Here is a 57,671-nt window from a genome sequence, read left to right on the forward strand (position 1 = left end):
CGGCGGCAAGCACGGCAACCTTGTGTTGACCGATATAGCCGAGCAACTGCCGCATGGCGCCCTTAAAGTCCTTGGCCTTCTCGCCGCGGCCCATGCCACCCATGCGGCCCATGGGACCGCGCTGGCGGGTGGGCTTGGGAATCTGAGTCTTGGTCTCGTCTGCCATTAGTGCTCGCCTCCCTCCATAACGGCTGCAATTTCTTCTTGAGTGAGCCCCAGCTCCTCGGCGGAAAGCTGCGACTGTGCGATCTCCAGGTACGCCGGGCAGCTGTGCAGCAGCTCCTCGTGCGTACCAGTGCCCACCACGTGGCCGTCGTCGAGCACGATGATCTGGTCGGCGTGCATGATGGTCGCGATGCGCTGGGCTACGACAACGAGCGCGGCGTCGGTAACGTTTTTGGCAAGCTCTTCGCGCAGGCGCGCGTCGGTCTTGTAGTCGAGGGCGCTAAACGAGTCATCGAACACCAGGACCTCGGGCTTTTTTGCCAACGCGCGGGCGATGGCCAGACGCTGGCGCTGACCGCCCGAGACATTGGAGCCGCCCTGGCTGATGGGGGAGTCGTAGCCGCCCTCGCGCTCGGCGATAAAGTCCTCGGCTTGGGCGATGCGCGCGGCCTCGTGCATGTTCTCGTCGCTTACCATGTCGCCGGCAAACTTAAGGTTGCTCTCCACGGTGCCCGAGAACAGACGCCCCTGCTGCGGGATGTAACCAATGCGGCGGCGAAGCTCGGAAAGGGTCATATCGCGCACGTCGATACCGTCGAGCGAAATGCTGCCGCCCGTGACGTCGTATAAGCGCGGAATCAGCTGTACGAGCGTGGACTTGCCCGAGCCCGTGGAACCAATGATGCCGAGCATCTGACCGGCATGCGTGGTGAAGTTCACGCCGCTAATGACGTCGGCGCGGGCATCGGGATACTGGAAGCTCACGTCGCGGAAGGTGAGCTCACCGCGCGGTGCGCTGGCCGCGGGCAGTTTGGGCGAGGCGGGGTCGTTGATGCTCGTGGGGCAGGTGATGACCTCTTCCACGCGCTCGGCTGCGACCTCGGCGCGGGGCAGGATGACCGAAACCATGGTGAGGATCATAAACGCCATGACGATCTGCATGGTGTAGGAGATAAACGCCATCATGTTGCCGACCTGCATCACGCCATCGGACACGCCCTGCGCGCCAAACCAGACGATAAGCACGGTGATGCAGTTCATGACGAGCATCATGAGCGGCATCATAAAGCTCATGGCACGATTGGTGTAGAGCTGCGTGGTCATTAGGTCGAGCGAAGCCTTGTCAAAACGCTCGAGCTCATGCTCCTCGCGGTTGAACGAGCGGATGGGCATAAGGCCGTCGAGCAGCTCGCGGGCGGTGAGGTTCACGCGGTCCACAAAGCTCTGCATCTTTTTGAACTTGGGCATGGTGAGGCCCATAAGCACGCCGACGACGGCCGAGACCGCGATGATGGCCACAGCGATGGTCCATTCCAGGCCGGTGTGGTTGGCCAGGACGCGCATGACGGCGACGATGCCCATGACGGGGGCCATCAGGCACATGCGGATAAACAGGGTTGAGGCCATCTGAATCTGCTGAATGTCGTTGGTGCAGCGGGTGATGAGCGAGGCCTGGCTAAACTTGCCCACCTCGGCCGGCGAGAAGTGCATAACCTTGTTGAAGGTCTCGCGGCGCAGGTCGCGTGCGATGGAACAGGCGGTGCGCGAGGCCACGGCGCCGGTCAGGATGGTGGCGATGAGCGAGATCAGGCACAGACCAAACATCGTGGTTGCCATGCGGCCCAGATAGGCGTTCTGCACGTCGGCGGGGTCGATGCCCTGCGCCTTGTACTCGTTTTGTACATAGCTCACGGCGCGTTGGGTCACGATGGAACCCGACATGGAGCCCATTTTGTCCGCCATATCGTTGGCACCCTCGACGAGCTTGCCCTGGTCGATTAGGCCGCCTTCAACGCCTAGGCGCAGGCTCTTCATGGTGATCTTACCGCCGTCGGTATCAATCTGCTTTTGCATGTTCTGCGCCGCCGCGGCCTTCTGCTGCATCTCGGCGAGCTGCTCGGGCGTCATTGCCGCCATCTGCTCGGGGGTGGGCATGGCCTGGGCGGCGTTGTTGTTATTCTCGCTGGACGAACCCATCATGTCATCCATGGAGTTGGCGTCAATGCCCTGGTTGAACGAAAGGACGACGGTCTCGGGCAGGCTCACGATGTCGGCAATCTTGCCGCCGTCGGCGCGCTCTTCCTCGGTGCCCTTGTACGTTCGAATGCCGTTATTATCCGCCTTGCTAAACACGGCCTCCACAGCTTTGGCGTCCTTATCGCTCATAAAGAGTTCGAGGTCGTCGAGCGATTCGGTGCGAATGGTGTCAGGTACGGGCGAGGCGATACCGCCTTGCTGCACGCCCACGTCGACGATGTCGCTCATATACGTAGGCAGCGCCAGATCGGCGTTGCAGCTGATTACGATAAGTACGATAGCTGCGAACAGTGCCAGGACATGCTTTTTAAAGAGCTTGAGAATCCTCACTCGGCATCTCTCCTTTCTTGATTGCGGTCGATAATTTCGTTGGCACGCCTAAGAAGGCGCACCATCTCTTGGGTATCTGTTTCGCCGAGCTGCTCGAGGAAGGCCGCGGTGCGGTCCTCGAATTCCCGATGCTTGATTTCGAGATCATGGAATCCCTTGTCGGTCACCGTGACGTGTACGCGACGACGGTCGGTCTTTGAGTGCTCGCGCTCGACCCAGCCTTTGGCTTCGAGAGCGCGCAGGATATTGGCGATGCGGGCGCTCGAGACCCAGGCACGATCGGCGAGTTCGCTTGGCGTGAGCGAACCGCCAGCGAGCATGAGGGCGCGCATGACGGCCATCTCACCACTGAGGGCTTTGTCCGCAAAGCGCGAAATGCGCTGATGCATACTGCCGAACTCGGTAAGGAGCTGACGCCCAAGTTCACGGAAATCGGTATCTTTCACCGAAAACCCCTAACACTAGAAACTATTTTTGGTAGAAGATGATACCCCCATATGCGGGCCTCATGCAGTGGGCAATATTAAGAACGCATAAAGACTTAAAATAATTCAATTGCTGAAGCGTTTCAAAGAACTATCATGCCCGCGGTTAGGCGAGGGGTTGTCACCACCATGACGACTGGGACTCATTTATCGCCATGTGCGATGCTCCAACTTCCCGCAAGGAGACATCTGAATCAAGGGGGTTGGAGTCATGGCATTTGACTTCACGGGTAAAACCGCGATCGTTACCGGTGGCACTCAGGGCATTGGCCTCGAGATTGCCAAGGGTATCGTTGCGGGCGGCGGACACGTCGCGCTCATCGCAAGGAACGCTGCTAAGGGCGAGGCTGCTGTGGCCGAGCTTGGCGAGGGCAACAAGTTCTATCAGCTCGATGTCGCCGATGCGCCCAAGGCGCGCGAGACCGTCGAGCAGATTTTTACGGACCTGCCGCAAACCAACATCCTGATCAACTGCGCCGGTGTCATCAGCACCAAGAAGTTTGACGAGATCGACGACACCGAGTGGCGTCGCACCATCGACATCAACCTCAACGGCACCTTTACCATGATGAATGCCGTGTACCCGCACTTTAAGGCGGCACATGCCGGCACTATCGTCAACGTGAGCTCCGTTGCTGGCAAGATCGGCGGCGGCCTGCTCGGCACCGCGGCCTACGCGAGCTCCAAGGCCGGTGTCAACGGCCTTACCAAGGCGGTCGCCAAGGAGGGCGGTAAGTTCGGCATCCGCTGCAACGCTGTGTGCCCGTCGCTCACGCTTACCGACATGACGTCGATCCTTTCTGACGAGAACTCTCAGCGCATCATCAACGGTATTCCTCTGGGCCGCGCCGCCCAGGCCAGCGAGCCTGCGCAGATGGTGCTGTTCTTCGCTTCCGACCTCGCCAGCTTCGTGAACGGCGAGATCGGTGACTGCGACGGCGGCATCGTCCTGGACGGGTAATACCCCGCGGTAATCGTTTGGCGGCGACCCTGGCGAATCGGGGTTGTCGCCTTCTTTCTGACATAGGCGCGTGCGGCTACGATTCGCATGCATCCAAAGGAGATATATATGAGTGAATCGACTGCGGTGGAGGCGCCGGCTGCAAAGGAGCCGTTCTTTAAGATGTCGTCCATCCCGGGCGCCAATATTTTGGTGCCGCTTTTGCTGGGCTGCTTGCTCAACACGCTATTCCCCGACCTGTTCAAAACGCTCGGCAGCTTTACGCTTGGCATGACCCAGCAGGGTGCAAGCCCACTCGTGGGCGCTTTTTTGCTCATCGTCGGTACGACGATTTCGTTTAAAAGTGCGCCTGCCGCCGCTGCACGCGGCGCCATCATCATCGCTGTCAAGCAGATCGTGGTCGTTGCCGTGTCGCTGCTCATCCTTTATGTATTCAACGACAACCTGTTTGGCATCTCTGCCATGGTGATGCTGGCGGCTTGCACCGGCGCCAACAACGCTATGTACGCTGGTCTGATGGGCACCATGGGCAACGAGGCCGAACGTGGCGCCGTCGCCATCACCACACTCGTTGTCGGCCCTCCGGTCACAATGATCGTGCTCGGCGCTGCTGGCCAGGCTCCGATCGGCTGGTCGCTCGTGGGCGCCATCCTGCCGATCGTCGTCGGCATTATTCTGGGTAACCTCTTCCCGAGCTTTAAGAAGATGATGGCTCCGGCACTTTCCGCCATCATCGTGCTCGTCTTCTTTGCCATGGGCTCGACCATGACCTTTGGCCAGCTCATCAACGGCGGTCTTCCCGGCATCCTGCTCGGCGTGATCTGCTCGGTGGTCTTTGCAATTCCCGTCATCGCGGTCGATAAGTTCACGGGCGGTACGGGTGTCGCAGGTGCGGCCATTTCGAGCTGCGCCGGAGCCAATGTGGCCACGCCTGCCGCCATGGCGAGTGTCAACGAGGCCATGTACGGTGGCGCCGTGCTCGCGACGGCTACGGCGCAGGTTGCAGCGTGCGCCATCGTGACGGCCATTTTGACCCCGCTGGTCACCAGCTGGTGCTACAAGCATTTTGAGGGCCAGGGTCACGGCGACAGCAAAAAGGCCGCGGCCGACAAGGTCGCCGCAGCCGCTTAATGCCAAGCGGCAATCAAAGCTAAATAACTAGCCACGCCACAGGGCGGCCCCGGGGGAAATCCCGTGGCCGCCCTGCAGTTTCTGTGGGTCTCTGGGGCACTTTACCCTGCTAAAGCTGGCATAACAGCTAGAGTGAACGTCGTACAAAGGCAAGGAAAAATACCAAACAAATCGGTGAACGGTAGTTGTTCGCGCTCGCATTTCCTGCGGATTTGTTAAAAACGCCCTAATGGTATAAAAAAAGAAACATATAACAGCCCTGATGAAGGGGGTGGCTATGTTATCCTTCTCAAACGGGTGAAATCTTGGGTTTTGGGTTGCAGTTCCAAGGTGGACAAACGTTTTTCCCTGTGCTAACGCGCGATGGAAGGCGAATGAAGCCGGTCATGCAACCCGAACATTCAAGAATTCAATAAGCAGCGGTGTGAGAGAGCGCCGCATTATACGTAACTAGGAGCGTGGTTACACAATGCAGGAGGCATGGGAAGGCTTCAAGGAAGGCATCTGGACGGGAGAGGTTGACGTCCGAGACTTCATCCAGAAGAACTACACCCCCTACGAGGGCGACGAATCGTTCCTCGCCGGTCCGACCGAGCGTACCAAGGAGCTGTGGGGCGAGGTTCTCGACCTGCTGCTCAAGGAGCGCGAGCAGGGCGGCGTCCTCGATATGGATACCAAGACTGTCACGGGTATCGTGAGCCACCCCGCTGGCTACATCGATAACGCCCACCGCGAGAAGGAGACCATCGTCGGTCTTCAGACTGACAAGCCGCTCAAGCGCGCTCTGCACGTCAACGGTGGTATCCGCATCGCTTGCCAGGCTGCCAGCCAGCACGGCTACAAGATCGACGAGAACGTCGTCGAGCGCTACACCTTCGAGCGCAAGACCCACAACGCCGGCGTCTTCGATGTCTACACCCCCGAGATGCGTGCTTGCCGCTCGGCTCACATTATCACCGGTCTGCCCGATGGCTATGGCCGCGGCCGCATCATCGGCGACTACCGTCGTGTCGCCCTGTACGGCGTCGACTACCTGATCAAGGATAAGGAGGCCCAGAAGGCTTCCACCCCGACGGTCATGACCGCCGACAACATCCGCGATCGCGAGGAGCTGCAGGAGCAGATCCGCGCCCTCGGCGAGCTCAAGATGATGGCCGAGACCTATGGTTTCGATATTTCCAAACCTGCTACCAACACGCAGGAGGCCATCCAGTGGATGTACTTCGCCTACCTCGCTGCCGTCAAGGAGCAGAACGGCGCCGCTATGTCCATCGGCCGTACCTCTACGTTCATCGACATCTACGCTGAGCGCGACCTTGCCAACGGTACCTTTACCGAGGAGCAGATCCAGGAGTTCGTGGATCACTTCATCATGAAGCTCCGCATGGTCAAGTTTGCCCGTACCCCCGAGTACCAGGCCCTGTTTACCGGCGATCCGCAGTGGGTCACCGAGTCCATCGGCGGCATGGGTGTTGACGGCCGTACGCTCGTTACCAAGATGAGCTTCCGCTACCTGCACACGCTCGAGAACATGGGCACCAGCCCCGAGCCCAACATGACCGTTCTGTGGTCGACCCGTCTTCCCGAGAACTTCAAGAAGTTCTGCGCCAAGACTTCTGTCGCCAGCTCCTCGGTCCAGTACGAGAACGACGACCTCATGCGCGTTTACCATGGCGACGACTACGGCATCGCCTGCTGCGTGTCCTCCATGCGCATTGGCAAGGAGATGCAGTTCTTCGGCGCTCGTGCCAACCTGGCCAAGTGCCTGCTGTACGCACTCAACGGCGGTGTTGACGAGGTCTCCAAGAAGCAGGTCGGCCCCAAGTATCGCGCCGTCGAGGGCGACACGCTCGATTACGATGACGTTATGGCCAAGTACAACGACATGATGAAGTGGCTCGCTGGCGTGTACGTCAACTCGCTGAACATCATTCACTACATGCACGACAAGTATTGCTACGAGCGCATCCAGATGGCTCTGCACGACAAGCACGTGCACCGCTGGTTCGCTACGGGCATCGCTGGCCTTTCCGTCGTGGCTGACTCCCTGTCCGCCATCAAGTACGCCAAGGTTCACCCCGTCCGTGACGAGAACGGCATCATCGTCGACTTCGAGACCGAGGGCGAGTTCCCCAAGTACGGTAACGACGACGACCGCGTCGACCAGATCGCTCACGACGTTGTGCACCAGTTCATGGAGTACATCCGCATGAACGACACCTACCGCAACTCCGTGCCCACGACCTCGGTTCTGACCATTACCTCCAACGTCGTGTACGGTAAGAAGACCGGCTCCACGCCCGACGGCCGCAAGGCTGGCCAGCCGTTCGCCCCGGGTGCTAACCCCATGCACAAGCGCGATAGCCAGGGCGCCATCGCTTCGCTGTCTTCGGTTTCCAAGCTCCCGTTCCGCGATGCCCAGGACGGCATCTCCAACACCTTCTCCATCATCCCGGGCGCGCTCGGCAAGGAGGACCAAGTGTTCTTTGGTGATATCGACCTTGATCAGCTGGGCGAGTAACTATTGTTAGTGCTATACTAACAATAACGATTACTGATTAGTGCGACGGTTTCGGCCGGCGCCTATCGATTGAAGGAGACACATTATGAAGGTTTCTGAAGTTTCCGAGACTCAGGCCGACAACCTGGTCCACATGCTCGACGCTTACGCCGAGAAGGGTGGCCACCACCTGAACATCAACGTCTTCAACCGTGAGACGCTGCTCGACGCTCAGGCTCACCCCGAGAAGTACCCGCAGCTGACCATCCGCGTTTCCGGCTATGCCGTGAACTTCCACACGCTCACCAAGGAGCAGCAGGACGAGGTCATTTCGCGTACCTTCCACAACAAGTTCTAAAGGGACTCAACTCCCACCGAAGACCCGGTAAGGCCTACGCACTTTGCCTCTCAAACGTCCTCGCCGCTTCGCGGCTGCGGAATGTTTGCGAGGCAAAGTGCTCCCGGCCTTGCCGGGTCTCCTGCGTTATCGCACTTTAGGGAACCACGCTAAATTAAATTGGTGTCCTCGGACATGCAAGAAGCCCTCGCTGCGCACTTCGTGCGGCGAGGGCTTCTTGCGTCCTGCGGAATGTTTTGGGAGGTAGCCCAAACAGCCCCGGCGGGGTCCTGTGTAGTCACCCTTTAGGCGGAACTCTCCTAATGGGCTGAGCGTTCTGGATACTTACTTGCTACCGTTTATCGCGTATAGCTACCGTTTGCGGAGTAAGTAACACTTAGTAATAAACCGTGTAAAATCTCAGTTAAGAACGGAGTTTTCCAGGGAGACGCTGTCCTTTGTTTTGTGCAAGGGACGGCGTCTCTTTGGCGCTTGGAGACCGTTCTGTAGCAGGACGGCGGACGTGCGTCACATATTAAAAAGTCAACGTCGAGATGGGTCGTGATAAGAATGGGCAAGTACGTAATCGTGGTTGAATCTGGTTCGGATGTGACGCCAGAGCTCTGCGAACGCTACGGCATCGTGCGTGTGCCCATGCATGTCACGATTGGTGACGAGACCGTCGAGGACGGCTCGATCGATCCGCTCGAGATCTATTCGCGCTGCAACGAGTTTGGCGTGATGCCCAAGACCAGCGGCTGCGCGCCGGCAGATTTCTCTCGCGTGTACGACCGCATTCACGCCGAGCAGCCCGACGCGACCATTTTGCATCTTGCGTATTCCGAGGCCACGACCTGTTCGCATCAGTCCTCGAAGATCGCGGCAGAGGGGCGCGACTACGTGTTCTCCATGGACACGCGTTTTGTCTCGGTGGGCCAGTCGCTTGTTGTCGTCGAGACCGCCAAATACATCGAGGCTCATCCCGATGCCACCGTCGACGAGATCTTCGCCTTCGCGAACTCCGTTATGGACCGCGTGTTGCTGGGCTTTGTTCCTACCGACCTTGCCTTCCTTAAGGCGGGCGGTCGCTTGTCCAACGTGGCGTTCCTAGGTGCCCATCTGCTCAAGATTAAGCCCTGCATTGAGGTAACGGGCGGCAAGTTCGTGGCGACCAAGAAGTTCCGCGGCTCTATGCTCAAGTGCGCCCGCGCCTTTATTGACCACATGGTTGCGAAGGGCGAAATTGACTACTCGCACATTGGCCTGGCGTATTCGGTAGGCCTTTCCGAGGAGCTGCGCGACGACATGGAAGTCTATGCGCACGACCTGGGCTTTAAGGACGTTACCTGGACTCAGGTCGGCGGCGTCATCTCGAGCCATTGCGGCCCGACCGCCTTCGGCGCGGTGCTCACGCTCAAGGCGTAACGCCTGGTGTCTATCGATTTCTATTGCCTCGGCGGCGGGCGGGTTGCGACAACCTTCCCGCCGCTTTTGCATGGGGCCAAATAGGACAATCAAATTGACCGCTAAACCGTTTCGCCATCAAGCATATAGGCTAGAATGACTCTGGCATTTATGTAGCTAAAACCAATGAGAGGCAAGGTAGCGGGAATGGCTGAGATGAAGCTCGAGGGTATGGACGCTCGTCCTGAGGACTCCGCGTTTGCCCTGGGCCGCGTGCATTCGATCGAGACGATGGGAACGGTCGATGGACCCGGCATCCGCTTTGTGGTGTTTGTTCAGGGCTGCCCCATGCGCTGTGCGTATTGCCACAACCCCGATACCTGGTCGGTTAACGGCGGCACCATGGTGACCGTCGAGCACCTGATAGACGAGTTCCAGAGCAACCATGAGTTTTACCGCAGCGGTGGTATTACGGTATCCGGCGGCGAGCCGCTCCTGCAGCCTGAGTTCTTGGCCGACCTGTTCCGCGCAATGCACAACAACCCCGATGGTCGCGTACATACCTGCTTGGATAGTTGCGGCTATGCGTTCGACCCCGCGCATCCCGAGAAGTTCGATGCCGTACTCAACGAGACCGATATGGTGCTGCTCGACATTAAACACGCCGATCCCGTCGAGCATAAAAAGCTGACCGGTTGCGATCCTGCGCGCATCCTGGCGTTTGGCGATGAGCTGGCGCGTCGCAGGATCAAGGTCGTTATCCGTCACGTGGTAGTACCGGGCATTACCGACACGGCAGAGGAGTGCGAGGCACTCGGTCGTCTGATTGCCCCGTGGCATAACGTGGTGGGCCTGGAAATGCTGCCGTATCACACGATGGGCGTCGTCAAGTATGAGCAGCTGGGGATTCCCTATAAGCTCGAGGGCGTTCCGCAGATGGATACCGCGCGCATGCCCGAGCTGCGCAACGCCGTCATGACGGGCATGAAAAAACGCCGCGCGGAACTCAAAAACGCCATCGGCTAGGGGTAGCTCATTTGGGGCCGGTAGGGTGGAGAAGTAGCTAAAAGAGCCCCGTCCTAAAAAGACTGCTCTCTGGGTTGCGGTGAGATGCGCAACAGAATCGTGCCATTTGGATAAATACGCTTGTGGTTTCTTTAAAGACACCTTAAACGCTTCTGAATATCTTTGGAAAGAAATGCCTGCTCGGTATTATGCTGCTCGTATATGAACGGGAGCAATCAGGAGACCACGTGCGAAACAACGCATCGCGGGACGAGCATGTGCCGCAGCATAGCAGCAGATATGAGACGAAGGGCACGTCTTCGCGTGGCCTTGCCGACGCCCGCATCCGCGTGACGAAGATTGCCGCCATGGGGATGCTAACGTTGGCGGTTATTATCCTCGGAATTACCGCTAAAACCTACGCGTCGGAGCGAATGGCACACTCAGATGCGTCAACGGTACAGACGCAAAACAAAAAGGTCTCTAAATCTAAAGCCACCGCAAGTCAAACCCTGTCGACAGCGAGCCTCAAGACGAGGCTTTCGAAGGCGGACTTTAACGATATTCCCTCAGGCGATACCGTGCAGACCTTCTCACTGGTTGATGACCAGATCCCCGTCCTTGAGGATGAGAGCCTCGCCGCGCTCCAAGATACCCTTGATCAGGCCCAGGAATTGGGCGACGTGGGTGTGGTGTTTTACGATCTGTCGAGCGGCAAGGGCGTGACGTATAACGCGGACGCCGAGGTGTACGGTGCGAGCAGCTACAAGGCGCTCTATGTACTCTACGTCTGCGAGTTACTGGTCGAGACAGGGCAAGTATCGCTCGATGATACTCTGGGCACCTATGGCGGCTACAGTATGGGCTGGCTGACGGTTCGCGACCTGATCGAGACCTCGGTCGTCAACTCGGATAACGACTCGTTTATCGCGTTGCGTGCAACGTTTGATCAAGATGGCTACGAGGATTGGATTGCCGCACTCGGCGTCGAAGACGAGGTCGCGCTCGATCCAATGAGCGATTTCCCAACCTACTGCCCGCGCGCCTCGGCCAAGTTGTGGCGCGAGATGAGCGAGTATTTGAGCCGCGAGAGCGAGACGTCGCAATGGCTGTCGGGCCTTCTGGCCTCTACGACCCGGTCCTTTATCCGTGACGGCATTGCGGACGACCATGTCATGGTGCGTAACAAGGCCGGTTGGATCAGCGAGGCAGGTTGCAATGCGACGTGCGATGCTGGCCTCATCGATGTCGATGGCGACACCTACATTATGAGCATCATGTCATCGATGCCGTGGAGTGACCGTTCGAGTGAGGCCGTGGCCGCCATCGCCAAGGCGCTCTACGATACCCGCGCTGCGTTGGCCTAACGGCTTCGTATTGCGCGGTTGAGTCAAAATGCTGGTACCATACCGTGGATAAACAGTTTTCACAGGTTTGGGGGATGGTATGCCTGCCATCGCAATCATCGGTGCACTCGAAAAAGAGGTTGCGCAGATTAAAGAAGAACTGAACGGCGCCCATGTGTCGCAAGAGGCAGGCTTGAGCGTTGTAAGCGGCGAGCTCAACGGTCTGTCAGTGGTCGCCACGACCGCTGGCATGGGAACCGTAAACGCCGCTGGTGCAACACAGCATCTCATCAGCAAATATGCTCCGCAGGCCGTTGTGTTTTCGGGCATTGCGGGTGGCTTAAACTCCAAACTCCATATCAATGACGTGGTTATTGGCAAGTGCCTGCGCTATCTGGATACCGACACGGCGCTCATCGCCGAGTCGGCGCCGGAGCTTGAGGAGTTTGCCTCGACACCGGCTCTGGTTGACATCGCCACCACCGTGCTTGCCGAACATGGGTTTATCGATGCTGACGCTTCCGATTCCGCTGCGGAGAAGGACCCTAAGCAGTTCCTGGTTGGCACTATCGCTACAGGTGACCGCTTTGTAACGGGCGACGCTATGCGCACCGCCGCCATCGACGCGACGCATGCCGATTGCGTTGAGATGGAAGGTGCTGCGATTGCCCATATTGCAGCCAAGAACGGTGTCGATTGTCTGGTGCTGCGTGCTATCAGTGATAATTGTGACGAGGCATATGACGCGTTTTGCGAGCGAGAGTTCGATTTGGACGAGTACGCCCGCACCGCGAGCGGCATCACACTCGATATCGTCCGCTGCATCGCCGCTGCGTAATCGTGCATCCCTATTGTAAGAACCTACGACCAAGGAGTATCCATGGCCGATTCCATTAACTACCAGCTTGCCAAGTTCGTCGCCAGCTACGGCAAGGTTTCGCAGATCCCCGAGTCCACCTGTCCCGAGGTGAGCTTTGTGGGCCGCTCCAATGTGGGCAAGTCGTCCATCATGAACAAGCTCTTTGGCCGCAAGAACCTGGTCAAGGTTTCGAGCACGCCGGGCAAGACGAGCAATATCAATTTCTTCGAGGCCGACGACGTGCACTTTGTGGACCTGCCGGGCTACGGTTTCGCCCGTCGTTCCAAGGCCGAGCGCGACCGCTGGGCCGAGCTCATCGGCGACTTCTTCGACTCCGAGCGCAGCTTTAACCTGGTTGTGTCGCTGGTGGACATTCGCCATGACCCCAGCAAGCTCGACCATGACATGATCGACTACCTGCAGGGCAACGAGTTCAACTTTATCGTCTGCCTCACCAAGGCCGACAAACTCAGCCGCACCCAGCAGGCCCGCCAAGCGGCAGCCATCAAAAAGCAACTCAACGTCCCGGCCGAAAACGTAATTATCACAAGCTCCCAGACCGGCACCGGCATCGACGAGCTCAAGCGCCGCATTGCCGAGGCCTGCCTCTAGTAGGGGCTCTTGGCAGACAATAGTTTGCATCTATCTATATCACCCCAGTGATAGTTGTTGGTACACTATCACTGGGGTGATATTTTTATTCGGAGGTCGATATGGAGCTTTGGCACGGGTCGGAGGTTGTTGTCGAACGTCCGTCGTTGGATAAATGCAGACAATTCAATGACTATGGGCGCGGGTTTTATTGCACGCCACATGAGGAAATGGCGATGGAATGGGCATGCCGGACCGAGTCTGATGGCGTTGCCAATCGATATGAGCTTGATTTAGATGGCCTTTCGGTCTTGGATTTGGAGTCTGGGGAGTTTTCAATCCTCAATTGGCTTGCAATTCTGGCGAATAACAGAGAGTTCAATGTTTCGACGCCATTGGCGCGTGAAGGGCTTCGCTATCTACTTGATAACTGCTTAATTGATACATCTCCTTATGACGTTATTCGAGGCTATCGTGCTGACGACTCCTATTTTTCGTTTGCAAGACAGTTTGTCAGCGGCATGATATCGCTCAGACAGCTGCAACGAATCATGTGCTTGGGTGATTTGGGTATCCAATATGCCCTTATGAGCGAGCGCGCATTTTCGATGATTAGATTCTGCGATTGGAAGCGGGCTTCGGGGTCTGAGTTTTATCCCAAGCGTTTTGAGCGAGAGCAGAATGCTCGACGCAAATACTTGGATACGGTCAATGGGTTCGATTCCGAAGGCATCGACATTAGGGATTTAATGGCAGGGAGGGTTGATTTAAATGATCCAAGAGTTAACAGATCGTGGGCCGAGTAGGACATATCCCGTCTACTACCTCGAGGACGCAATGAACAACCTCGGCGACTGCTTCGACTATGCCGTCAATGACTATGGAGCAGAAGGATCTGAAGTTGCTGAACTCTTTTGCCTGAGCGGGGTTGCTCGCGAGTTTGAACGCGGCAACGCATGGGTAGTGTCGGGAAAATCGGGTGTTGAGCTGTTCGCGCTTATCGCTGAAAGGTCGGGCTATCAAAACAGGCCTATACCGGACTGCACCTATCGATTTGAGAAGACGCCGGAATATTGGGCGGGCTGGATGCTGGCATACCTGCAGTGGCGCCTAGGAGAGTCTTTCGAAGATTTGCTGCATGTCGTTCCATTTGATGTGCTGCGCAGTCTGTATTACCCCTGGCACGAAGCCTCGGAGGAACGAGTGGTTCGCCTCGTCTGCGATATGGCGAAAAAAGCGTCCAGGCAAACCAAACTTGCGTTAGCAAGAAAGAAACTTAAGAAAACCCAACAAGACCTAGCATACGAATCGGGTGTGTCACTCCGCTCAATCCAAATGTACGAGCAGCGCCAGAGAAACATCAATGAGGCTTCGGTAACAAGCGTAAGAGCCATAGCAAAAGTCCTCCACTGCAACATCGAAGACCTCCTAGAACCAGTCTTCGAATACAAGGAACCCAGTGCGGCGTAAACCAAGCACATAGTCGAAGCCTGTTGCTGGTAAGTGCTCCAGCCTAGCAAGAGCCCCTATCAATAAAGGGCCATAATTTCAGCCCGGCGCCCCTTCAAAGCGTGGGTCCCTATAGACATCGCTAGCCACGTTGCCATAGGGCCACCCGGGGGCATCCCCTTAAAAACATTCCGCAGCACGAGGCCCGCTTATCCGCAGCTCCGAAGGGGCGCAATATTAAATCAGCGAATGCGATTATCCTGTCGAGGTCGCGTAGGTCTCCTTGGGGCTTCCCCTGAAAACAATCCGCAGATCGAATTGCCCCGTCGCGCGCCGCGCACGACGGGGCAATTCATGATCGAGGACGTTTTCAGGGGAAACCCCAAGGAGACCGGTGAGAGCAATGAGACAGGGCGCTACAGGTACTCGATTTGAGCGCCCTCAGTGTCGCACGTTAGAATATGCGTCTCACACTTGGGGAACTGCTCGCGCAGCTTGACCTGCAGGAATTTTGCCACGATAGTGTCGTCGGTCACAGCCATAAGGGTAGAGCCCGAACCGCTGATCCAGATGGTCTTGGCGCCGCCGTTAAGGCAGGTGTCGCGCACAGCGTTGTAGTCGGGAATCAGGCGACGACGATAGGGCTCCTGGATGCGGTCGTCATTGGCGGCGGCAATCAGGTCGAGGTCGCCGGCCTCCAGGCCTCGCGTCATGCCGGCGATACGGCCCATTTGCCATACGGCGGTGGAGAGCGGAATCTCCTGCGGCACGACCTTGCGCGCCTCGCTCGTGTGAACCTCGTAGGGCGGAATCACGGTAATAAAACGCAAGCGATCGCTCACCTCGTAGCGCAGGCACTGGGGGAGCGAATCGGTCGGCGTAAAGGAGCAGACGGCGCCGCCCAGGATGGCGGGAGCGACGTTATCGGGATGGCCCTCGACCTCGGTGGCAATGCGGACGAGCTCAGCGCGGTCGACGGTGTGGCCTGTCAGTGCGGCGGCGGCCATAATGCCAGCGACGACGCAAGTGGAGCTGGAACCCAGGCCGCGAGCGACGGGTACATCGGTTTGAATGTCGATGGCGACGGGAAAAGCCGGCTCGCCCCATGCGGCCAGCGCATCGACAAAGCTGACGTAGACCAGGTTGTTCTCGTTTTGGAACTCCTCGGGGCAGCCCGTGATGGTGAGCTTGTCAGCGCGCTCGAAGGTGAAGTGCGAGTAGAGGCTGACGGCCATGCCGAGGGTGTCGTAGCCGATGCCTAGGTTGGCGCTGGTTGCTGGGACGGTGATCTTGATCATGTGGGTCCTCCTGGCGTGCCTGGCTGTTTAGTTTGCTGCTTGTGCGGAACTCGCGACGAACTAAACAGCCAGGCACGCTGTGCGCGTTCGTCATCATCCCGGGGGTTATCTGATAAAAGAAGGTGCGCCGGCTTTCGCCGGCGCTTAATAAGGGTTTTAGTTGGTAGCCATCTTTTTTGCTGCAGACTCGACGTAGCTTGCCATCTCATCGACGTCACAGACGTCTTCGAAGCGGACGGGTTTGGATTCGAGCTCGGCGAGCTGTGCCGGTGCGGCCGTATTGGTGGCCTGCTCGAGCACGCGCATGGCCTCAAAGTCGTCCTCGGGAACGTTGAGACCCAGAGCATCGCAGCAGGCACGCGGGAACTTGTAGGGGCTGGCGGTCGAAAGCAGCACACGGGCCTTGGCGCCCTCGGCGGGAGCGACCTTTTCAAAGACGTGATAGCCGCAAGCGGTGTGCGGGTCAATCACGTAGCCGTTCGCATCCCAGCAGCTCTTGATGGCAGCGAGGACCTCGTCCTCGCTGGCCCAGCCGCAGCCAAAGACGCTCTGAATCTTTGCCAGCAGGTCGGCGGGAACCTCATAGTGACCAGTCTTTGCCAGCTGCTCCATAAGGCCGGCAACAAGCTCGCAGTCGCCATCGGACAGGAAGTAGAGCATGCGTTCCAGGTTGGAGCTGATGAGGATGTCCATCGACGGCGAGATGGTCGTGAAGAACGGACGGTTGCGGTCGTAGACGCCGGTGGTCAGGAAGTCAGCCAGCACGTTGTTCTTGTCGCTCGCGACAATGAGCTTGGCGACGGGCAAACCCATGCGCTTGGCATAGTAGCCGGCCAGGATATCGCCAAAGTTGCCGGTCGGTACGCAGAACTCCACAGCGTCGCCGGCCTCGATGGCGCCGGCGCGCAACAGCTGCGCATAGGCGGCAAAGTAGTAGACGACCTGCGGCACCAGACGGCCGACGTTGATGGAGTTGGCACTCGAAAGCACCGTTCCGGCGGCCTCCAAGCGCTCGGCAAGCTCCTTATCGGCAAAGATGCGCTTGACGGCACTCTGGGCATCGTCGAAGTTGCCGCGAATGCCGCAGACGGCGACGTTATCGCCTTCCTGTGTGGACATCTGCAGATTCTGCACGCGGCTGACTTTGCCTTCGGGATAAAAGACGGTGATGCCCGTGCCCGGAGCGTCGGCAAAACCGGCGAGTGCGGCCTTGCCGGTGTCGCCCGACGTGGCGGTGACGATCATGATGCGTTCGGCGCCGCCGTCCTTGGCGGAAGTGCGGGCCATGAGGCGGGGGAGCATCTGCAGGGCGACGTCCTTAAAGGCACTCGTGGGGCCGCCAAAGAGCTCCATCACATAGGTCTGAGGGGCGTCAGCGCCCGGCGCAGCGTCGAGTTTGACGAGCGGCGTAACCTCTTCACTCGCGAACGTGCCGCGATATGCCTCATTCACACAGGCCGAAATTTCTTCGCCCGTGTAATCATTCAGTAACATTCCCAACACATCTTGAGCGATTTCAAAGTACGATTTATCTGCAAGCGAGCTGATATCGACCTGCTGGGTGCCGAGCTCGTCCGAGACAAACAAACCCCCGTCGGGAGCGATGCCGGTGCGGATTGCCACCTTACTTGAGCACGATAAAGTGCGTCCTCGTGTACTATGATAAGTTCCCATATAACACTGCTCCTCGGATGCCTTGGTCCCAATCGGTGAAACCATGGTATCAGAGCGCGCAAAACAGGTTCGCAGAGGCTTTTAGAAAGGTAACCTCCAGCCCATGATTAAGATTGCCAAGTTTGGCGGCTCGTCGGTCGCCGACGCCGAACACTTTAAGAAGATCAAGGCCATCGTCGATGCCGACCCGGCCCGCCGTTTTGTGGTGGTTTCCGCCTGCGGTCGCCGCTTTAAGGGCGACACCAAGGTGACCGACCTGCTCTACCTGGTTAACGCGCACGTTAAGTATCACGTGTCGTGTGAGGAGCTGCTCGAGGACATTGGCCAGCGCTATTTTGATATCGCTGACGAGCTGGAGCTCACCTATCCCATCCGTGAGGAGTTCGCGGCCTTTGCCGAGCGCGCCCGCTCGGGCGGCTACTCCACCGAGGAGCTTGTGAGCCGCGGCGAGTACTTCACCGCTCGCCTGATGGCCGAGTACCTGGGCCTGCCGTTCCTGGACGCCGCGACGGTTGTGGCGTTCCATCACGACGGTACGCTCAGCATGAACCGCACCTCCGAGCTGGTGCAGGAGTACGGTCAGCAGGGCGGCTTTGTTATGCCCGGTTTCTACGGCGCGACGCGTGAGGGCCAGATTAAGCTGCTCGATCGTGGCGGCGGCGATATCTCGGGCTCGATCCTGGCCAAGTGTCTGGGCGCCGACCTTTACGAGAACTGGACCGACGTCTCGGGCTTCTACTCTGCCGATCCGCGTATTGTTCCCGAGGCTCAGCCCATTGCGCGCGTTACCTACGAGGAACTGCGCGAGCTTTCGTACATGGGCGCAAGCGTCCTGCACGAGGAGGCCGTGTTCCCCGTGCGCGAGGCGGGTATTCCGCTGGTCATCAAGAACACCAATGCGCCGCAGGACCCCGGCACCATCATTAGCGAGACGGCTGATGAGGGCGAGGCGGAGCCCATCATTACCGGCGTGACCGGCAAGCGCGGTTTTGTCGCCATCAACGTGGCCCGCGATCGCACCAAGCCCCGCGTCGGCTTTATGCGCCGTGCACTTTCGGTCTTCGAGCGCTATGACGTTTCCGTCGAGCACATGCCCACCGGCGTCGACCGCTTTGGCGCCGTGGTGCAGGAGCAGGATGTGCACGATTCGCTGTACTCGCTCGTGGGCGACATCCAGCAGGAGGTTGAGCCGCTCGAGATTGAGGTTGTCGAGGGCCTGGCGCTCATCGCGACCGTCGGTCGTAACCTGCGCGGCCGCGCAGGTATTTCCGGCCACCTGTTTGGCATGCTCGGCCAGGCTGGCGTGAGCGTGCGCATGATTTCGCAGAGCTGCGACGAGATCAACATCATTATCGGTGTCGAGGATAAGGACTTCGACCTGGCGATTCAGACCATTTACCGTGCCTTCTCCGACGAGAACGGCATTGTGAAGGTCTCCGATCTGGAGGCTCCTGCACCGATTGAACCCGCCCTGGCTGCCCTCCACAAATAGCGACCATTCCGGTAGATTTTTGGGATATGTCTAGAAATCTACCTTTTGGCGCATGAGTGGGTTTTGAGGCATGTTCCAAAAAATCTAGCGCGGGGCGTTTCGTTTCGGTTTCTTTTCGACGGGGTGGGTTTCGTGTCCGCCCCGTTCTTGTATACACTGGGCAAGAATATCCTGCCTGCTCGGCGTGCGGGCAAAAGCCACAACCTTTAAAGGGGGAAGCATGAAACAGTACACGGTTGCTATTTTGGGCGCGACGGGGGCCGTGGGCACCCAGATGCTCGAGTGCCTCAACGAGCAGGAGTTTCCGGTTGGCAAGCTCAAGCTGCTGGCGAGCGCGCGCTCTGCGGGCAAGACCGTCGAGTTCCGCGGCGAGCAGGTTGTTATTGAGGAGGCTTGCCCCGAGGCCTTTGAGGGCTGCGACATCGTACTCGGCGCTGCCGGCGACGATATCGCCAAGGAGCTGCTGCCCGAGGCTGTCAAGCGTGGCGCCGTCGTGGTCGACAACAGCCACGCCTTCCGCATGGATCCCGAGGTGCCGCTCGTCGTGCCCGAGATCAATGCCGACGACATCAAGTGGCATCACGGCCTTATCGCTAACCCTAACTGCGCAACCATCATCGGCCTGGTTCCCACCTGGCCGCTGCACAAGCTCGCCGGCGTGAAGCGCATGATCGTCTCGACGTACCAGGCGGCTTCGGGCGCTGGTGCTCCCGGTATGGCCGAGCTCGAGGCCCAGCTGGCCGCCCTGGGTCGTGGCGAGGAGATTCCCGAGCCGCGCGCATTTGCCGCCCAGTTGGCGAGCAACCTGATTCCGCAGATTGGCGGCGTCAAGGAGGAGGGCTTTACCTCCGAGGAGATGAAGTTGCAAAACGAGGGTCGCAAGATTATGCACCTGCCCGAGCTGCGCGTGAACTGCACCTGTGTGCGCGTGCCTGTGCTGCGCTCGCACTCCGAGAGCATTACGCTCGAGTTTGAGCGCGACATTACGGTCGAGGAGGCCCGTGCTGCGCTGGCTTCTGCCCCGGGTGTCAAGCTGGTCGACGACCTGGGTGCCGAGGATGCGCACGACCGATTCCCCATGCCGATGGACACCTCCGACCAGGACCTGATTTGGGTCGGTCGCGTGCGCCGCGACATCTCGAACCCCGAGGCCGCGCGTGGCATCACCTTCTGGTGCTGTGGCGACCAAATCCGTAAGGGCGCGGCAACCAACGCCGTCCAGATCGCCAAGCTGCTCTGCGAGTAGCGGTGGAACTGTCCGGCGGTGGCCGGGCTCAGCTTTCAGCTTTCAGAACGTCCTCGACCATGTGCGGCGCCTTGTCCTGCTCCTTCGGAGCCGCGGACAAGGCGCCGCACTGGTCTGCGGAGTGTTCTGAAAGCTAAGCCCGGCCCCGCCTGCAGTGACTCGGCTGCGAGCGGCCTGCGATGGGGCCGTTGTTGGTTGGGGCCGCTGGGCTGATGTGCGGGCACGTGGCCGTTGCGGGCCCTGGTCCCGGCGGCGGCCTCGGCGCTTTGCGCCTGCCTCCTTTGGGGGCTGCGGGTCCGTGACGGCAGCTGCGGCGCTTCGCGCCTGCTGCCTGAGGTGACTTTGGGGTTGGGGTGAATTGAAGTTGAATACTTTTCCCGAGAAGTGAACGACCTATTTTGGACCCCCGAAGCATTGGCATATTTTGACCGCTATTTCCTGCGGCTTTGCTGCGCGAATCCTGCGGTTTTGTAATCAAAAAGTGTGGATGCTCCGGGGCCTCGTTTTTACTCGTTCACTTCTCGGGAAAAGTATTAGAGCTCAGCTGGCATGGGTACCGCCCTGACGTCGAAGCCCCGCGTTTTCTTCTCTTGATTGGGGAAAGCGGCCTCGCTTAAACAATTACGAGCCTGCCCGGACGTATCAGACAGGTTGTCTGCACAATTCGCGGTATTATGGTGCGGAGTTTTGAAAGGAGCCGCTGGTGGTCACGACGACGTTTGCTTCGCCTTTGGGCGAAATCCTGCTTGCCGCTGATGGCCGCGGTTTGACGGGGCTTTGGTTTGAGGGGCAGGAGCACTTTGGCTCCACGCTTCTCCGGGAAGACTCCGAACATGTTGAAGGGGCCGATGCGGTTTCCGGTGCTGGTGGCATGTCGTCGGCGAGTCCGGCTCATGGTGCGGCTTCTTCGGTGCTTGAGCGTTCGTGGGCTTGGCTGAATGCTTATTTTGCAGGGCAGGAGCCTCGGTATACGCCGCCGTTGCATATGATCGGTACGGCGTTTCAGCGTGAAGTTTGGTTTGAGCTGCTTTCTATTCCGCGTGGCGAGGTCGCCACGTATGGCGAGATTGCGGCTCGTATCGCCGCCCGCCATCGGGTGCCGGGGAACGAGGACTCCGTTGTGTCTCCTCGTGCGGTGGGGGCTGCGGTCGCTCGCAACCCTATTTCGATTATCGTGCCGTGCCATCGCGTGGTGGCGGCCGACGGCTCGCTCAACGGATATGCCGGCGGCCTCAACCGCAAGGAGTGGCTGCTGCGGCTTGAGGGCGCGTACGAGGACTAGCGTTCGAGCACTTTGCATAGCCAAGATGCCGTGAAAGAACGGGACACGCTTTCCGAATGGAGACTCAGACGGAAACCACGTCCCGGAATTCCGTTTTAAAGCGGGATGCGCTTTCCGAATGGCGTCCCAAGCGGAAACCGTGTCCCGGAATACAGCCTCAGAGTGGGACGCCGTTTCCGGTTGAGACCACCTGCTTGGACATCTTTCTACGCCCGCTTCTGCAGGGCGTAGATCGACTTATCCATGTTGAACAGGTAAGCCACGACGCAGACAATAAAGAACATCGGCAGATTACCAAAGCCGAAGACCTCGCAGCCAATAAGGATGGGTGCGAGCAGCGTATTGGTGGCGCTGCCAAAGACGGCTGCGTAGCCCAACGCGGCGCAGAACTCGGCGGGCATGCCGAGAATCCCGGCGAGTACGACGCCCAGGCTGGCTCCGATGGAAAACAGCGGCGTTACCTCACCACCTTGATATCCTGCGGCAAGTGTGGCGATGGTGAGTACGAATTTGAGCGCCCAGTCCCAAGGCATGATAGCGACCTTACCGTTACCGTTGAGCGCCGCCGATATCAGGTTGGTGCCAAGGCCGCAGTATCGACCCTGCCACAGTGCGAACAGAATCGCCGATAGCGCGATGCCGATAGCGGCGATGCGCGCATAGGGGTTGGGGAGCAGCCGCGCCGCAAGGGTCTTGGCATGGGCAAGGCACCAGGCAAAGGCACCGCCTACCATGCCAAACGCGATGCCTAGTACCGCAAGCCGTCCAAGACCGGGGAGGTCAAGCGCGCATGAGGCGACAACGGCGACCTCGAACTTCTCGAGTCCCAGGGCACCGGAGGCCATACTTGCGGCGAGCGAGGCTGTAAGCGCGGGAAACAGCGCGCGGTATTCCATGCGTCCTGCGACCAGTACTTCGATAGCAAAGACCGTGGCAGCAAGGGGCGTTCGAAAGAGCCCGGCAAAGCCGGCGGCCATGCCGATAAGCAAAAACGTGTTGCCGGGGTCTCGGAAAGGTAGACGTCGGCCGATCCAATGTGAGACGGTTGCACCGATCTGCACGGCCACGCCCTCGCGTCCCGCACTGCCGCCAAAGAGGTGCGTCCCCCATGTGCTCAGCATAATGAGCGGCACCAAGCGCGGCGAGATGGCGTCCTCACGCCCGTGGCCTACGTCGAATACCAGGCTCATGCCGCGGTCGGTACCCTTGCCCCAAGCGCGGTAGGCAAACACGATGGCAAGGCCCATAAGGGCGAGGAAGGGGATGAGCAGGGTGATGTGTTCGTCGCGGAAGGCGCCGATCGCCAAAAGCACGCGTCCAAATAGCGCGCAGATGGCGCCAACGATGATACCGACGGGGATTCCGACGGCACCCATAAGCACAAGACCGCTATAGGTGTTGAGCAGACGTTTGATTCTGCTCGATGCGCTGCTTTCCGACACTTCTCCTCCAAAACAAAAAAGACTCCTGCCGCGGCGTGATGCCTAAGGGCATCACGTAACAGCAGAAGTCATCAGCAACAAGGCGGTTTAGGGTAACGCGGCAGCTTGGCTGGCGCACCCAACGGAGACATTCATTCCGCAGCGGCATCATAGCGGTGGATGCGGTTTGGGTCAAATGGTTACCGTGGACAGTCCTGGTGCCTGCCCGCACCCCTCGTTTCCCCATATAAAACCTGCCAAAATAAACCTGTCCCTTTTTGGTCGGTGCGAAATGGGTAATACTAAAGAGTTATCCGACCAGATGGGAATTAATCGATGGCTTATATCGAATTCAAGGACGTCGTCAAAGCATACGGCGAGGGTGACGCCCGCATTCACGCGCTCGATGGCGCGAGTTTTACGGTCGAGCGCGGTGAGCTCGCCATTATCCTGGGTGCTTCGGGTGCCGGCAAGACCACGGCGCTCAACATTCTGGGCGGCATGGATACGGCGACTTCCGGCACCGTAACGGTGGATGGGCGCGACGTGAGTTCCGCCAATGAGGCGCAGCTCGTGGAATACCGCCGCGCTGACGTCGGCTTTGTCTTCCAGTTCTATAACCTGGTTCCCAACCTGACGGCGCTCGAAAACGTCGAGCTTGCGGCGCAAATCTGCCCCGATTCGTTCGATGCCGAACAGACACTTCGCCAGGTTGGCCTGGGCGAGCGCCTCGCCAACTTCCCCGCGCAGCTTTCGGGCGGCGAGCAGCAGCGCGTGTCCATCGCCCGCGCACTGGCCAAGAACCCCAAGCTGCTCCTGTGCGATGAGCCCACGGGCGCGCTCGACTACAAAACCGGCAAGCAGATCTTGCAGCTGCTGCAGGATACCTGCCGCAAGCAGGGCATCACGGTCATTATCATCACCCATAACTCCGCGCTCGCGCCCATGGCCGATCGCCTGATCTGCTTTAAGAGCGGTCGTGTGGAGAGCGAGACGGTCCAGCAAAATCCCGTGCCTATCGAGACGATCGAGTGGTAGCGCCCATGGACCAAGATCGCCAAAACAGCCAACGCCGCGACGCGCAGAACACGGAGCGCGAGCAGGATTTTACGACCTACCGCACTGCCCAAAGTTCAAACGACATGGTGCCGACGGTGTTTCGCCGCGGTGTTTACCGTACGATTCGCGGCAGCCTCAAACGCTTCTTGTCTATCGTCGTGATCACCGCGCTCGGCGTGAGCGTGATGTGCGGTCTTAAGGCGGGCTGCGAGGATCTGCGCGATTCGGTCGACGTCTATTTTGACCAGCAGAATGTCTATGACATTAACGTGCAGTCGACCTATGGCCTTACGCGCGACGATCTTGCGGCCATTCAAGAGGTCGACGGCGTCGAGACGGCCGAGGGCATCTACACCGAGACCGCCTACACCGCCGTGGGTACCACGCGCGAGCGTGTAGTCGTGCAGAGCCTTTCCAGGAAGAATATCGATCAACCGGTGCTGGTGAGCGGCGATTTGCCCGAGAGTGCCGGCGAGGTCGCGGTGACTTCGAAGTTCCTGAAGGCTTCGGGCAAAAAGCTCGGCGACACGGTGAGTTTTGCCGCCAATGACGCGAGCTCGTCGAACCAAAGCGCCAAGGACCAGTTTGCCGCGGGTGATTACACCATTACGGCCGAGGTCCTCGATCCTACTGATGTGAGCTCCGACTCGACAGTCAACGCCTTTCGCGCTGCTTCGGCTGCGGACTATAAGTTCTATGTGAGCGAGGATGCCGCGACATCTTCTTCCTACTCCGCGGTCCACGTGATCGTCGAGGGAGCCAAGAGCCTCAACTCCTATTCAGATGCCTACACGACAAAGATCAACGAGGTCAAGGGTAATATCGAGAAGATTCGCGACGAGCGTGAGAAGGTGCGCGCCCAAGAGCTGACGGTCGACGCGCCGGCAAGCTTGGATGCCTCCGAGCGCCAGGCGAATATGCTCTTTGGGATTGAGCAGGACAACATCAACCGCATGCCCCAGGGCAGTGAGGAGCGCGCTCGGGCTCAGGCCGATTTGGACCAGCGCCGCGCCGCCACCGACCAGCAGTTTGCCGATGCACGCGCCGAGCTTTCCGATCTGGGCGAATGCACTTGGTACATCCAGGATCGCGGTAACATCGCAAGCTACTCAAGCGTCGAGAGCGATAGCTCTTCGATTGAGGCCATCGCCACGGTTTTCCCATTTATTTTCTTTGTCGTAGCCGTGCTCATCAGCCTTACCACCGCTACTCGTATGGTCGAGGAGGAGCGCACGCTCATTGGCCTGTACAAGGCGCTCGGCTATTCACGCGGGCGAATCCTGTCCAAATACGTGGACTACTCGCTGTGGGCATGTCTGTTCGGCGGCGTACTCGGCAACATCTTCGGATTTGTGGGGTTGCCGCTGTTCCTGTTTACGGTGTTCGATGACATGTACTCACTGCCCCAGATGCTGCTTTCGTACGACATCGTGTCCTCGATCGTCTCGGTGGCGCTGTTTGCCGTGGGCGTGGTGGGTGCCACGATTATCGCCTGCCGCCACGAGATGGCCGAGACCCCAGCCTCGCTTATGCGTCCCAAGGCCCCGCGAGCCGGCTCGCGCATCTTGCTTGAGCGCATCGGCTTTATTTGGCGCCGCATGGGCTTTTTGAACAAGGTGGCAGCGCGTAACCTGTTCCGCTACAAAAAACGTGCCTTTATGACCATCTTCGGTATCGCCGGCTGCACGGCGCTCGTGATCTGCGGTATGGGCATCCGCGATACGACGGTGGCGCTTTCGCCCAAACAGCACGGGCACATCACGCGCTATGACTTGCTGGTGGTCGCCAATCCCGATGACTATGCTCAGACGTGTGCGGCGCTGGAAGAGCGTAGCGCGGCCAGCGACTCCGGCGTGCGCGTGACCTCGACCCTGCCGATTATGACCGACAACGTCACCTTTACGTTTGGCGGTAAGAGCGAGACCGTACAGCTCATTGTGATTCCCGACGACCGCACGAATGACCTGGACGATTACGTGCGCCTGGAGGATGAGTCCAAAGAACCGCTCGCCCTGCGTGACGGGGACGTGTATTTAAGCAAGAGTTCACAGCTGGTGCTGGGGATTCAGCCGGGCGATACGGCGCAGGTCCAGGATTCGTCGCTCAATGTTACCAAGGTCAAGGTTAGCGATATCTCGCTCAATTATCTGGGCAACACACTTTATATGACGCAGGGCACCTATGAGCGCGCGTTCGGCCGAAGCGCGCGTCTTAACGGCATCTTTGTGCTGCTTAAGGGCTCGTCGACCGACCAGATTGCGTTTAGCAAGAAGCTTAAGAGTGACGGTTGGCTTACGATTTCGAGTACGGCCGAGCATTGGGAGAACAATGAGGCGATCTTTACGATTACCAATTCGGTCGTAGTGCTTGTGACCTTTATGGCGGCGTGCCTGTCGTTTGTGGTGGTGTTTACGCTGTCTAATACGAATATTTCGGAGCGCGAACGCGAGCTGGCGACCATCAAGGTGCTGGGCTTCCGCCGTGGCGAGGTGCACCACTACGTCAATAAGGAGACGTTGATCCTTACGGCGATTGGTACCGCACTGGGCGTGCCGCTGGGTGGCCTGCTTGCCGAGAGCTTTACGTACGTTCTTCAGATGCCGTCGCTGTACTTTGATGTTGAGGTCGAGCCGCTGAGTTTCGTGCTCGCTGTGGTGCTTTCGTTTGGCTTTACGATTATCGTCAACCTCGCCACCAACCGAACCCTCAACAAGATTGACATGGTCGGTGCCCTCAAGAGCGCCGAGTAACCTGTTCTTGGATTCAAGTTGTAGCGAGCTGTGACGTGTCGCAGTCGCTTTATTGCATAAACCGCCCCGCAGAATGCATATTTTGGCGGGGCGGTTGCTTTTTACCCGCAGGTACCCCCAGGGGCGGCGTGCAAATTCCGGAGAATTCAGCATTCCGGAGTCCACGAGTATGGGAGCGGGCACACAAAACTGCGCTGAAAGCCCTGATTCTGAGCTCCCAACGCCTCAAGAGCCGCTCGTTTTTACAAGATGCGGCCCATGGCGCCTGCCTTTCGCCCAAAATTCAGTATGCAGGCACCCTCGGCTGCTGAAAACTCCCAAAAATGCACGGCGCCTCCTGCCCTAGGCACCCGCAGCAAGAAGACGAATAGCCTCGGCGAGCATGTAAACGCAGGGCCCTCCGACCCCGACCGACGATTTCGATTGGCGACCTTTGACGGAGTCAAGGGAGGAGCCAAATCGAAATACGTCGGGCGGGGTCGGAGGGCCCGATGGGATGGATTTCGGCCGAGGCTATTCGTCGCCGAAGCTGATGCCCAGCGCCTTGGCCTCGCGTACCAGGTCGCTCTGGGGATCGACAAACTTGAGCTTGCCGGCGACCTCCTCGAGCGGCATGTGGCACATCTTGCCGTCACGCAGGGCAATCATGTAGCCAAACTCGCCGCGTAGGCAGCCCAGTGCCGCCTCAACGCCGCACTGGGTCGCAAAGATGCGGTCCTGGGCGTCGGGCTGACCGCCGCGCTGCGTGTGGCCGGGGATGGCGACGCGGGTCTCGCGACCGGTCTTGGCCTCGATTTCCTTGGCAATGTCGTAGACAATCGACGGACTCGTGCGCTCGGCAAGCTTCTTCTTGTACTCCTTCTTGGGCAGCGCCGCGTCCTCCTTGGAGATAGCGCCCTCGGCGACGGCCACGATCGTAAAGCGGCTGCCGGTCTCCATGCGATGCTCGATGGTCTTGATGACGTTACCCATGTCGTAGGGAATCTCGGGAATCAGGATGACGTCCGCACCGCCCGCGACGCCGGCGTACAGCGGGATCCAGCCAACCTTGTGGCCCATGATCTCGATAACGAACACGCGGCCGTGACTCGAGGCGGTGGTGTGGATGTCGTCGATGCACTTGGTGGCGACGTCGATGGCGCTCGTAAAGCCAAACGTCATTTCGGTGCCCCAGGTGTCGTTATCGATGGTCTTGGGCAGAGCGATAACGTTGAGGCCCTCTTCGCGCAGGCGGTTGGCAGTCTTGGTGGAGCCGTTGCCGCCCAGCATAAACAGGCAGTCGAGTTGCAGCTTGTGATAGGTGTGGACCATCGCAGGCACCTTCTCGACACCGTCGGCCTCGGGAATGTCCAGGCGCTTGAACGGCGTGCGGCTCGTGCCCAAAATGGTGCCGCCGCGGGTGAGGATACCGCTAAAATCGGCGGGCGTCATGACGCGGAACCTGCTGTAGATAAGGCCCTGGTAGCCGTCCTCAAAACCATAGATCTCGATAGGTTCTTCGCTATTGGTCATAAGCGTTTTGACGATGCCGCGCATGGTGGCGTTGAGCGCCTGACAGTCGCCGCCACTGGTAAGAAGACCGATCCTAAGCATGATGAATCCTTCCGGGCAAGTTATAACATGCGCATAAGTTTACCCCCGCACACTGTTGATACGGGGGTAAAACGTGTTAGCTCAAGCGTATAGAAATGTAAACAACGTCAGGCGAGCGTAAGGTCGACGGGCCTGGCTCCTTACAGTGCGAAGGCGTCGACGTCGCCCCAGTGGCGGCGCAGCGTAATAGCGGCGGCGGGTTCGGTATTGTCAAAGACGACCGACCATTGCGTATTGCTGGTGATGTCTTCCGGATTGGGCTCTTGCGCTGCGGCGCGCAGGGCTTCCCAGGCAATCGTTTCGTCCTGGGCACCGACATGGGCGTCAAGGACATCGGCAATTGCGACGGCGCGCTCTTTACCATGGCCCAGCTCGCCGTTCTTTTGGTTGGGCAGCACTTCGTCGCCATAGCAGGGGTAGAAGTTCGTAACCTGGCGTACAGGAGTCGCTTTGAAAGCGCGGTCCGGATAGTGCGGATCCCACTCTGCTACGCGCGCGTCACCGGTGGCGTCGTTGATAAAGAAGTGATAATCGCGTCCTGCCATGGCGTGCATGTCGTAGGCGGAAAGCAGGTCGACAGCTTCTTGCGTGGTGGCGGCACGGTCGAGCACCAGACGGATGGCGAGCGAGGTATTGATGACAGGGCGTTGCGTGTCCTGGTCACAGGGCTTGGAATCAAGGGTGAGTACGGCAACGGAAACGCCGCATTCGTTAACACCGTCGAGCTGGGCAAACGGACCCATGAGTGCGGCGGCGCGTCCGGCGACGGAGTCAAGCGGAGTGTTATCGCCCAGGTTGTTAAGGGCGGCAAACCCGATGGAGGCATAGCCGCCGCGTGGGTGATTGCGCACCAGCAGCGCCGAGGTGTCGTCCTTAAAGTCGTAATTGCGACCGGTGCGCACGCGGCCTTCGGCATCTACGGCGACAAAAGCGCTGCAGGCAAACTGGGGAGCCTGGACATGTGCCGGCACACCGGGCAGCACCTGCGCCACCACGGCATCGATGTAGGCCTGGTCGTCGCGCACGCCAGCGGCGATGATGCGATCAAGATCGTAGTCGTAGGCAATGTCGATTTCGTACAGGTCATAGCCATCCGCGTAGCCGGTCAAGCGTTTGAGCGACGCGGCGGACTTGATTTGCTTGCGGTAAACGATACCGGTGGCAGCGGCAAGGCCGACGGCGACTCCCGCGACACCGCAGGCGATGGCAATGTTACGTGGCTTCATGACGGCTCCTCTCGTCCTGTTAGCGTAATTATCGCAAAAGGAGCGCGGGCATGATGGCTCAACCTGGTGAGTGGCACGGGATTAAACATGGAATGAAGAGTGCGGCGCTGGCGTGGCGGGGTATGCTGGAGGGGACCATCAACCCAGCGAAAGGGGAGAGCATGACGGATCAGGAAACGCCCGAACGCGCGCATGTGACGGCCGACGATATCGAGGCCGCCAACGACCTTATCGACTTTATCGAGGCGTGCCCCAGCATGTTCCATACGGCGGCGACCATTATGGCCGAGCTCGACGAGGCGGGCTTTACCTACCTGCCCGAGAATGCGGCGTGGGATATCGAGCCGGGCGGGCGTTATTACACGCAGCGCAACACCTCAAGCGTTATCGCCTTTAAGGTGGGCGAGGACCTGGCCGCGACGTGGGGCGAGGACGGCGTTGCCGGCGACTATCATTTTCAGCTCACGGCGTCGCACAGCGATTCTCCGACGTTTAAGGTCAAGGCCGTGCCCGAGCTTGACGGCGCGGGCGAGACGCTGCGCCTGAACACCGAGGCCTACGGCGGCATGATCGACTACACCTGGTTCGATCGCCCGTTGGCGCTGGCTGGACGCGTGCTGGTGCGCGAGGGCGACCGTATTGAGAGCCGCCTGCTTGCCACCGAGCGCGAGGTCGCTATCATTCCGAGCCTTGCTATCCATATGAACCGTTGCGTCAATGAGGGCTTTGCACCCAACCGCGCTGTCGACCTGTGCCCGCTCATCAGCGCCGGCGAGCTTAAGCAGGGCGACTTTGATGCTCTGATCGCCGACGAACTGGACGTCGAGCCCGAGCAGATTTTGGGCCGCGATCTGTTCCTGGTCAATCGTCAGGACGCGCGCATTTGGGGCTGGGCCGACGAGTTTATCTCGACGCCCAAGCTCGACGACCTAGCCTGCGCCTACACCTCGCTGCAGGCATTTTTGGGCGCCGAGAATGCGCATGACATCTCGGTCTTTTGCTGCTTCGACAACGAGGAGGTTGGCTCCGAGACCAAGCAGGGCGCCATGTCGACGTTCTTGGCCGATGCGTTGCGTCGCATTAACGGGTCGCTGGGCTTTGATGACGAGTCGTACCACCGTGCGCTTGCCGCCTCGATGCTCGTGAGCTGCGACAACGCGCACGCCGTGCATCCCAACCACGCCGAGAAGTGCGATGCCCACAACCAGGTCGTGCTCAACGGCGGTATCGTCATCAAGGAAGCCGCCAACCAGCACTACTGCACCGATGCCTTTAGCCGCGCAGTGTTCCAGGCCATCTGCGATGACGCAGACGTGCCCACGCAAGCCTTTGCCAACAAGAGCGATATGGCGGGTGGCTCCACGCTCGGCAATCTGTCCAATATGCAGGCGAGCATGCACGCCGTGGACGTGGGCCTGCCGCAGCTGGCCATGCACTCGAGCTACGAGACCGGTGGCGTGCGCGACGTGATGTACGCGATCCGCGCCCTCACGGCTTTCTACGAGCGCGACCTAAACATCAACGGTGCCGAAAGTGTGGAGCTTTAAAACCTGCCAAAAAAGGACGGGTTTATTTTGGCAGGTTTTATCTGGGCAAATGCCGCAATGTCAACGGTAAGACGGAGCTGCTAAGGCTTGCAGATGAAGCCGACGCCAGCGGAACCGCCGCAGGTAGAGCAAAAGTCAGCGAGAGCCCGCCGTTTGAGCCAAGGTGCCGTGAAATGAAAAGGCGCTGACCTTCTGGTCGCGCCTTTGAAATTGAACGGCAGATTGGCAAAACGGCGGGCTCGCAGCGTCGAGGGGTTCCGGCGTTTGGTAAAACGCCGGAACAATCTAATGCTCAATCCAACAACGTAAAGTTTCGCCGGCCAGCAGGTGACGCAGATTCTCCGCGGCGATGTCGACCACGTTATTGAGCGTGGCGGCCAGGTGGAACCAGCCCGAGACATGCGGCGTGATGAGCATGTTGGGTGCATCCCACAGCGGGCTTGTGGCGGGCAGCGGCTCGGGATCGGTGACGTCGACCGCGGCGCCGGCGAGATGCCCCGATTCCAGAGCGGCAACCAGGTCGTCGGCGACCACAAGATCGCCGCGGCCGCCGTTGGCAAAGAACGCGCCCGGTTTCATCGCGGCGAAGAACTCGGCGTTCGCCAGGCCGCGGGTCTCGGGCGTGCTGGGCATAAAGGATGCGACGATGTCGGCCTCTGCCAGGCGCTCAGACAGGGCATCCATGCCGTCCATGTCCTCAAACACAATGGGGTAGACGAGCGGATGGCGCTTGATGCCGCGGACGTGCGCACCCATGCTGCGGCAGAGCGTGGCAAAGTGGCCACCGATATCGCCTGCGCCCAGCACCAGCACGTTGGCGTTTTTGAGCGAGGTGACCGGCCCCAAATCCTCCCAGCGATGCTCGCGCTGCAAGTCGTGATAGCCGGGCAGGCGCTTCATCATGGAAAGGACCATGGCAAACATGTGCTCGCTCACGGCCTGACCGTAGGCGCCGATCGAGCAAGACAGCTTGGCTTCAGCCGGCACGGTGCCGGCGGCAAGGTAGTCGTCATAGCCGGCAGTCTGCAATTGCAACAGCTGGAGATGGTCGCATGCCGTGAGCATGCCAGGGTCGATGTTGCCCAGGATCACGTCGGCATCGGCGACCTGTTCGCGCGTGATGTCGCCGGCGCTCGTGTAGATAAAATCCTCGCCCGGAGCGCTCGACTCAAGAATTGCACGATGGCGGTCGTTGACGGGCAGCAAAACCAGGATGTTCACAAGCATTCCTCTCCGCTCAACCTGCCAAAAAGGGACAGGTTTATTTTGGCAGGTTTTATCAGGCAAAACGTTCAAATAAAACGCCGGAGGCAAGACGAGCGTGCCCGTCAGCATCTGGCGCATCTACGGCTACCAGCTCAGCAGATCGTAGCCGTCCTCGGTCACCACGAGCTGTACCTCGCACTGGGCCGAGTCGCTGCCGTCCTTGGTGCGCACGCACCACCCATCGCCCTTGCTAATCTTAATGTCGGGTGCTCCGGCGTTGACCATGGGCTCGATAGTAAAGACCATGCCCGGAACCATGATAGTGTCCACGTCGGGCGCCTCGGTGGTAAAGCCCACAAACGGGTCCTCGTGGAACTCCTTGCCAATGCCGTGGCCACCGTACTCGCGCACCACGCTAAAGCCGGCGTCCTCGACCGTCTTTTGTACGGCCTCGGCCATCACGGAGAGCGGCAGCCACGGCTTGACGGCTGCCAGACCCGCCTCCACGCTGGCGCGGGTGACGTCGACCAAGCGCTGGCGCTCGGCCGAGACCTTGCCGATGCAGAACATGCGGCTCGAGTCGCTAAAATAGCCGTCTAAGATCGTTGAGCAGTCCACGTTGATGATGTCGCCCTCGTGCAGTACGTCCGTATCGCAGGGAATGCCGTGGCAGACTACGTCATTGATCGAGGTGCACACGCTCTTGGGGTAGCCCTCGTAGTTGAGGTCGGCCGGCGTTCCACCATGCTCGACGGTGTAGTCGTAGATCATCTGGTCGATCTGGTTGGTGGTCATGCCCGCGGTGATATGCTCGCCCACATAATCGAGCACGCCAACGTTGATGGCGGCCGAGCGCTTGATGCCCTCGATATCGGCAGGCGTCTTATAGAGCGTGCGGGGCAGGACGTTCCAGCCCTCTTCCCATAGGCGCTCGAGGCGCTCATCAAAGGAGCTGTGACATTTCTTGTATTTTTTGCCGCTGCCGCACCAGCAAGCGTCGTTGCGGCCGGGTACGGGTCCTTTGTCATACATGGCTAACTTCCTTTCATTCGCAGCTAGTATAGCCCACCCGCAGAGCAGCTAATTTGGGACGGGGCTTTTTTGACTGCTTTTGTCCGCGCGGCCTTGCGCCGCCCATATCGCTCCCAAAAGCAGTCAAAAAAGCCCCGTCCCAAATTAGCTGCTCTTGGGCAGACGGGTGCTAGTAACTCACCTGGCAGGGGATGCCGAGGGCGCGCACGCGTGCGGCAATCGCGTCGAGCGCCTCGGGAGCCGCTTTAGCAAGGCCGGCGACTGGTGTCTCGCGCGCCACCGTGTAGATGGTCGCCTCCTGCGGACGAATGCGCTCGAGCGCCGCAAGCCAAGGGCCGACGTATTCGTCGCCCGTGTTGTCAATAGACTTGCCTTGGTACTCGCCGGTTAGGAATAGCGTCTGAATGATAACGTGGCCCTCAAAGCTCGCGAACGTCTCGATCTGGTGCTCGACGTCGTAGGGACCAACGGGCTGGTCGAGCAGCTGGATAAATGCCGGATCGACCGTATCGAGCTTGAGGATGTTGTCGTCGACCATCATGAGCGCATCATGCACCTGGGGACGGTCGGCGCGCGTGCCGTTGGAAAGCACGGCAATCTTGGTGTTCGGGGCCAACTGGTCGCGAAGCGCGACAGCGCCGGCGATAGCCTGCGGGAACTCCGGTGCGGCGGTGGGCTCGCCGTTGCCGGCAAACGTGATTACATCGGGCAGCTCACCCTCGACTGTCATCTCGCGTAGTTTGGCTTCGAGTGCGTCGAGCACCACGGCAGCCGTGTTGTGTGGCTCGTGGCAGGGGCGTTCGGCGTTGAGTCCGTTTTCGCAGTAAATGCAGTCAAAGGTGCAAATCTTGCCGCTGGCAGGCATCATGTTGACGCCGAGCGAGAGTCTAAGGCGTCGGCTGCGGACGGGCCCAAAGATGGGGCTGGCATTCAAAAACGTAGACATAGGCATATGCTCCTCGGGACAGTTGCACTTAAGCATAGCATTGGCCCCCGTGCCAATCGCGGGTCTGGACACTGTTGTCTAAGCCGAAACTGTGCAGCCTGGTGAGTTTTCGGAACCCTATCATGAAAGGGTGCGAGTCGGGTACAGTAAACGCATTTAAGTATGCGCAACATAGCGCCAGACTGTCCAAGTCGCACCTCGGTGCGGCCTGATGGCGTTGACGATAGGATCACAACATGGATTTTACGGTCGAAAATGCGGGCACCACGATTGCCTGCCGCGAGTATGCCGGCCCGGATGTATCGTCCGATGCGCCCGCCTTGGTGTGCGTGCACGGTGCGTGCGTCGACGGCACATTTTTTGACGGCATCGCCCGCGAGCTCGCCTGTGGCTATCGCGTCATTGCCTATGACCGCCGTGGTTGCGGCGAGAGCGACGATGCGGCAGACGGGCGCTACGATCTGGCAGTTCAGGCTGCCGACCTGCGAGCTGTTATCCAACATGCCGGCGCCCCGGCAAATGTCCTCGCGCACAGCGCTGGCACGCTCGTTGCCCTTGAGCTCCTTCATGCGGATGCGGCGGCAGTGTCGTCTGCGATTTTGCATGAGCCGGCCGTGACAGGCGAGGGCGTTGGCTTGGGCGCAGCCCCGGTTTTGCTCGAGATGGTTGCGGCGGGGAAAGTTTCGAGGGCGCTGAGGGTCTTCTTGGGCGCTATTGGAGACCCCGATCCTGAAGCTCCCGGTATAACCAAAGCGGAAGCCAAATATGCTATGCGCAATGGACGTGGCTTTATGGCGAACGAGTATGGACTTGTCATGACGTATGGTCCCGATTGGGATCGAGTTCGCGCATCAAAAACCGTTGCCGCCGTCTGCTTGGGAGAGCTTTCGGCCGATACGTCCCGCGCGGCAGGTTCACGAGCGGCTGCGGAGTTACTGGGCTGCCCCGTTGTAACAATTCCGGGCGCGCATAACGGTCTTCGAGATCGACCGGTCGCAGCCGCCAACGCCGTCCGCGCCATTCTAAGACGCTGATGCGTCGGTGACTCATACAGGAGAATCAATAAACATTGGTGTCCTGCAATAAATCAATCTTGAGCTGCGTGTTCGCAGAGGTAATTGACCCATTCTATTGCTATTAAAAATATTACAACAATTGTGCACCTGCCTGCTCTGCAAGATGTTACTCTAGTAACGTTTAACGGACGTACCGTTGCCAGGCCAACGACGGAAAAGGCCGTATATGCTCAATAAATATGGGGGTAATCTTACCGACAGCGAGGCCGCCGCCAAGGTCGCCCGTGTCGAGAAGATTTACCCCGTGGTGCGCCTGCTTTCTGCCGAACAGATTAATAACGAGCATAACTGCCTGTTCTTTGGCGATCAGTGCCCTTGCTTGCGTCAGGTTTGTCTCAAGGTGCTCGGGGGTTCCGATGAAGTGTCTGAGCGACTGACGGGCGACGGTATCGAATACTGTGCTTCCGCGCGTCCCGTGACGGTTGAAGGCGAGCGACGCGTTTTACTTGTGGCACGCCCGGTCAATGAGCAAGAGGTGGCAGATGAGGAGGCGGCCTACACCGATGTGGTGACGGGCGTTCGCAATCGTCGCTACTTTGATGAAAGACTCCGCACGCACCATGTATCCGGTGGCGTGGCGATCGTTGACCTCGATGATTTTAAGATGGTCAACGACGCTTATGGCCATCGTGCCGGCGATTTGGTGCTTGGCGTCGTCGCGGCCGTTATACGCGATAACATTCACTCGACCGATCTGCTTGTGCGCTATGATTGCGACGAGTTTGTGGTCGTCATGCCCGATATTGCCCCCGATGATTTTGCTCGCCGCTTGCGCCATGTGTCGGAGGCCATTCGCTCTGCTGTTGTACCGGGGAATGAGGAGATCGACCTATCGGCCTGTGCGAGCGGCGTTCGTGTGAGCGGTGAGACGATCGAGGAAGGCGTGCATCGCGCAGCCACTCTCTCGAATCGTGCGAAGATCAGACGCGGCACGGTTGTGACGGATGCCGATGCAAGCGAGACGATCAGGAGCCAAAAGCCCCTGGTGCTGATTGCCGACGATTCCAAAGTGAGCCGGTCCATCCTCGGTGAGATGCTCAAGGACGACTATCGCATTCTAGAAGCCGATAGCGGTCGCGCCACGCTCGATGCGGTTGACCGTTATGGTGGCGACCTGTCCCTCGTGCTGCTCGATATTGTCATGTCGGACATGAGCGGCTGTGAGGTGCTGGCCGAGCTTTCGCGTCAGGCAGCCCTCGATAGCCTACCTGTTATTATGATCTCGAGCGAAGATACCGACGACGTGGTGTTACGTGCTTACGATTTGGGCGCCTCGGACTATATCAGTCGCCCGTTCGATGACCGCATTGTGCGTCGTCGCGTCAACAATATTATTCGACTGTATGCCAAACAGCGTCGTCTGACGAGTCTGCTGTCGCAGCAGTACAATGCGCGCGTCAATAACAGCCGTATACTCGTCGACATCATGGCGAGCGTCATGGAAGTCCGTAATGGCGAAAGCGGCAGGCATGTCACGCATATCGAGAAGTTGACTGAGCTGCTGCTTGGCGACTTGGCGCGACGGAGCGACAAGTACTCTCTTGGCAACGAGGAGCGTTCTTCGATTGCGTTGGCGTCGGCGCTGAACGATATCGGCAAGATGTCGATCGACGATGCGATTCTCAACAAGCCCGGACGTCTGACGCCCGAAGAGTTTGAAATAATGAAGACGCATACTACCATTGGCGCCGACATGCTGCACAATCTGGGCAGAAACCATGAAGGAAGTGCCCTTTTGGACTATGCGTACCAAATCGCCCGCTGGCATCATGAACGTTGGGATGGTACGGGCTATCCTGACGGTCTTAAGGGCGACGATATCCCCATTGCCGCTCAGGTGGTCTCGGTGGCCGATGTGTACGATGCGTTGACGAGCGTGCGTGTGTACAAGGACGCCATTTCGCAAGAAGAGGCGATTCGGATGATTCTGGACGGTGAGTGCGGCGCTTTCAATCCGCTGCTTATCGAGTGTCTGCTCGAAGTGCGCGATCGCATTGCCGAGACGCTGGAGCGTCCTGCGGACGTTGTCGCGTTCCCTTCGGTTTAGCTAGGCAAAGGGAAGCCCCGTCGGACCATGTGGCCGGCGGGGCTTCCTTATCTGTTGTGCGGTTCGCGAACTAGCGGGCCTGCTTTACCTTGGCCGCCGCCTCGACAAACGACTTCCACAGGTTAAAGTCGGTCTCGAGCGTCTGCCAGGTGTACTCGGGATGCCATTGCACGCCCAGGCAGAAAGGCTGGCCTTCGACTTCGATGCACTCGGGAACGCCGTCGGTTGCCTTGGCGACCAAGCGCGTGCTCTTACCCAGACGCTCGACGCAGCAGTGGTGTGCGGAGTTGGTCTGGATAAGCCTGTGCCCGCCAACCGCGCGCTCCAGAAGCGAGCCCGGCACGACCTCGACGGGATGCACGGGGTCGTTGAGCACGTGGGTATGGCGCCACTGCGTGCGGCCCTCGCGCGCGCCCAGGCTCGGTACGTCCATGCACAGGGTGCCGCCGGTGGCGACATTGAGCAGCTGCGTGCCGCGGCAGGTGGTAAAGAGCGGCTTTTTGGCGCGGAGCACCTCGTCGACCAGCTTAAACTCAAAGCTATCGCGGATCTCGCAGCAGAGGGTGGGGTCGTAGGGTCGATCATCGCCCCAACGTTTGGGATTGACATCGGGGCCGCCGGGAATGGCGATGCCGTCGGCGATATCGACGTAATGACGGATAACATCAATGTCCTCGGTGATGGACATCTGCAGCGGCAGGCCGCCGGCGGCAAGGATGGCATCGACAAAGACACTGGCGATTTCCTCGTTGGGGGAGAGCGTCTCGCTTAAAAACGGCTTTGCCTCTTCCCAACGCGGCGCCACCAGGATGAGCGGGCGGTCGGCGGGGGCAACGTCGACGTGCGGGGTATAGGACGAGGAAGTACGTGTTCCGATCATGGGTGCTGCTTTCGAATCTGAAGGTGACAGGGCGCATGAGAGACGTGGGACAACACTTTCAATGGATTTGTCCCACGGGGTTGCTGGTTAGTGGCCCTTGATGGAGTTGAGGAAGTCCTGGGCGCGCTTGGTCTGGGGGTGGTCGAAGAACTCGTCGGGCGTGCCGGTTTCCACGATTTGGCCGTCGGCCATAAACACGACGCGGTCGGCCACGCGGCGGGCAAAGTTCATCTCGTGCGTAATGACGATCATCGTCATGCCCTGCTGGGCCAGACGGACCATGACCTCGAGCACCTCGTTGATCATCTCGGGGTCAAGGGCGCTCGTGGGCTCATCAAAAAGCATGGCCTTGGGTTGCATGGCAAGCGAGCGGGCGATGGCTACGCGCTGCTGCTGGCCGCCCGAGAGCTGTGCGGGCACCTTATCGGCCTGCTCGGCCACGCCCACGCGGCCCAGCAGGTCCATGGCGCGCTCGCGGGCCTCGTCCTTGGAGACGCCCAGCACGTCGACCGGTCCCAGCATGACGTTCTGCAGCACGGTCATATGTGCGAACAGGTTGAACTGCTGAAACACCATGCCCAGCTCGGCACGCATACGGGCAAGGTCCTTGCCTTCCTGCGGCAGGGGCTCGCCCTCGATGAGGATCTCGCCCGAGTCGATGGTTTCCAAGCGGTTGATGGTTCGGCACATGGTCGACTTGCCCGAGCCCGAGGGGCCGATCACGACGACGACCTCGCCGCGGTCGACTGAGAGATTGATGTCGTTGAGGACGTGCAGATCGCCATAGTGCTTATCGACGTGCTTGAGCTCGATCAGCGGCTGATTGCCGGTGGAAGAGGTGCTCTGTGCCATGGTGCTCGGCTCCTTATGACTGGAAATGGTAAAGCGTTAGCGGATGATGGTCGCGCCGGTCTTGTGCGAAACGTAGACAGCGGCCTTGTTGATCGCGACGTTGATGAGGATGTAGATGACCGCGATTACCAGGTAGACCGACACGAGGGCGTCGTAGTTGGTAATGAGCACGCGGGCATTTTGCATGAGGTCGGGGTAGCTCACCACGTAAGCGACGGTGGTGTCTTTGACTACGACCACAAGCTGCGAAATCAACGACGGAATGATAAACCGAATCGCCTGCGGCAGCACGATTTTAAAGGTGATTTTAGCTTTGGAGAGACCGAGCGCTTGGGCTGCCTCGACCTGCCCGCGCGGCACGGCGTTGACGCCCGCGCGAAAGATCTCGGCCAGCACACCGGCTGCAGCGAGCGCGACGGGGAGCGTGAGCATCCAAAACGACGGCAGCGCAATTTTGTACTGAGGCAGCACCAAAAAGAAGAAGTAGATGAACAGCAGGCTCGGTACGCCGCGGAAGAAATCGGTGAGCACGCGGCAGACCAGCTGCAGCGGTTTAATGTCGCTGGTGCGGCCGAGCATAAGGGCTAGGCCCAACACCAGCGCGATGGTGCCAGCGGTGAGTGCGACTTTAACGGTGCCCTCAAAGCCGGCAAGCAGGAACTTCCAGGTGGTGAGGTGCGTAAAGAAATACCAATAGTGAACCGAAAGCTGACCGGTCACATAAAAGCGCTGCAACACGAGGACGGCGAGCGCGGCGACGGCAACAAGCGAGATAGCGGTGCCGATGCGAATCTTGGCGCGCATCTTGGGGCCGGGAGCCTCGTAGAGCGCATCGCGCATGGTGAGCGCAGAAGAGGAGTGCTTGCTCATCGGAGGATCCTCACCTTCTTATCGATGTAGTTGCCAATGTGGCTCACCACAAAGGCCGTGCCCAGGTAGCCGAGCGCCGAGATAAAGAACGCGGCGACGCCGCCGAGCGAGCGCGTGTTGATGTAGCTCACCACGCCGGTGAGCTCCTGCGGTTGAAGCGGTACCTGGCTGCCGAGTGCGGTGGTGAGCATGACGGCGATAAAGAGGTTGGTCATGGGCAGCACGCTCGAGCGCAGCGCTTGTGGAATCACGATCTTGGCGAGGATGCGGCTGAAGCTCATGCCGAGCGAGCGCGCGGCTTCCACCTGGCCGACGCCGACGGTGTTGATGCCGCTCATAAAGTTCTCGGAGCCAAAGGCCGAGCCCAAAAGGACCGTGGCGACGATAACGCAGGTGCGGTAGGGCAGGACGACCTTGAGCGGCGGCAGCGCATAGACGACGATGATAAGCAGCGCGATGCCGGGGATGTTACGGAAGACCTGAACATACAGGTCGCCAAAAATGCGCAGCGGCTTGAGCGGCGACACGCGCATCACGGTGACAGCGACGGCCAGCACCATGGCGATGGCAAACGACTCAAGCGTCATGCCCCAGGTTGCTAGCAGCGCGTCGATATAGTTCTGGCCATAGAGCGACCAGAGCTCGGAGAGACTCATGCGGACCTCCCGCCGATAAGGAAAGGGGCTCCCGTGTGTACGGAAGCCCCGACAACTCAGTGTGGAAACAGTTTAGCGCAATAAAGCGCATCGTGCGTTTCCGTATGGTTTCGTAGCGGCCGTTACTGGGCTCGCTGTCTAGGCGCCGATTTCGGGCAGCTCGGGAACGTTGGTGTCGCCCGTGCGATCGCCGATGCAGATCTGCCACAGCTCGGTCCAGGTGCCATCGTCCTCGATCTTCTTAAGGAAGTCGTTGACAAAGGCGACGCCGTCGGAATCGAGCGGCAGGCCGATGCCGTAGGGCTCTTTGCTGCCGAAGGGCTTGCCGGCGATCTTGTACTTACCGGGCTCGCGGACCAGGGCGCTCTGCTGCATGTTGTTGTCGATGACGTAGGCGTCAACGCGGCCCTGCTGAAGTGCCTGACGGGCCTCCTCGTCGGTCTTGAACTCCTGCTGGCTGGCCTTGGGGGCGAACTCCTCCAGGATGGCGGGGCCGTTGGAGCCGGACTGGACGGCGACGTTCTTGTCGGCCAGGTCGTCGACGCTCTTGATGTCGTCGTTGTCGGCGAGCACCAGGATGGCCTGCTGGGTGTAGTAGTAGGGGCCGGCAAAGGAGACAAGCTTCTTGCGCTCATCGGTAATAGTGTAGGTGGCAAAGACGGCATCGACCTGGCCGTTCTGCAGGACGGACTCACGCGTGTCCGAGGTCACCTGGGTGATCTCGACCTTGTTCTCGCCCAGAATGTAGTTGGACAGGAGCTGCGCGATACCGGCGTCGAAGCCACGGGTCTTGCCGTCCTTCTCGTTGAGGAGGGAGAAGAGCGTGGAGGTCTGAACGCCACCGATCTTAAAGACGCCGGCGTCCTTGACGGCCGTGGCCCAGGTGCTGGCGGCGATGGCGTCGTCATCGGCCTTGGGGCCGTTGTCGACGAGCTTGTCGAATGCCTTGGCATCGAGCGTGGTGGAAGCCTCGGTGTCCTCGGGGCTCTTGGAGGAGCCGGCGGCGGAACCCTTGTCGGCCTCGGCGCTGGTGTCGGAGCAGCCGGCAAGACCAAGGCCGGCGACGGTTGCAAAGGTGGCGGCGATGAAGCCGCGACGGTCGAAAACGACCTGCTGGGAGAGGTTCTTGCTCATGGTAGAACACCTTTCTCAATAAAATCCCTAGCGGTTGAATAGAGTTATACCCTATCGCGCTCAAATGGGTCAACACGAAATAACTCAGAAACATACTTACCTTATGGGTAATTCTACCTACCAAAAAGGGACAGGTTTATTTTGGCAGGTTTTATCTGGGCAAACGTCGATTATTACAGCTGAGATAGCGTTTTGCGGACAGCATGGTCGCTCGCGGCGGTCGCTATAATGGCGGCAACGCGACATATATAAGTAAGGAGATCGCGTATGAACGGTTATTCGTTTTTCGCGCCGACCATGACTTAAAACTACCACAAAGGGGACGGGCACCTTTGTGGTGATTCTTGCAGATGTGGCGGCCTGCCTCGCTGTTTTGTCTCAATCTGTAACATCTGCAGCCATTTTTGCCGAGTAACTGTTACAGATTGAGATTTTCTCTTTAGGGGGACTTGAGTGTCTCGATCTGTAACATCTGGACGGACAAAAGGTCTCTATCTGTTACAGATTGAGACAAACAACAGGGGCAAAGACGGTTTGTCTAGATCTGTAACAATTGGGCGAGGATTTGTCCTCTAGGTGTTACAGATCGAGACAATTGAGTTGGGAAAATAAAAACCTCCGCAGGGGTGCTTCCCTTGCGGAGGTTTTTCTACTCGTTCAGCAGGCGTACTGCTTCAGCGGCCATATTCTCAATCGTCATGCCGTTCTGAGCAAGCAACTCGTTGGGATCGTAGCGGTCGGGAAAGCCCTTGGCGATGCCAAAGGTGCGCGTGCGCACGGGCGTGCAGGACAAGTAGCACGCGACGCGCTCGCCCCAGCCACCGTCCAAGATGCCGTCCTCGAGGGTGACGACAACGCGATGCTCGGCGGCAAGGCCATCGAGAGACTCGCGGTCAAGCTCGGTTGCAAAGCGCGGGTTGACGAGCGTGGCCTCTATGCCGTATTCGGCAGCCAAGCGGTTTGTCACGCGCTCGCCCAGCTCAAAGAAATCGCCAAGCGCGAGCACGGCAACGTCGCGGCCCTGACGCACCACGTCGTAGCGAACAGCGCTGTAGTCGGTGTCCTCGTCGGGCGCCAAATCGGGGCGGCTAACCAGGCCAATGCCCGGAACGCGGATCGCCACGGGATGCTCGCGGTGGTCGAGCGACCAGCTCAGCATGGACAGGTATTCCTCCATGCAGGCCGGTGCCAGATAGCGCATGTTGGGAAGTCCGCCCAGCATGGATATATCAAAGAACGAGAGGTGCGTCTCGGATGTGGAGCCAAAGATCGACGCGCCAAACACCAGGATGGTTGCGGGGGTGTCGTTGAGGCACAGGTCGTGCCACAGCTCGTCGTAGGCGCGCTGCAAAAACGTGCCGTACACACCAAAGACTGGCTTGGCGCCCGAGCGCGCAAGCGCGGTGGCAAAGGTCACGGCGTGCTCCTCGGCAATGCCCACATCGACGAACTGTTTGCCGGCGGCAGCGCGAAGCTCGGGTGTAAAGCCCATGATGTAGGGCGTGGCGGCCGTGATGCCCACGACCTGTGGATCGCGCTCGATGGCGGCGCTGAGCGCCTCACCCGTAATGTCGGCATAGGTGCGCGGCGCAGGCTCGCTCGGATGGCCCGGGCAGAGCTTGCGCCCGGTTGCCATGTCAAACGGACCCACATGGTGCCAGCGCTCGGGGTCGCTCTGGGCTGGCTCAAAGCCCTTGCCCTTGGCGGTGGAGACGTGCAGCACGATGGGATGATCGATATTGCGCAGTTCCTGCAGCGCGTCGACGAGGGCTAACACATCGTTACCGGTGTCCAGATAGCGGTAGTCGAGCCCCATCGCGCGGAAAACATTGCGCTCACAGGCGCCGTTGCTGGCGCGCAGTTCGGCCAGATTGCGATACAGGCCGCCATGGTTTTCGGCGATGGACTGGTCGTTATCGTTGACGATGATGATCAAGTTGCTGTCGAGCTCGGCGGCGTTGTTAAAGCCCTCAAACGCCAGGCCGCCCGAAAGCGAACCGTCGCCAATGATGGTAATGACGTTGTACGCGTCACCCGCCAGGTCGCGCGCGTGGGCAAGGCCGCAGCCCAGGCTCACCGACGTGGAGGTATGGCCCATGGCAAACAGGTCGTGCTCGGACTCGTCGGGATTGGCAAAGCCAGAAGCCTCACCATAACGCTCCGGATCGATATAGGTGTACGCGCGCCCCGTCAGCGCCTTGTGGGCGTAGGTCTGGTGCGAAACGTCAAAGACAATCTTGTCGATGGGGGAGTTAAACACGCGATGAAGCGCAACCGTAAGCTCAACGACGCCCAGGTTGGGGGCAACGTGCCCACCGACGGCGGCGGAGCTTTCGAGGATTGCCTGGCGGATCTCGCCGCAGAGCAGCGGAAGCTCGGCGCGGTCGAGAGCCTTGACGTCCTCGGGCGTTGTCGTTTGCGTAAGCAGCATCGTTGTGGGTTACTCCATGCGAATCGAGCGCCGGCGTTCCCTCGGCCGGCACAATTGCACAAAACAGTCTCGCACATTTTGGCGTTTGATATGTGACGGCGGCGCGGTAATTCGCCAACTGGTGGGGCAAAACGTTTTGTCCGATGCCATACTGGTAGATTCGATGATGATTTATTCAATGCGTGCAGGCTGTGGCTTGTCGCCGTGTGTCGCTGGAAGGAGGCAGCATGTCCGATGTCGTTCGTGCCGAGAAAATCGCGCACGAGGTCGACTATGCCGCCCGTCAGCTCGCCCAGGCGGGCCGCTTGGACCTGACGCGCGAGTTTATCCAGCATGGCGATGTGACGGTCTATGCACATGTGACTTCGGTAGCGCGGGCGAGCCTATCCTTTGCCGAGTGCTTGGGCCGTGTCGGTATCTCGGTCGACCGCGCCTCGTTGCTGCGCGGAGCCCTGCTGCACGATTACTTTCTCTACGATTGGCACGATCCCGATCCGAGCCATCGCCTGCACGGATTTCGGCATCCGTTTTTTGCCCTGGCGCGTGCGGAGGAAGATTTTGAGCTGACGTCGCGCGAGCGGAATATTATCGTGCGGCATATGTTTCCGCTGGTGCCGGTGCCGCCGACGTGTCGTGAGGCATGGATTGTGTGCCTGGCGGATAAATGGTGTGCTCTGCGCGAGACGATCGCCGGCCGTCTGCCGCGCAAGGCCGAGGCAGACGATGGCGTGAGTAAAGAATCGAGTGAAAAGAGGAGAGGATAGACGGTGGGGACCGCGATCGACATGGCATTTGACGGCGCGACGCTTGCCGCCTGTCCGCTCTCGGCGCTGGTGCTCTCGTTTGCCTTCTACGGGTTTTGCGGTTGGGCATGGGAGTCGACAGTCTGCGCCATGCTCAACCAAGGACGCTTTGCCAACAGCGGATTCTTGCTGGGGCCGTGTTGCCCTATCTATGGTGTGGGCGGCATAGCCTGCTGGCTTTTGCTGCGCGGGATTCCGGATGCCTCGAGCCAATTTGTCGCCGCGGCGCTTGTGTGCAGCGTAATCGAGTACAGTGTGGGCCTTCTATTGGAAAAGACAACAGGCGCACGCTTTTGGGACTACTCGCACCTGCCGTTTAACTTGCACGGACGTATCTGCCTGTACTGGGCCTGCGCGTTTGGCCTGGGCGCGTTGTGCATTTGTCGTTTAGTGGAGCCGGCATTGCTGGGACTGCTTGGCCATCTGCCGGTGCTGATTGTGCGGCTGTCCGCCTTTATCGTCGCGGTCGCGATGATGGTTGACGCAGCGTGCTCGTTGGCCAGTTGGCGTCGCCTGTCCGATCAGCTGGAGCGTGTGCGCGCCGACCTTGCCGACCGCATCAATGAGTCACTTGCCGATGCCTCGGACTCCATGCTCGAACGTATTCCCGATTCGGCGATCGACTCGGTGGCACAGACGCATATCCGCAGTCGCGCCGTTAACGCGTGGCTGGCCGAGCTGGGCGACGCGGCGCTCGATGCCCTTCGTGAGAAGGCTTCGATGCCGACGTTTATCTCGGATGGTGCTCGCGGCCTGGCGCTTGCCGCCCGCCGCGTGGCCGATGCCGCGCCGAGCATGCCGCGTCCGTCGCTCAGTCGTCGCCTTGCCGGTAAGCGCATGAGCCGTCCGGTGCCGAGTGTGTCGCTCAGCCGTCGCGACCTGCGCTTCTTCAATGCTTTCCCGCGCTTGCGCATCAATCGCTACGAGGGCGTCATTCGAGCAACTAATCTCCGCGACCGCGCCCACGAGCTGTTTCGGCGCTAGCCGGGACGGGCACGCTCACGGCTCCCTTGCTCGCGTATTTCCCATTCGTTTCGCGCCCGTTGCCGTGCCGTTTCCAAGATTGCGGCACCGTTTCCATTCGACAACGCAGCGTTTAACAACGCCGTATCTGGTCTACACCAGTTGCCCCTCGGCCGCATTATGGGCGCCGACAACGTTCATGCGATCAAGGGGGAGCGAATGTACGATACGGGAGCGACAACGTTTATGCTCATCTGCACCATGCTCGTGTTTTTAATGACACCGGGTCTGGCGTTTTTCTATGGCGGCCTGTCCAGGCGCAAAAATGTCATCAACACCATGCTTATGTGCTTTGGCGCCATTGGTCTGGTTGGTGTGCTGTGGATTGTCGCCGGCTGGTCGCTGGCCTACGGCGGAGACGGCTCGAGCCCGTTTATTGGAGGCCTTGACCAGCTGCTGTGCTTGCCGGTGCTCAACCAGGTGCTGCAGGCGGCCGAGGGCAATGCTGCGGACGGTGCCGTCTACCCTCAAATCATCAACATCGCCTTCCAAATGGCGTTTGCCATGATCACGGCTGCTGTCGTCACGGGCAGCCTGGCCGGCCGCGTTAAGTTTGGTGCCATGACGGCCTTCCTGGGCATTTGGCTGCTCGTGGTCTATGCGCCGCTCGCCCACATGGTCTGGGGCGGTGAGGGTTCCTTTATCGGCGACATCATCGGCGCGCTCGACTTTGCGGGCGGCGACGTGGTGCACATCTCGTCCGGTCTCACGGGCCTGATTCTCTGCTTAATGCTCGGCCGTCGTCGCGGCTTTGGCATGGTGAGCTACCGCCCGCATAACGTGCCGTTTGTGGCGCTGGGCGCCGGTCTGCTTTGGTTTGGCTGGTTTGGCTTTAACGGCGGCAGCGAGTTTAAGGCCGACGCCGTGGCCGCGCTCGCCATCCTCAACACCGTGACGGCCAGCGCGGCGGGCATGGTCTCGTGGCTTGCCCTTGAGCGCGTGCATACCGGTCGCCCCACGCTGGTGGGTGCCAGCACCGGTCTGGTTGCGGGCCTTGTGGTGGTCACGCCGGGTGCGGGCTTTGTCGAGCCGTGGGCAGCGCTGGTCATGGGCCTGATCGTATCGCCTGTCTGCTACCTGGCCATTAGCCATCTCAAGACCAAGTTTGGCTACGACGATGCGCTCGACGCGTTTGGCTGCCACGGCATCGGCGGCATCTTGGGCGGCGTGCTCACGGGCCTGTTCTGCGTGCCGGAGCTCTCGTGGACCGGTAAGGGCGGCCTGTTCTACACGGGCGACGTGTCGCTGCTCATCTCGCAGATCTTGGGCATTGTGGTGACAGTCGCTATTGTGCTGGTGCTCGATTTGGTGATCGCCGCGGTGGTCAAGGCGCTGTTCCATGGCGGCCTGCGCGTGGACGAGGCAGACGAGGCGCTGGGCCTGGATGCGAGTCAGCACGGCGAGAGCGCGTATCCTTCGTTCTCTGGGCTCGATTAGCAGCTTCCCCAAGCACCGCACCTTGCCGTTCAATCGTCGCGCGGCTTTCCCAGGCACCCGACCTTGCCCCTCAAACCGTCGCTTGCGTACCGAAGTACGCGGCGCTCCTCTTTCGGGGCAATCTCGGGCACCTGGAAAACCCGTGCCACATGAATGAGCGGTTCATTTCTTTATTAAAGAAAAGAGAGGAATTCACTATGAAGAAAATTACGGCGATTGTTCGTGCCGAGAAGCTTGAGGTTCTTAAAGATGCGCTGTTTGCTGCTGATGTTCGTGGTATGACCATCAACCAGGTGCAGGGCTGCGGTGCGCAACATGGCTGGAAGGAATACGTGCGCGGCAACGAGTTGCTTGTCAACACGATCCCTAAGGTGCAGTTCACCCTCATCTGCGCCGATGAACATGTCGACGGAATTGTCGACATCATCTGCAACGCCGCCCGCACCGGCGCCGTCGGCGACGGCAAGATCTGGGTAGAGCCGGTCGAGGAAGTTATCCGCATCCGCACCGGCGAACACGGCCCCGCCGCGGTGTAGAATCGACCGCCTGACGGGTGTGCCTCTCTTGGGGCGCGCCCGTTCTCGTCTACAATATCGTGCAGACGAAGGAGAGGCATGCCCATGATCAAGATGTTTGCGAGTGACTTAGACGGAACGCTGCTGAACGCCCTGCACGAGGCAGATGGGACCATCCGCCGTGCCATTCGCGAGCTGACTGAGGCTGGCCTGCATGTGGTTCCCGCGACCGGGCGCTCGACGTTGCCGATCGGCGAACATGGCTTTACAGGTCTGGCACTCGACGCCTGCTGCTCCAACGGATCCATCGTGCGCAACAGCCATGGCGAGGTGCTCAAGACCTGGACCATCGACCCACGGGTCACCGAGGAGCTGCTCAAGGCGTTCCCGGACATCTGTTTTGACTGCTCCACGCCCGATGGCATGTTCTCGAGCGGATCGTTCGAGATGCATCAGGCGGGCTTTAAAAAGGACAGTCCTATCAAGCGCATCGTGATGCGCGGCATGCGTGCACGTGGGGGGTATCACGAGGAGCAATATTTCGACCAGTCGATCGGTGACATCCTGCGCCATGACGTATGCAAGATCAATTGTCGCGTGACCTCGCCCGAGCTGGAGCGCGACCTTAAGGCGTATTTGGCCGGGCGCTCGGACCGCGTGGTCAACGCGCCGTTCGATCCGGTGATGTTTGAGATCACGGACGTGGCGTGTAACAAGGGCGAGAGTGTGGCCTGGCTGGCGGGCTACTACGGCATTGCCGAGGACGAGGTCGCGGTTTACGGCGACGGCGGCAACGACATCGCCATGCTCAAGCGTTTCCGCCACAGCTACGCGACCAAAAACGGCAGCGATGCCGCCAAGGCCGCCGCGATCGCGACCATCGGCAGCTGTATGGCCCATGCCGTCCCCAAACACATGCTCGCCACCATGCGCAAGCAAAACTCCCGCACCATCATCGAATAATGTGACAAAGGGACTGTCACTTTGTCACATTCCGGGGTTCTCGACTAGCCAATGCTCGTAGGCGCGTTGCATGAGCTCGGCCTTGTCGGCTTTTTTGCGGCAGCCCTTTTGCTCCTCAACGGCCAGTCCATAAGCACCACTCTGCTCAAAAGCGCTGGTATCCCAAGCGCCGTGTTCAATGCGCGACCATACGGCATCGATGAGTTGTTCGAGCTCGGCAATGTCGTCGGCGTTGGCGGTTGTCGCGAACGGCGGGCGGAGCTCGCCCGTTGTCTTGTCGGGCTCGACATAGTAGTCGCCCATGGAAGTGACGGTGTAGCCATAAAACTCGGGTGATGCTTCGACCAGCAGTTTGTAAAACTTGAGCTGACGTTGGTAGCCTGCAGGGACTTCTTTGCCAAAGCCAGTCTTGTAGTCAACGATCTGTACCGTTTTAGCTGCATCGTCAACGAGGAGCAGGTCGAGAAAACCAAAGAGCGGAGTTCCTTCGGTGGTCAGGCACTGCATATTCGCCTCCGTGACGCAGCGATAGCCATGCACATGCTCGACAAGCCAGGGGACGAATGCACGACAAATGCGTTCGAAGCGCTCCGAATAGCGATGGACGTCCTCGGGGGCAAAATCGAGCCACGAAATCTGCTGGCGATACTCGGCCTCAATTGTCTCAATCGCCGCCTCGCCATCGGCTGCCATTCTATTAACGATCTCCTCGAACATCGCGTGAACGATGGTGCCGAATTCGGTTTGGATCGTGGGCGCCGTGGGCAGGCGCACAATCTGCTTCTCAGGGAAGTGCTGGCTATTTGCGCATCCAGGCTCGTACGCCACAAAGTTGTTGAGCGCTGTGGCAGAAAGAAACTTCACGTCGGTATGAGGTTCCAGAAGCGCGCGGAGCTCGGGCGTATCGAGCACGTAGTTGTCGCGCCACTCGGTTTCGATTGCAACGCTGAGCTGGTCTGCCTCAGCAGAAATTTCGCAAGAGTCGATAAGCCCCGTGAGCTCCTGCAGCGCCGACCCGCCGGCGCGGTACAGCTCGAGGTGTCGCTTAGCGCGCGTGATGGCGACGAACAGCAGGCGACGCGCGTCGTCATCATCCTTTTCATCGCGAATAAGCAGGTTGGATGGGTACAAACTCATGCCGCCGGCGCCTTTGTGCCAAGTGGAGTCGTCGGCATCGAGCAGGTAGACGCAGTCGAACTCCAGGCCCTTAGAGCTATGGGCGCTGGTGAGGCGAACAGCTCCCGGCGCGCCGAGGTTGATTGATGCGTCGATACTCACGCCAAACTTTTGAGCGGCGTCGAGTTTGTCGACAATATCGGGCAGGCGAAGCGTGCGTCCCATGCGGCGCGCGTCGCCCATTTCACCCTCGGCAAAGGCGAGTAGGGCGCGGATGCCGGCATTGAATTCGGCGGCACCCAGCGGATCCTGTTTTTTATGATCCTGATAATAGCCAAGGCTGTGTTCGACAATCTTAAAGAGCAACGCTCTGACCGGGGAGGCGCCGGCCTCGGCCGCCCACTGCATAAGGTCGTCGTGCAGCTCTTTGACGCGGGCGATATTGCTCTCGCGCATGGCGGCCATCCAGTCGCCATGCTGGTCTCGCTTGGCGCTGAGCGCAAACGTCACGGACGATGGATGGTCGCCGCCCAGCTCGGTGGCACAGATGATCTGCGGAAGATAGCTGCTGGCGAGCTCCTTCTTCCCGCGAGTAAGCGCGGCAACGCAGCGCAGCAGCGCCAGCGTCGTCTGCATGCGCTCGGAGGCAAAGAGATTTTGCCGTTCACGATAGGAAAACGGCACGTTCTCCTTAACGAGGAAGGGGATAAGCGAACGCAGTGCGGCGTGTTTGGCAGAGATGACTGCAATTCCTTCATTGGGATCTTCGCAGTCATTGAGGTAGCCGGACTCAAGCCGCTGCTTAATGCTCGCAGCGACAGCGGCGTATTCTTCGGCTTTGCCGCTGAAGACGTTCTCACTAAAGTTGACCTGGTCACCTTGGGGCCTAAACGCCACGATCGATTTGTTCGAGCTGGCGTCGAGGCGATATTCAATTTGCCGTGCGATAGCTTGACCAAGCTCAACGATGGCGGGCGTGGAGCGATAGTTGGTCTTGAGCACGATGCTCCGGGGCGAGAACTCGGCCGCAAACTGGTTGGCGCATTCGATCGTGGCGCCCTGAAAACGCATGATGGCTTGATCGTCATCGCCAACGGCCATGATATTGGGCGCATCAACGCCGTCGCAGAGCAGCTCGATGATGCGCATCTGGGCACCATTGGTGTCCTGGAACTCGTCAACTTGGATATAGGTATAGGTGTCCTGGAGCACTTGGCGCAACGCGTCGTTGTGCTCGACGGCGTTAACGAAGTCGCCGATCATGTCGTCGTAATCGTAGAGATGGTGTTGGTCGAGCTCGCTCTGGTAGCGACGCGCGACGTCGCAAGCGGTCTTGAGTCGCTCGCTCTGCTCCGCAATCTTAAACGTGCGCCCCTGAGAGTTGCTGCCTCCAAAGAAGGTATCGCGCACCTTGGTGTATCCCGAGGATTTGCCCTTCTCATCGATGAGCTCGGTGCGGCGAACGGTGTCGCGCAACTCAAGAATGTACGGCACGTACGTGCCGGCGGGACAGTCAATCGGGCGGGTGAGCGATGTGGGTGCCATGGCGCAGACACGCTCGACCTCTTCCTCAAAGCGTTCGGCTAACACGGCGCTTGCCCTTCCACAGACGAGCGTAAGCAGCTCGGAATGTTCGGTGAGCCAGGCAGCGGCGTCGATATTCTGCTGCGCGATGGCGCTCAGCGTGTCGTAGTCCAGGCCACTGCGTTTGATTTTGGAGACAAAGCCGATCATCTTACCGATGTTTTGTGCAGGCATATCAGGTGACCCTCCGCCTAACGGAGAACCAAAGGGCAGCGATTTGAGCAGCCGATCAAAAATCTCTTGCTGGTGCAGGCTGGTAACAAGCGTGTCGGTCGAAGGGCGCATGAAGCACTCGGGATAGCGCGACCTGATGCTGCTTGCAAATCCGTGGAACGTGCTGACTTCGATGCCGTAGGCGTCGCGGCCGATGAGCTCAATCAGGCGCTTGCGCATGGCCTCCGCGCCCGCCTCGGTATAGGTGAGGCAGAGGATGTTGCTAGGGGCGGCGTCGCGTTTGGCCAAGATGTTCGCCGCGCGCAGGCTCAGCAGCTGCGTCTTGCCGGTGCCGGGGCCGGCAATGACGAGCAACGGACCATCTAGGCATTCGACGGCCTCGCGCTGTTCGGGATTCAGGCGCTCGAACGATACGTTAAAGTTGGGGGTCATGTTCATGGCAGTATTACCTGTCTTCCTGGTAGAGCGCACGCGTGCTATCGAGATAGTCAAGATACGTATCGATGGCACTTTGAGGTTGAACGATCTTAATGAAGGTGCTGAGTTGCAGCAGCCAGCCAAAGAACTGCGGAGACAGCGGGGCTTTGACGGTAGCCAACAGGCGCCCATCCTGGTTCTCAAACACAACGGCGTCGAGCCCGAACTTGTCGATGAGCGGGTTCATTGCGCGGTCATCGAGTTCCAGCACCACGGTGGTCTTGTCGGCCGCATAGACTCCAAACGACGGCGAAACGTGATCTTCGAGCACATAGCCCGCGATACGCGGGTCTTTGGTCGCGGGTTCTTCGGACACCGCAACATCGAGCATGCGGTCGACGCGGTAGGGCGTGAACGGCTGATGACCCGAGCCGGCATTAGCCCATTTATCTCTAAAGCCAATCATGTAATAGAGTTCGTCGGAGTAGATAAGGCGCACGGGTGTGAGCTCGTAGACCTTTCCGTCATGATTAAGGGCCTTTTGCTTGGCGGCGTCGTAGTGGAAGTAATGGAAGCGGATCTTGCGTTTTTCGCGCATAGCCTGCTGAATCAAGTCGATGTTGAGCAGGGCATCAGAGTTTTGCATCTTCACGCGCGAAGGCACATCGACGCGCTTGTGCATCAGCTCGCGTTCGCCCAGGCTGGCGAGGCTCTGCAGCTTGCCGATGAGGTGGTCGGTCAACTCATCGGTCAAAAACGGCGAACTCTGAACGGCGTCAACAAGCATGATGAGCTCTTGCAGGTCGAGCGGGCGTGAGACCAGCGCCCATTCCTTGCCACCGCGCTGGTTGATGTTGAGCCCAAAGTCGCGAAGCGTTTGCAGGTCGCGATAGATGGCCTTTCGCTCTGCCTCAAGGTCGTGATAGGCGAGCTCCTCGATAATCTGCTGCGTTGTGAGCCCGTGCGTGCTGTCGGTCTTTTCCATCAAGGTTTTAAGCAGGAACAGAAGCCTGAGCTTTTGATTTGGTCTGTTCGCCACGTTGTCTCCTTTCGCCGGCAGGGTACCAACCGGAGATACAAAACAAGACCCGTTATTGGGACTCATTGTAGTCCGCGCGACCGTAGTATTCGCAGCAATAAGAGCTCGAATAGGGCGAAAGGTGGTTAAACGGAAATCGGCGGTTTGGCTGGATGGTGTGACATGCGCTCTATTGGCTTGGGGCCGGTTCCGGTTTACAAGGATCAGAACAGGAGAAATGCGATGGCAGACATCAAAGTCTTTGCCGAGAATCTTGAGGACTCAACCAAGGAGCAGATCGAGGAGATTTCCAGCTGCCCGGCGTTTGAAGGTGCCAAGATCCGCATCATGCCCGATGCCCATAGGGGCAAGGGCTGCGTGATTGGCTTTACGGCAAACTTGGGCGACAAGGTGATTCCCAACCTGGTGGGGGTCGACATCGGATGCGGGATGTATTGTGTGCCGCTTGCGGAGACCATTGCGCGCGATGACCTCATTCAGTTCAATCGCGATGTGAAGCGCGCGGTGCCCACGGGCTTTTGCCTTCATCGCGATCCTGCCTGCGCACTCGCGGACTTTGACATGGGGTCGTGTGATTGGCTTCAGGACAAGCGCAAGGTTGAGCGCTCCATGGGCACGCTGGGCGGCGGCAATCACTTCATTGAACTCGACGAGGACGAGGATGGGTGCCAATATCTGGTCGTGCACACCGGCTCGCGCAACATGGGCAAGCAGACGGCGGAGCATCATCAGGCGCTGGCGCAGAAGACGTGCACGGCAGATATCCCCGACGAGCTTAAGTATCTCGTGGGAGATCTTTCTGCCGAGTATCTCGTCGATATGCATAACTGCCAGCGCTTCTCGAATCAGAACCGCAAGGCGATTGTCGCACAGATTGTTGAGCGTACGGGGATTCGACTCGACGGAGACGGCTTTACCACCATGCACAACTATATCTCGGAAGGCGGCATGATTCGCAAGGGCGCCATTAGCGCTCATGCGGGCGAGATGGTACTGATTCCGTTCAATATGCGCGACGGTGCCGTTATTGCACGCGGCAAGGGAAACGAGGACTGGAACTGCTCGGCGCCGCACGGGACGGGTCGCGCGATGAGCCGCGCCAAAGCGTTCCAAACGCTCGACACCAGGTCGTTCGTTAACGAGATGTGCGATGCCGGCATCTACTGTCCGAGTGCATGCGAGACGACGCTCGATGAGTCGCCCGAAGCGTATAAGCCTGCGGATGATGTACTGAGACTCATGGACCCGACGGTTGATGTTATTCACCGACTCAAGCCGATTTGGAATTTTAAGGCTACTGGTAAGCGTGGTAGGCGTTAGGAGGGTTGCGATGACGCTAAAGATTGACTCCAGGGACGACCGAATTGGCCGTTCTGTGAGTTTGGGCGAGATGATGGGCCTATCAGGCGTGATGCCGCCGACAAATGCGAGCCAGCGTGGTTGGATTCGTGAAGAACGGGGCGATGACGGCTTTGACATAAGCCGTTTCCATGATCGACTGACTTCCGAGCTTGATCATGTCATGGAAACATCGGTGTTCGAGGTCCTGCAGGTATTGAAGACTGGTACGCCTGTTGACGACATCCTGGGCGGCGGTATTGGACTCGGCAAGCTTAGCGTGATTGGCGGCGCGCATGAAGACGTTTCGAACGTACTGGCGCATGCGGTTTTATGCCTGAGCGAGCAGTGCACTGTGCTTTACGTGCCGATGCGGGAGCGTGAAGAGGATGCGGTCGCCCGGCTGATTCGAGCCGAGATGGGGGCCAAGGTGCCGAAAGATCTTGAGGAACAACAGGTTGAAACGGTCCGCGCAACGATGCGGATCAAGCAGCGCAGCCTGGGCATCTTTGTCGAAGATAACATGACCATAGACCTTTTAACGAGTTGGCTGCTCGGCGACCAGGCGTGGAATAGGGCGGTGCTAGAGGACGTCGTAGTCGTAATCGACGGACTCGAAATGCTCGACGACAACCGCCCGATAAATGCAATCCTGCGCGACCTGCGCAACATGCTCAGCCCGACATCCGCCATTCTGGCAGGCTGTTTCGCGGTGGAGGACCGAGAAGATGGCGCGGAATTCGCCGAGACACACTGCAATACGGACGTCTTGGTCCACATGAGCTCCGATGGCGTGGAGCCTTCCTGCGCACGAGTCTTCGGTTGAGGTCATAACCAATAACAACTGCACGGCTAGCAGCGCGTTTGCCAGCAGAAAGTGACCGTTCAACAGCCAAAAAGATGCTTCTAAGTGGGCCAGGAATTACCATAATAATTAAAGTGTTGTGACCTATCAGCACCATGACTGAACAGCTCTGGGAAGGAGTTCGCATGAGTCGTCAAGAGATAGTTTTTAATCCGGTGACGAAAGAGGACGATGGAGTGAAGCGAACTGCCAATCCATATTTATTTGACTTGGACCAGAACGGCTTCCCAGTGTTTAGCGATAAGAATATTAGATTTGTTCAGGCCATGATCGAGCATAACTCGTCTTATGACATAGCAGACGAAAAATTTGTTGGCAAAATGTATCGCGACGTTCTTGGCGGCGATGAGGATGCTATTAAACAGGCTGTTTACTACACCAATAAAGTGAACTCAACACACTTAGCGGTGCTGGGAAAGAGATATAGCGATGCAGTCAAAGCTGGCGAAATCAAGAACGTTATCCCAGAAATTGATATTCCTCAACTTGAGGAAAAATACAACGAGAGTTCTGAAAAGGGAAATAGTTCTAATAGTCGGAAGTCTAAATGGTTGTTGACCGGTGGCGCAGCGCTGACTGCCCGCGGAATTATTGAAAACAAAATGAAACTAATCGAAGCCCTGAAGAGCGACCCGAATGGTGGAGGCGAGGGCGGAGACGCCGAGGCGGTTCATCTTATCGCTCGATATGCTCAGAATTATTTGCGTGATGAGGGCCTTACCGACTTTAAGAAAAACAATGTTTCATTTGCATCGAAATTCTGTCATCACACATGTATAAAAGGCAGGCTTGGGGATAGATATTGTATCTACGATTCCGTTGTCGGGGAGGTTCTTCCTTATTATATTTGGGCCTATTCCGATCGGACTGATATCGAAAAAATGAGCTATTCAAAGCTGAAAAAGTTGATTTCGGATTATGTCAATGACGATTCGCCTTCGGGTTACCGGAATTACCGTGAGCTGTATAGAAGTGTATGCGATGGCATTAACCTCTGGCGAGGCGAGCATTCGAATGAGTTTTCGTATGAGTCTCCGTCAGATTCCTCTCTGACGATCAAAACGGTTGAAGATAGCATTGGCTTTCAGGAGGTTGATAGGCTTATTTGGTATTACTTCAAGGGTCGCCGTCTTGACGATGCCAAGAAGAAAATGAAGAAAATCGTCAAATAAGTTCAACGTTCGATTGATTAATGGGAAAGACGCCGCTTAAGCGCGATATTAAGTACTGGCTTGGGCAGGTTTAAGGTATGGCCATTATTAATCAAGCTGTTTGGATATTCTTACTAGAGCCGTGCCTGGACTGGGTGCGGCTCTTCTCGTAACAATGAGGGTTGGAGCACCGCTTGAAGAGCGCGAACAAAACCAGTTATTGAGGGTCGCTATAGTCCATCTCTGGTGTCCGTCAGCGTGCGCGATGCCGATATATATCCAGCCAAATCGGCTCTTCCTCTTTGCTGCTGGCGCACTCTTCTAGCAGGTTATCTATCTGATTCGGTTCAATCGCTTGCAAGAACGCGTATTCCTCTGGTAAAGGTTGCGTTGCTTTTCTCGCCCTAAACACGGGCGACAGCATCAAGTTCGTATACGCCCATCCGGCAAAGCAGCTGCCGTAGGGGATAGAGCCGCATCTGATCTGCCCATCGCCATCGGGATACAGACAGTCCAATTTCGAGTTTGCTACCAGGCAATAGCAAGGTCCCGGCGCCCATGGCCTGCAGTCGATTTCAAGAATATCGCCCTTTTTGTACGGCGTGGGCAAGTCAACGTACGCTCCTTTGAACCATGGCCCAAAGATTCCACCCACAATGCAGTCGAGCACCTCGCCACATTCGCCCTCTTCTTCCCTGCAGATGTATTGGATTTCTCCGGAGGTGTTTGCGTAGTAAGTGTAGTCCGGTTGCAGAAAGCCATCGTATGGATATGAACAGCTCGGGTCGTTGGCAAGGTTGAACAGCTCGATCATCCAGTATGAGGACGATAGATCTGTCATTCCGCTCCACTTGTCCGCGTATGTCTTCATTGCCGCGAGAGCAGCCGGCCATGATGCCACGGGGAAGGGGCCATGCGTGATGGCGGA

General features: G+C 58.8%; 47 protein-coding genes (2 of these 47 cut by a window edge). 27 read left to right on the top strand and 20 right to left on the bottom strand.

Annotated elements, in window-relative coordinates:
• The 3 genes in view from ACTQX9_RS00780 to ACTQX9_RS00790 are tightly spaced (each overlapping or abutting the next) and all read right to left on the bottom strand, a layout consistent with a single transcriptional unit that may run on beyond the window.
• Positions 1-166, bottom strand: partial view of an ABC transporter ATP-binding protein gene (locus ACTQX9_RS00780; RefSeq protein ID WP_441031269.1) — the 5' end (the start) only. Its footprint begins 1,691 nt before the window's first position; only the first 166 of its 1,857 coding nucleotides appear in the window; its start codon is at positions 164-166; its stop codon lies off the left edge, out of view.
• Entirely contained in the window at positions 166-2,532 is a 2,367-nt protein-coding gene (locus tag ACTQX9_RS00785; RefSeq protein WP_441031267.1) for an ABC transporter ATP-binding protein, read from the bottom strand. The genes ACTQX9_RS00780 and ACTQX9_RS00785 overlap by 1 nt, the downstream gene beginning before the upstream one ends.
• Positions 2,529-2,978, bottom strand: coding sequence for a MarR family winged helix-turn-helix transcriptional regulator (locus ACTQX9_RS00790; RefSeq protein ID WP_154514934.1), 450 nt, complete (start codon positions 2,976-2,978; stop codon positions 2,529-2,531). Before ACTQX9_RS00790 ends, ACTQX9_RS00785 begins: the two co-directional genes overlap by 4 nt.
• 250 nt (positions 2,979-3,228) lie before the next feature.
• On the opposite strand from ACTQX9_RS00790, the gene ACTQX9_RS00795 reads away from it, so the two are divergent.
• From ACTQX9_RS00795 to ACTQX9_RS00845, 11 genes are all read left to right on the top strand, one after another.
• Complete coding sequence (locus tag ACTQX9_RS00795) at positions 3,229-3,978, top strand: SDR family NAD(P)-dependent oxidoreductase (protein WP_427728112.1); 750 nt, start codon at positions 3,229-3,231, stop codon at positions 3,976-3,978.
• Positions 3,979-4,086: 108 nt separating this feature from the next.
• The gene (locus ACTQX9_RS00800; protein WP_427794436.1) at positions 4,087-5,109 is read left to right on the top strand and encodes a 2-keto-3-deoxygluconate permease; all 1,023 of its coding nucleotides are present in this window, start codon (positions 4,087-4,089) and stop codon (positions 5,107-5,109) included.
• Positions 5,110-5,578: 469 nt separating this feature from the next.
• On the top strand, positions 5,579-7,630 hold the full coding sequence (gene pflB, locus ACTQX9_RS00805) for a formate C-acetyltransferase (protein ID WP_427718174.1): 2,052 nt from the start codon (positions 5,579-5,581) through the stop codon (positions 7,628-7,630).
• Positions 7,631-7,715: 85 nt separating this feature from the next.
• Entirely contained in the window at positions 7,716-7,967 is a 252-nt protein-coding gene (grcA3, locus tag ACTQX9_RS00810; RefSeq protein WP_055252439.1) for an autonomous glycyl radical cofactor GrcA3, read from the top strand.
• A 549-nt stretch (positions 7,968-8,516) separates the two neighbouring features.
• Positions 8,517-9,371, top strand: a complete 855-nt coding sequence (locus ACTQX9_RS00815; RefSeq protein ID WP_441540232.1) for a DegV family protein — start codon at positions 8,517-8,519, stop codon at positions 9,369-9,371.
• A 186-nt stretch (positions 9,372-9,557) separates the two neighbouring features.
• Positions 9,558-10,376 carry a pyruvate formate-lyase-activating protein gene (gene pflA, locus ACTQX9_RS00820; RefSeq protein ID WP_427718181.1) on the top strand — a complete coding sequence of 273 codons (819 nt, stop codon included), beginning with the start codon at positions 9,558-9,560 and terminating at the stop codon, positions 10,374-10,376.
• Between the two features lie 227 nt (positions 10,377-10,603).
• Positions 10,604-11,722 (top strand): serine hydrolase, encoded by a 1,119-nt coding sequence (locus ACTQX9_RS00825; RefSeq protein ID WP_441540233.1) that lies wholly within the window; start codon positions 10,604-10,606, stop codon positions 11,720-11,722.
• A gap of 79 nt (positions 11,723-11,801) precedes the next feature.
• Positions 11,802-12,539, top strand: a complete 738-nt coding sequence (gene mtnN / locus ACTQX9_RS00830) for a 5'-methylthioadenosine/S-adenosylhomocysteine nucleosidase (RefSeq protein WP_441540234.1) — start codon at positions 11,802-11,804, stop codon at positions 12,537-12,539.
• Between the two features lie 42 nt (positions 12,540-12,581).
• The gene (gene yihA, locus ACTQX9_RS00835) at positions 12,582-13,172 is read left to right on the top strand and encodes a ribosome biogenesis GTP-binding protein YihA/YsxC (RefSeq protein ID WP_055252447.1); all 591 of its coding nucleotides are present in this window, start codon (positions 12,582-12,584) and stop codon (positions 13,170-13,172) included.
• A 101-nt stretch (positions 13,173-13,273) separates the two neighbouring features.
• Entirely contained in the window at positions 13,274-13,957 is a 684-nt protein-coding gene (locus ACTQX9_RS00840; protein WP_441054943.1) for a DUF3990 domain-containing protein, read from the top strand.
• A gap of 31 nt (positions 13,958-13,988) precedes the next feature.
• Positions 13,989-14,621, top strand: coding sequence for a helix-turn-helix transcriptional regulator (locus ACTQX9_RS00845; RefSeq protein WP_441040819.1), 633 nt, complete (start codon positions 13,989-13,991; stop codon positions 14,619-14,621).
• Between the two features lie 395 nt (positions 14,622-15,016).
• Here the strand turns inward: ACTQX9_RS00845 and thrB are convergent, their stop codons facing one another.
• Together thrB and thrC are read right to left on the bottom strand one after the other, a co-directional pair.
• Entirely contained in the window at positions 15,017-15,898 is an 882-nt protein-coding gene (gene thrB, locus ACTQX9_RS00850) for a homoserine kinase (protein ID WP_154514914.1), read from the bottom strand.
• Between the two features lie 156 nt (positions 15,899-16,054).
• Positions 16,055-17,572: a threonine synthase gene (thrC, locus tag ACTQX9_RS00855; protein ID WP_441540235.1), complete on the bottom strand. Its 1,518-nt coding sequence runs from the start codon at positions 17,570-17,572 to the stop codon at positions 16,055-16,057.
• A 103-nt stretch (positions 17,573-17,675) separates the two neighbouring features.
• Between thrC and ACTQX9_RS00860 the strand changes: the two genes are divergently transcribed.
• The 3 genes from ACTQX9_RS00860 to ACTQX9_RS00870 all read left to right on the top strand — a co-directional run bounded on the left by ACTQX9_RS00860 (position 17,676) and on the right by ACTQX9_RS00870 (position 21,592).
• On the top strand, positions 17,676-19,064 hold the full coding sequence (locus ACTQX9_RS00860) for an aspartate kinase (RefSeq protein WP_441540236.1): 1,389 nt from the start codon (positions 17,676-17,678) through the stop codon (positions 19,062-19,064).
• A gap of 220 nt (positions 19,065-19,284) precedes the next feature.
• Positions 19,285-20,310, top strand: a complete 1,026-nt coding sequence (locus ACTQX9_RS00865) for an aspartate-semialdehyde dehydrogenase (RefSeq protein WP_154514908.1) — start codon at positions 19,285-19,287, stop codon at positions 20,308-20,310.
• Positions 20,311-21,013: 703 nt separating this feature from the next.
• Positions 21,014-21,592: a methylated-DNA--[protein]-cysteine S-methyltransferase gene (locus ACTQX9_RS00870; RefSeq protein ID WP_441032934.1), complete on the top strand. Its 579-nt coding sequence runs from the start codon at positions 21,014-21,016 to the stop codon at positions 21,590-21,592.
• Between the two features lie 206 nt (positions 21,593-21,798).
• Here the strand turns inward: ACTQX9_RS00870 and ACTQX9_RS00875 are convergent, their stop codons facing one another.
• A complete protein-coding gene (locus ACTQX9_RS00875) occupies positions 21,799-23,034 on the bottom strand; it encodes a chloride channel protein (RefSeq protein WP_441540237.1) in 1,236 nt (411 codons plus the stop codon).
• A 315-nt stretch (positions 23,035-23,349) separates the two neighbouring features.
• Between ACTQX9_RS00875 and ACTQX9_RS00880 the strand changes: the two genes are divergently transcribed.
• Together ACTQX9_RS00880 and ACTQX9_RS00885 are read left to right on the top strand one after the other, a co-directional pair.
• Positions 23,350-24,051: an ABC transporter ATP-binding protein gene (locus ACTQX9_RS00880; RefSeq protein WP_427718202.1), complete on the top strand. Its 702-nt coding sequence runs from the start codon at positions 23,350-23,352 to the stop codon at positions 24,049-24,051.
• 5 nt (positions 24,052-24,056) lie between these two features.
• Positions 24,057-26,822, top strand: coding sequence for an FtsX-like permease family protein (locus tag ACTQX9_RS00885; RefSeq protein ID WP_441540238.1), 2,766 nt, complete (start codon positions 24,057-24,059; stop codon positions 26,820-26,822).
• A 513-nt stretch (positions 26,823-27,335) separates the two neighbouring features.
• Here ACTQX9_RS00885 and ACTQX9_RS00890 read toward each other — a convergent pair.
• A complete protein-coding gene (locus ACTQX9_RS00890; protein WP_154514896.1) occupies positions 27,336-28,415 on the bottom strand; it encodes a 6-phosphofructokinase in 1,080 nt (359 codons plus the stop codon).
• A 140-nt stretch (positions 28,416-28,555) separates the two neighbouring features.
• Complete coding sequence (locus ACTQX9_RS00895; protein ID WP_441540239.1) at positions 28,556-29,641, bottom strand: carcinine hydrolase/isopenicillin-N N-acyltransferase family protein; 1,086 nt, start codon at positions 29,639-29,641, stop codon at positions 28,556-28,558.
• Positions 29,642-29,802: 161 nt separating this feature from the next.
• Between ACTQX9_RS00895 and ACTQX9_RS00900 the strand changes: the two genes are divergently transcribed.
• On the top strand, positions 29,803-31,188 hold the full coding sequence (locus ACTQX9_RS00900) for a M18 family aminopeptidase (protein ID WP_441540240.1): 1,386 nt from the start codon (positions 29,803-29,805) through the stop codon (positions 31,186-31,188).
• A gap of 285 nt (positions 31,189-31,473) precedes the next feature.
• Here ACTQX9_RS00900 and ACTQX9_RS00905 read toward each other — a convergent pair whose 3' ends face one another.
• From ACTQX9_RS00905 to ACTQX9_RS00915, 3 genes are all read right to left on the bottom strand, one after another.
• The gene (locus tag ACTQX9_RS00905) at positions 31,474-32,415 is read right to left on the bottom strand and encodes a D-2-hydroxyacid dehydrogenase (RefSeq protein WP_441540241.1); all 942 of its coding nucleotides are present in this window, start codon (positions 32,413-32,415) and stop codon (positions 31,474-31,476) included.
• Between the two features lie 123 nt (positions 32,416-32,538).
• Positions 32,539-33,426 carry a type I methionyl aminopeptidase gene (map, locus tag ACTQX9_RS00910; protein WP_427718214.1) on the bottom strand — a complete coding sequence of 296 codons (888 nt, stop codon included), beginning with the start codon at positions 33,424-33,426 and terminating at the stop codon, positions 32,539-32,541.
• A gap of 169 nt (positions 33,427-33,595) precedes the next feature.
• Positions 33,596-34,372 (bottom strand): radical SAM protein, encoded by a 777-nt coding sequence (locus tag ACTQX9_RS00915; protein ID WP_441540242.1) that lies wholly within the window; start codon positions 34,370-34,372, stop codon positions 33,596-33,598.
• 236 nt (positions 34,373-34,608) lie between these two features.
• Here ACTQX9_RS00915 and ACTQX9_RS00920 point away from each other — a divergent pair, with 236 nt between their 5' ends.
• Both ACTQX9_RS00920 and ACTQX9_RS00925 read left to right on the top strand, forming a co-directional pair.
• Positions 34,609-35,406, top strand: a complete 798-nt coding sequence (locus tag ACTQX9_RS00920; RefSeq protein ID WP_441540243.1) for an alpha/beta fold hydrolase — start codon at positions 34,609-34,611, stop codon at positions 35,404-35,406.
• Between the two features lie 208 nt (positions 35,407-35,614).
• Positions 35,615-37,495, top strand: a complete 1,881-nt coding sequence (locus ACTQX9_RS00925) for a diguanylate cyclase (protein WP_441540244.1) — start codon at positions 35,615-35,617, stop codon at positions 37,493-37,495.
• Positions 37,496-37,565: 70 nt separating this feature from the next.
• Here the strand turns inward: ACTQX9_RS00925 and ACTQX9_RS00930 are convergent, their stop codons facing one another.
• From ACTQX9_RS00930 to ACTQX9_RS00955, 6 genes are all read right to left on the bottom strand, one after another.
• On the bottom strand, positions 37,566-38,375 hold the full coding sequence (locus tag ACTQX9_RS00930) for a gamma-glutamyl-gamma-aminobutyrate hydrolase family protein (RefSeq protein WP_427728070.1): 810 nt from the start codon (positions 38,373-38,375) through the stop codon (positions 37,566-37,568).
• 87 nt (positions 38,376-38,462) lie between these two features.
• The gene (locus tag ACTQX9_RS00935) at positions 38,463-39,227 is read right to left on the bottom strand and encodes an amino acid ABC transporter ATP-binding protein (RefSeq protein ID WP_117840240.1); all 765 of its coding nucleotides are present in this window, start codon (positions 39,225-39,227) and stop codon (positions 38,463-38,465) included.
• Positions 39,228-39,263: 36 nt separating this feature from the next.
• Positions 39,264-40,097, bottom strand: a complete 834-nt coding sequence (locus ACTQX9_RS00940; RefSeq protein ID WP_441540245.1) for an amino acid ABC transporter permease — start codon at positions 40,095-40,097, stop codon at positions 39,264-39,266.
• The gene (locus ACTQX9_RS00945; RefSeq protein WP_154514877.1) at positions 40,094-40,753 is read right to left on the bottom strand and encodes an amino acid ABC transporter permease; all 660 of its coding nucleotides are present in this window, start codon (positions 40,751-40,753) and stop codon (positions 40,094-40,096) included. The genes ACTQX9_RS00940 and ACTQX9_RS00945 overlap by 4 nt, the downstream gene beginning before the upstream one ends.
• Before the next feature lie 138 nt (positions 40,754-40,891).
• Entirely contained in the window at positions 40,892-41,887 is a 996-nt protein-coding gene (locus ACTQX9_RS00950; protein WP_154514875.1) for a glutamate ABC transporter substrate-binding protein, read from the bottom strand.
• 649 nt (positions 41,888-42,536) lie between these two features.
• Entirely contained in the window at positions 42,537-44,318 is a 1,782-nt protein-coding gene (locus ACTQX9_RS00955; RefSeq protein ID WP_441540246.1) for a 1-deoxy-D-xylulose-5-phosphate synthase, read from the bottom strand.
• A 227-nt stretch (positions 44,319-44,545) separates the two neighbouring features.
• Between ACTQX9_RS00955 and ACTQX9_RS00960 the strand changes: the two genes are divergently transcribed.
• The 5 genes from ACTQX9_RS00960 to ACTQX9_RS00980 all read left to right on the top strand — a co-directional run bounded on the left by ACTQX9_RS00960 (position 44,546) and on the right by ACTQX9_RS00980 (position 49,059).
• Positions 44,546-45,082: an HD domain-containing protein gene (locus tag ACTQX9_RS00960; RefSeq protein ID WP_441540247.1), complete on the top strand. Its 537-nt coding sequence runs from the start codon at positions 44,546-44,548 to the stop codon at positions 45,080-45,082.
• 3 nt (positions 45,083-45,085) lie between these two features.
• On the top strand, positions 45,086-46,105 hold the full coding sequence (locus tag ACTQX9_RS00965) for a putative ABC transporter permease (protein WP_441540248.1): 1,020 nt from the start codon (positions 45,086-45,088) through the stop codon (positions 46,103-46,105).
• A 198-nt stretch (positions 46,106-46,303) separates the two neighbouring features.
• Entirely contained in the window at positions 46,304-47,581 is a 1,278-nt protein-coding gene (locus tag ACTQX9_RS00970; RefSeq protein ID WP_441540249.1) for an ammonium transporter, read from the top strand.
• A gap of 197 nt (positions 47,582-47,778) precedes the next feature.
• Positions 47,779-48,117, top strand: coding sequence for a P-II family nitrogen regulator (locus ACTQX9_RS00975; RefSeq protein WP_117629936.1), 339 nt, complete (start codon positions 47,779-47,781; stop codon positions 48,115-48,117).
• An 84-nt stretch (positions 48,118-48,201) separates the two neighbouring features.
• A complete protein-coding gene (locus ACTQX9_RS00980) occupies positions 48,202-49,059 on the top strand; it encodes an HAD-IIB family hydrolase (protein ID WP_441540250.1) in 858 nt (285 codons plus the stop codon).
• A gap of 24 nt (positions 49,060-49,083) precedes the next feature.
• On the opposite strand, the gene ACTQX9_RS00985 is transcribed toward ACTQX9_RS00980, so the two are convergent.
• On the bottom strand, positions 49,084-52,371 hold the full coding sequence (locus tag ACTQX9_RS00985) for an ATP-dependent helicase (protein ID WP_441540251.1): 3,288 nt from the start codon (positions 52,369-52,371) through the stop codon (positions 49,084-49,086).
• 7 nt (positions 52,372-52,378) lie between these two features.
• Positions 52,379-53,389: a helix-turn-helix transcriptional regulator gene (locus ACTQX9_RS00990; RefSeq protein ID WP_441540252.1), complete on the bottom strand. Its 1,011-nt coding sequence runs from the start codon at positions 53,387-53,389 to the stop codon at positions 52,379-52,381.
• A gap of 222 nt (positions 53,390-53,611) precedes the next feature.
• On the opposite strand from ACTQX9_RS00990, the gene ACTQX9_RS00995 reads away from it, so the two are divergent.
• From ACTQX9_RS00995 to ACTQX9_RS01005, 3 genes are all read left to right on the top strand, one after another.
• Positions 53,612-54,709 (top strand): RtcB family protein, encoded by a 1,098-nt coding sequence (locus ACTQX9_RS00995; RefSeq protein ID WP_441540253.1) that lies wholly within the window; start codon positions 53,612-53,614, stop codon positions 54,707-54,709.
• A gap of 10 nt (positions 54,710-54,719) precedes the next feature.
• On the top strand, positions 54,720-55,553 hold the full coding sequence (locus ACTQX9_RS01000) for a hypothetical protein (RefSeq protein ID WP_441056370.1): 834 nt from the start codon (positions 54,720-54,722) through the stop codon (positions 55,551-55,553).
• 164 nt (positions 55,554-55,717) lie between these two features.
• Entirely contained in the window at positions 55,718-56,764 is a 1,047-nt protein-coding gene (locus ACTQX9_RS01005; protein ID WP_441056371.1) for a hypothetical protein, read from the top strand.
• A 232-nt stretch (positions 56,765-56,996) separates the two neighbouring features.
• On the opposite strand, the gene ACTQX9_RS01010 is transcribed toward ACTQX9_RS01005, so the two are convergent.
• A protein-coding gene (locus ACTQX9_RS01010; RefSeq protein WP_441540254.1) for a hypothetical protein crosses the window boundary here: on the bottom strand, positions 56,997-57,671 show its 3' portion. Its footprint extends 360 nt past the window's final position; 675 of the gene's 1,035 nt are visible here — the last part of the coding sequence; its start codon lies beyond the right edge, outside the window; its stop codon occupies positions 56,997-56,999.

This window comes from Collinsella sp. LCP19S3_F2, from assembly GCF_052121015.1.
Classification (GTDB): domain Bacteria; phylum Actinomycetota; class Coriobacteriia; order Coriobacteriales; family Coriobacteriaceae; genus Collinsella.

Coding starts and splice junctions, on each gene's coding strand:
- ACTQX9_RS00795 (WP_427728112.1), top strand. CDS start 3,229: ATGGCATTTGACTTCACGGGTAAAACCGCGATCGTTACCGGTGGCACT.
- ACTQX9_RS00800 (WP_427794436.1), top strand. CDS start 4,087: ATGAGTGAATCGACTGCGGTGGAGGCGCCGGCTGCAAAGGAGCCGTTC.
- pflB (WP_427718174.1), top strand. CDS start 5,579: ATGCAGGAGGCATGGGAAGGCTTCAAGGAAGGCATCTGGACGGGAGAG.
- grcA3 (WP_055252439.1), top strand. CDS start 7,716: ATGAAGGTTTCTGAAGTTTCCGAGACTCAGGCCGACAACCTGGTCCAC.
- ACTQX9_RS00815 (WP_441540232.1), top strand. CDS start 8,517: ATGGGCAAGTACGTAATCGTGGTTGAATCTGGTTCGGATGTGACGCCA.
- pflA (WP_427718181.1), top strand. CDS start 9,558: ATGGCTGAGATGAAGCTCGAGGGTATGGACGCTCGTCCTGAGGACTCC.
- mtnN (WP_441540234.1), top strand. CDS start 11,802: ATGCCTGCCATCGCAATCATCGGTGCACTCGAAAAAGAGGTTGCGCAG.
- yihA (WP_055252447.1), top strand. CDS start 12,582: ATGGCCGATTCCATTAACTACCAGCTTGCCAAGTTCGTCGCCAGCTAC.
- ACTQX9_RS00840 (WP_441054943.1), top strand. CDS start 13,274: ATGGAGCTTTGGCACGGGTCGGAGGTTGTTGTCGAACGTCCGTCGTTG.
- ACTQX9_RS00845 (WP_441040819.1), top strand. CDS start 13,989: ATGAACAACCTCGGCGACTGCTTCGACTATGCCGTCAATGACTATGGA.
- thrB (WP_154514914.1), bottom strand. CDS start 15,898: ATGATCAAGATCACCGTCCCAGCAACCAGCGCCAACCTAGGCATCGGC.
- thrC (WP_441540235.1), bottom strand. CDS start 17,572: ATGGGAACTTATCATAGTACACGAGGACGCACTTTATCGTGCTCAAGT.
- ACTQX9_RS00860 (WP_441540236.1), top strand. CDS start 17,676: ATGATTAAGATTGCCAAGTTTGGCGGCTCGTCGGTCGCCGACGCCGAA.
- ACTQX9_RS00865 (WP_154514908.1), top strand. CDS start 19,285: ATGAAACAGTACACGGTTGCTATTTTGGGCGCGACGGGGGCCGTGGGC.
- ACTQX9_RS00880 (WP_427718202.1), top strand. CDS start 23,350: ATGGCTTATATCGAATTCAAGGACGTCGTCAAAGCATACGGCGAGGGT.
- ACTQX9_RS00885 (WP_441540238.1), top strand. CDS start 24,057: ATGGACCAAGATCGCCAAAACAGCCAACGCCGCGACGCGCAGAACACG.
- ACTQX9_RS00890 (WP_154514896.1), bottom strand. CDS start 28,415: ATGCTTAGGATCGGTCTTCTTACCAGTGGCGGCGACTGTCAGGCGCTC.
- ACTQX9_RS00895 (WP_441540239.1), bottom strand. CDS start 29,641: ATGAAGCCACGTAACATTGCCATCGCCTGCGGTGTCGCGGGAGTCGCC.
- ACTQX9_RS00900 (WP_441540240.1), top strand. CDS start 29,803: ATGACGGATCAGGAAACGCCCGAACGCGCGCATGTGACGGCCGACGAT.
- ACTQX9_RS00905 (WP_441540241.1), bottom strand. CDS start 32,415: ATGCTTGTGAACATCCTGGTTTTGCTGCCCGTCAACGACCGCCATCGT.
- map (WP_427718214.1), bottom strand. CDS start 33,426: ATGTATGACAAAGGACCCGTACCCGGCCGCAACGACGCTTGCTGGTGC.
- ACTQX9_RS00915 (WP_441540242.1), bottom strand. CDS start 34,372: ATGTCTACGTTTTTGAATGCCAGCCCCATCTTTGGGCCCGTCCGCAGC.
- ACTQX9_RS00920 (WP_441540243.1), top strand. CDS start 34,609: ATGGATTTTACGGTCGAAAATGCGGGCACCACGATTGCCTGCCGCGAG.
- ACTQX9_RS00925 (WP_441540244.1), top strand. CDS start 35,615: ATGCTCAATAAATATGGGGGTAATCTTACCGACAGCGAGGCCGCCGCC.
- ACTQX9_RS00930 (WP_427728070.1), bottom strand. CDS start 38,375: ATGATCGGAACACGTACTTCCTCGTCCTATACCCCGCACGTCGACGTT.
- ACTQX9_RS00935 (WP_117840240.1), bottom strand. CDS start 39,227: ATGGCACAGAGCACCTCTTCCACCGGCAATCAGCCGCTGATCGAGCTC.
- ACTQX9_RS00940 (WP_441540245.1), bottom strand. CDS start 40,097: ATGAGCAAGCACTCCTCTTCTGCGCTCACCATGCGCGATGCGCTCTAC.
- ACTQX9_RS00945 (WP_154514877.1), bottom strand. CDS start 40,753: ATGAGTCTCTCCGAGCTCTGGTCGCTCTATGGCCAGAACTATATCGAC.
- ACTQX9_RS00950 (WP_154514875.1), bottom strand. CDS start 41,887: ATGAGCAAGAACCTCTCCCAGCAGGTCGTTTTCGACCGTCGCGGCTTC.
- ACTQX9_RS00955 (WP_441540246.1), bottom strand. CDS start 44,318: ATGCTGCTTACGCAAACGACAACGCCCGAGGACGTCAAGGCTCTCGAC.
- ACTQX9_RS00960 (WP_441540247.1), top strand. CDS start 44,546: ATGTCCGATGTCGTTCGTGCCGAGAAAATCGCGCACGAGGTCGACTAT.
- ACTQX9_RS00970 (WP_441540249.1), top strand. CDS start 46,304: ATGTACGATACGGGAGCGACAACGTTTATGCTCATCTGCACCATGCTC.
- ACTQX9_RS00975 (WP_117629936.1), top strand. CDS start 47,779: ATGAAGAAAATTACGGCGATTGTTCGTGCCGAGAAGCTTGAGGTTCTT.
- ACTQX9_RS00980 (WP_441540250.1), top strand. CDS start 48,202: ATGATCAAGATGTTTGCGAGTGACTTAGACGGAACGCTGCTGAACGCC.
- ACTQX9_RS00985 (WP_441540251.1), bottom strand. CDS start 52,371: ATGAACATGACCCCCAACTTTAACGTATCGTTCGAGCGCCTGAATCCC.
- ACTQX9_RS00995 (WP_441540253.1), top strand. CDS start 53,612: ATGGCAGACATCAAAGTCTTTGCCGAGAATCTTGAGGACTCAACCAAG.
- ACTQX9_RS01000 (WP_441056370.1), top strand. CDS start 54,720: ATGACGCTAAAGATTGACTCCAGGGACGACCGAATTGGCCGTTCTGTG.
- ACTQX9_RS01005 (WP_441056371.1), top strand. CDS start 55,718: ATGAGTCGTCAAGAGATAGTTTTTAATCCGGTGACGAAAGAGGACGAT.